The 54,715-nt window shown below is 59.0% G+C and carries 61 protein-coding genes and 2 pseudogenes (1 of these 63 cut by a window edge); 7 read left to right on the forward strand and 56 right to left on the reverse strand.

Annotation, left to right across the window (positions count from 1 at the left end; translation table 11 throughout):
• From FQ746_RS00060 to FQ746_RS00280, 46 genes and pseudogenes are all read right to left on the reverse strand, one after another.
• Positions 1-2,156 (reverse strand): annotated as a pseudogene (locus tag FQ746_RS00060) (hypothetical protein); the annotation flags it as partial.
• A 107-nt stretch (positions 2,157-2,263) separates the two neighbouring features.
• The gene (locus FQ746_RS00065) at positions 2,264-2,707 is read right to left on the reverse strand and encodes a hypothetical protein (RefSeq protein ID WP_144106563.1); all 444 of its coding nucleotides are present in this window, start codon (positions 2,705-2,707) and stop codon (positions 2,264-2,266) included.
• Complete coding sequence (locus tag FQ746_RS00070; RefSeq protein ID WP_144106564.1) at positions 2,698-3,414, reverse strand: hypothetical protein; 717 nt, start codon at positions 3,412-3,414, stop codon at positions 2,698-2,700. Before FQ746_RS00070 ends, FQ746_RS00065 begins: the two co-directional genes overlap by 10 nt.
• 8 nt (positions 3,415-3,422) lie before the next feature.
• Positions 3,423-4,271 carry a hypothetical protein gene (locus tag FQ746_RS00075; protein WP_144106565.1) on the reverse strand — a complete coding sequence of 283 codons (849 nt, stop codon included), beginning with the start codon at positions 4,269-4,271 and terminating at the stop codon, positions 3,423-3,425.
• 151 nt (positions 4,272-4,422) lie between these two features.
• Positions 4,423-4,893 (reverse strand): hypothetical protein, encoded by a 471-nt coding sequence (locus tag FQ746_RS00080; protein WP_144106566.1) that lies wholly within the window; start codon positions 4,891-4,893, stop codon positions 4,423-4,425.
• 32 nt (positions 4,894-4,925) lie between these two features.
• Entirely contained in the window at positions 4,926-5,222 is a 297-nt protein-coding gene (locus FQ746_RS00085; protein WP_144106567.1) for a hypothetical protein, read from the reverse strand.
• On the reverse strand, positions 5,219-5,536 hold the full coding sequence (locus tag FQ746_RS00090; RefSeq protein ID WP_144106568.1) for a hypothetical protein: 318 nt from the start codon (positions 5,534-5,536) through the stop codon (positions 5,219-5,221). Before FQ746_RS00090 ends, FQ746_RS00085 begins: the two co-directional genes overlap by 4 nt.
• Positions 5,533-5,820 (reverse strand): hypothetical protein, encoded by a 288-nt coding sequence (locus tag FQ746_RS00095; RefSeq protein WP_144106569.1) that lies wholly within the window; start codon positions 5,818-5,820, stop codon positions 5,533-5,535. Before FQ746_RS00095 ends, FQ746_RS00090 begins: the two co-directional genes overlap by 4 nt.
• 64 nt (positions 5,821-5,884) lie before the next feature.
• Positions 5,885-6,388 carry an NADAR family protein gene (locus FQ746_RS00100; RefSeq protein ID WP_144106570.1) on the reverse strand — a complete coding sequence of 168 codons (504 nt, stop codon included), beginning with the start codon at positions 6,386-6,388 and terminating at the stop codon, positions 5,885-5,887.
• The gene (locus FQ746_RS00105) at positions 6,364-7,482 is read right to left on the reverse strand and encodes a hypothetical protein (RefSeq protein ID WP_144106571.1); all 1,119 of its coding nucleotides are present in this window, start codon (positions 7,480-7,482) and stop codon (positions 6,364-6,366) included. The genes FQ746_RS00100 and FQ746_RS00105 overlap by 25 nt, the downstream gene beginning before the upstream one ends.
• Before the next feature lie 24 nt (positions 7,483-7,506).
• The gene (locus FQ746_RS00110; RefSeq protein ID WP_144106572.1) at positions 7,507-8,040 is read right to left on the reverse strand and encodes a hypothetical protein; all 534 of its coding nucleotides are present in this window, start codon (positions 8,038-8,040) and stop codon (positions 7,507-7,509) included.
• 107 nt (positions 8,041-8,147) lie between these two features.
• On the reverse strand, positions 8,148-8,498 hold the full coding sequence (locus FQ746_RS00115; RefSeq protein WP_186310582.1) for a DUF3307 domain-containing protein: 351 nt from the start codon (positions 8,496-8,498) through the stop codon (positions 8,148-8,150).
• Positions 8,488-9,624 (reverse strand): hypothetical protein, encoded by a 1,137-nt coding sequence (locus FQ746_RS00120; protein ID WP_144106574.1) that lies wholly within the window; start codon positions 9,622-9,624, stop codon positions 8,488-8,490. The genes FQ746_RS00115 and FQ746_RS00120 overlap by 11 nt, the downstream gene beginning before the upstream one ends.
• A 138-nt stretch (positions 9,625-9,762) precedes the next feature.
• Positions 9,763-10,677: an HNH endonuclease gene (locus tag FQ746_RS00125; RefSeq protein ID WP_260853841.1), complete on the reverse strand. Its 915-nt coding sequence runs from the start codon at positions 10,675-10,677 to the stop codon at positions 9,763-9,765.
• 12 nt (positions 10,678-10,689) lie between these two features.
• Positions 10,690-10,758: pseudogene (locus FQ746_RS35550) on the reverse strand (NUMOD4 domain-containing protein); the annotation flags it as partial.
• Between the two features lies 1 nt (position 10,759).
• Positions 10,760-11,842 carry a thymidylate synthase gene (locus FQ746_RS00130; protein WP_144106576.1) on the reverse strand — a complete coding sequence of 361 codons (1,083 nt, stop codon included), beginning with the start codon at positions 11,840-11,842 and terminating at the stop codon, positions 10,760-10,762.
• 10 nt (positions 11,843-11,852) lie between these two features.
• Positions 11,853-12,335, reverse strand: a complete 483-nt coding sequence (locus tag FQ746_RS00135) for a S80 family phage morphogenetic serine protease (RefSeq protein ID WP_144106577.1) — start codon at positions 12,333-12,335, stop codon at positions 11,853-11,855.
• A 3-nt stretch (positions 12,336-12,338) separates the two neighbouring features.
• Complete coding sequence (locus tag FQ746_RS34595) at positions 12,339-13,046, reverse strand: hypothetical protein (RefSeq protein WP_186310583.1); 708 nt, start codon at positions 13,044-13,046, stop codon at positions 12,339-12,341.
• On the reverse strand, positions 13,043-13,489 hold the full coding sequence (locus FQ746_RS00145; protein ID WP_144106578.1) for a hypothetical protein: 447 nt from the start codon (positions 13,487-13,489) through the stop codon (positions 13,043-13,045). Before FQ746_RS00145 ends, FQ746_RS34595 begins: the two co-directional genes overlap by 4 nt.
• Entirely contained in the window at positions 13,489-13,890 is a 402-nt protein-coding gene (locus FQ746_RS00150; RefSeq protein WP_144106579.1) for a hypothetical protein, read from the reverse strand. The genes FQ746_RS00145 and FQ746_RS00150 overlap by 1 nt, the downstream gene beginning before the upstream one ends.
• Before the next feature lie 3 nt (positions 13,891-13,893).
• Complete coding sequence (locus FQ746_RS00155; protein ID WP_144106580.1) at positions 13,894-14,349, reverse strand: hypothetical protein; 456 nt, start codon at positions 14,347-14,349, stop codon at positions 13,894-13,896.
• Between the two features lie 19 nt (positions 14,350-14,368).
• The gene (locus tag FQ746_RS00160; RefSeq protein ID WP_144106581.1) at positions 14,369-14,806 is read right to left on the reverse strand and encodes a hypothetical protein; all 438 of its coding nucleotides are present in this window, start codon (positions 14,804-14,806) and stop codon (positions 14,369-14,371) included.
• Entirely contained in the window at positions 14,799-15,617 is an 819-nt protein-coding gene (gene tmk / locus FQ746_RS00165; RefSeq protein ID WP_186310584.1) for a dTMP kinase, read from the reverse strand. Before tmk ends, FQ746_RS00160 begins: the two co-directional genes overlap by 8 nt.
• Before the next feature lie 127 nt (positions 15,618-15,744).
• Positions 15,745-16,200: a hypothetical protein gene (locus tag FQ746_RS00170; RefSeq protein ID WP_144106583.1), complete on the reverse strand. Its 456-nt coding sequence runs from the start codon at positions 16,198-16,200 to the stop codon at positions 15,745-15,747.
• A gap of 60 nt (positions 16,201-16,260) precedes the next feature.
• Positions 16,261-17,250, reverse strand: a complete 990-nt coding sequence (locus FQ746_RS00175) for a hypothetical protein (protein WP_144106584.1) — start codon at positions 17,248-17,250, stop codon at positions 16,261-16,263.
• Positions 17,251-17,307: 57 nt separating this feature from the next.
• On the reverse strand, positions 17,308-17,514 hold the full coding sequence (locus tag FQ746_RS00180; RefSeq protein ID WP_144106585.1) for a hypothetical protein: 207 nt from the start codon (positions 17,512-17,514) through the stop codon (positions 17,308-17,310).
• Positions 17,511-17,849 carry a hypothetical protein gene (locus tag FQ746_RS00185; RefSeq protein ID WP_144106586.1) on the reverse strand — a complete coding sequence of 113 codons (339 nt, stop codon included), beginning with the start codon at positions 17,847-17,849 and terminating at the stop codon, positions 17,511-17,513. The genes FQ746_RS00180 and FQ746_RS00185 overlap by 4 nt, the downstream gene beginning before the upstream one ends.
• A gap of 231 nt (positions 17,850-18,080) precedes the next feature.
• Complete coding sequence (locus FQ746_RS00190) at positions 18,081-18,374, reverse strand: hypothetical protein (protein WP_144106587.1); 294 nt, start codon at positions 18,372-18,374, stop codon at positions 18,081-18,083.
• Positions 18,375-18,464: 90 nt separating this feature from the next.
• Positions 18,465-19,304 (reverse strand): hypothetical protein, encoded by an 840-nt coding sequence (locus FQ746_RS00195; protein ID WP_144106588.1) that lies wholly within the window; start codon positions 19,302-19,304, stop codon positions 18,465-18,467.
• Between the two features lie 21 nt (positions 19,305-19,325).
• Complete coding sequence (locus tag FQ746_RS00200) at positions 19,326-19,691, reverse strand: hypothetical protein (RefSeq protein ID WP_144106589.1); 366 nt, start codon at positions 19,689-19,691, stop codon at positions 19,326-19,328.
• Between the two features lie 189 nt (positions 19,692-19,880).
• Positions 19,881-20,165, reverse strand: a complete 285-nt coding sequence (locus FQ746_RS00205; protein ID WP_144106590.1) for a hypothetical protein — start codon at positions 20,163-20,165, stop codon at positions 19,881-19,883.
• 143 nt (positions 20,166-20,308) lie between these two features.
• Positions 20,309-20,800 carry a hypothetical protein gene (locus FQ746_RS00210; protein WP_144106591.1) on the reverse strand — a complete coding sequence of 164 codons (492 nt, stop codon included), beginning with the start codon at positions 20,798-20,800 and terminating at the stop codon, positions 20,309-20,311.
• Positions 20,801-20,902: 102 nt separating this feature from the next.
• Positions 20,903-21,544: a hypothetical protein gene (locus tag FQ746_RS00215; RefSeq protein ID WP_144106592.1), complete on the reverse strand. Its 642-nt coding sequence runs from the start codon at positions 21,542-21,544 to the stop codon at positions 20,903-20,905.
• 93 nt (positions 21,545-21,637) lie between these two features.
• Positions 21,638-21,922, reverse strand: coding sequence for a hypothetical protein (locus FQ746_RS00220; RefSeq protein ID WP_144106593.1), 285 nt, complete (start codon positions 21,920-21,922; stop codon positions 21,638-21,640).
• A gap of 8 nt (positions 21,923-21,930) precedes the next feature.
• A complete protein-coding gene (locus tag FQ746_RS00225) occupies positions 21,931-22,392 on the reverse strand; it encodes a hypothetical protein (protein WP_144106594.1) in 462 nt (153 codons plus the stop codon).
• An 8-nt stretch (positions 22,393-22,400) separates the two neighbouring features.
• Positions 22,401-22,979: a hypothetical protein gene (locus FQ746_RS00230; protein WP_144106595.1), complete on the reverse strand. Its 579-nt coding sequence runs from the start codon at positions 22,977-22,979 to the stop codon at positions 22,401-22,403.
• 13 nt (positions 22,980-22,992) lie between these two features.
• Positions 22,993-24,381, reverse strand: coding sequence for a hypothetical protein (locus FQ746_RS00235; RefSeq protein ID WP_144106596.1), 1,389 nt, complete (start codon positions 24,379-24,381; stop codon positions 22,993-22,995).
• A gap of 10 nt (positions 24,382-24,391) precedes the next feature.
• A complete protein-coding gene (locus tag FQ746_RS00240) occupies positions 24,392-25,054 on the reverse strand; it encodes a hypothetical protein (RefSeq protein WP_144106597.1) in 663 nt (220 codons plus the stop codon).
• A 28-nt stretch (positions 25,055-25,082) separates the two neighbouring features.
• Positions 25,083-26,438 carry a hypothetical protein gene (locus tag FQ746_RS00245; protein ID WP_144106598.1) on the reverse strand — a complete coding sequence of 452 codons (1,356 nt, stop codon included), beginning with the start codon at positions 26,436-26,438 and terminating at the stop codon, positions 25,083-25,085.
• Entirely contained in the window at positions 26,438-27,967 is a 1,530-nt protein-coding gene (locus FQ746_RS00250; protein WP_144106599.1) for a hypothetical protein, read from the reverse strand. Before FQ746_RS00250 ends, FQ746_RS00245 begins: the two co-directional genes overlap by 1 nt.
• 104 nt (positions 27,968-28,071) lie before the next feature.
• A complete protein-coding gene (locus FQ746_RS00255; protein WP_144106600.1) occupies positions 28,072-30,018 on the reverse strand; it encodes a hypothetical protein in 1,947 nt (648 codons plus the stop codon).
• Positions 30,019-30,105: 87 nt separating this feature from the next.
• Positions 30,106-31,491 (reverse strand): hypothetical protein, encoded by a 1,386-nt coding sequence (locus FQ746_RS00260; protein ID WP_144106601.1) that lies wholly within the window; start codon positions 31,489-31,491, stop codon positions 30,106-30,108.
• 105 nt (positions 31,492-31,596) lie between these two features.
• The gene (locus FQ746_RS00265; protein WP_144106602.1) at positions 31,597-32,928 is read right to left on the reverse strand and encodes a hypothetical protein; all 1,332 of its coding nucleotides are present in this window, start codon (positions 32,926-32,928) and stop codon (positions 31,597-31,599) included.
• Between the two features lie 159 nt (positions 32,929-33,087).
• Entirely contained in the window at positions 33,088-33,690 is a 603-nt protein-coding gene (locus FQ746_RS00270) for a hypothetical protein (protein WP_144106603.1), read from the reverse strand.
• Positions 33,683-34,573: a hypothetical protein gene (locus tag FQ746_RS00275; RefSeq protein ID WP_144106604.1), complete on the reverse strand. Its 891-nt coding sequence runs from the start codon at positions 34,571-34,573 to the stop codon at positions 33,683-33,685. Before FQ746_RS00275 ends, FQ746_RS00270 begins: the two co-directional genes overlap by 8 nt.
• A gap of 87 nt (positions 34,574-34,660) precedes the next feature.
• Positions 34,661-36,046 carry a hypothetical protein gene (locus FQ746_RS00280; protein ID WP_144106605.1) on the reverse strand — a complete coding sequence of 462 codons (1,386 nt, stop codon included), beginning with the start codon at positions 36,044-36,046 and terminating at the stop codon, positions 34,661-34,663.
• On the opposite strand from FQ746_RS00280, the gene FQ746_RS00285 reads away from it, so the two are divergent.
• Both FQ746_RS00285 and FQ746_RS00290 read left to right on the forward strand, forming a co-directional pair.
• Complete coding sequence (locus FQ746_RS00285) at positions 36,018-37,316, forward strand: hypothetical protein (RefSeq protein WP_144106606.1); 1,299 nt, start codon at positions 36,018-36,020, stop codon at positions 37,314-37,316. The two genes, FQ746_RS00280 and FQ746_RS00285, sit on opposite strands and share 29 nt — an antisense overlap.
• A 9-nt stretch (positions 37,317-37,325) precedes the next feature.
• On the forward strand, positions 37,326-40,355 hold the full coding sequence (locus FQ746_RS00290; RefSeq protein WP_144106607.1) for a hypothetical protein: 3,030 nt from the start codon (positions 37,326-37,328) through the stop codon (positions 40,353-40,355).
• 50 nt (positions 40,356-40,405) lie between these two features.
• Here FQ746_RS00290 and FQ746_RS00295 read toward each other — a convergent pair whose 3' ends face one another.
• From FQ746_RS00295 to FQ746_RS00305, 3 genes are read right to left on the reverse strand one after another with little or no spacing between them, the layout of a single operon-like run.
• Positions 40,406-41,833: a hypothetical protein gene (locus FQ746_RS00295; RefSeq protein WP_144106608.1), complete on the reverse strand. Its 1,428-nt coding sequence runs from the start codon at positions 41,831-41,833 to the stop codon at positions 40,406-40,408.
• Complete coding sequence (locus tag FQ746_RS00300; protein WP_144106609.1) at positions 41,826-42,281, reverse strand: hypothetical protein; 456 nt, start codon at positions 42,279-42,281, stop codon at positions 41,826-41,828. Before FQ746_RS00300 ends, FQ746_RS00295 begins: the two co-directional genes overlap by 8 nt.
• A 22-nt stretch (positions 42,282-42,303) precedes the next feature.
• Positions 42,304-43,593, reverse strand: coding sequence for a hypothetical protein (locus FQ746_RS00305; protein WP_144106610.1), 1,290 nt, complete (start codon positions 43,591-43,593; stop codon positions 42,304-42,306).
• A 124-nt stretch (positions 43,594-43,717) separates the two neighbouring features.
• Between FQ746_RS00305 and FQ746_RS00310 the strand changes: the two genes are divergently transcribed.
• Entirely contained in the window at positions 43,718-45,541 is a 1,824-nt protein-coding gene (locus tag FQ746_RS00310) for a 3'-5' exonuclease (protein WP_144106611.1), read from the forward strand.
• 61 nt (positions 45,542-45,602) lie between these two features.
• Here the strand turns inward: FQ746_RS00310 and FQ746_RS00315 are convergent, their stop codons facing one another.
• The 6 genes from FQ746_RS00315 to FQ746_RS00340 form a co-directional block, all read right to left on the reverse strand.
• Entirely contained in the window at positions 45,603-45,887 is a 285-nt protein-coding gene (locus FQ746_RS00315) for a type II toxin-antitoxin system RelE family toxin (protein WP_144106612.1), read from the reverse strand.
• The gene (locus tag FQ746_RS00320; protein ID WP_144106613.1) at positions 45,877-46,125 is read right to left on the reverse strand and encodes a type II toxin-antitoxin system Phd/YefM family antitoxin; all 249 of its coding nucleotides are present in this window, start codon (positions 46,123-46,125) and stop codon (positions 45,877-45,879) included. Before FQ746_RS00320 ends, FQ746_RS00315 begins: the two co-directional genes overlap by 11 nt.
• A gap of 159 nt (positions 46,126-46,284) precedes the next feature.
• Positions 46,285-47,085, reverse strand: coding sequence for an N-acetylmuramidase domain-containing protein (locus FQ746_RS00325; protein WP_144106614.1), 801 nt, complete (start codon positions 47,083-47,085; stop codon positions 46,285-46,287).
• Between the two features lie 83 nt (positions 47,086-47,168).
• Positions 47,169-48,107, reverse strand: coding sequence for a hypothetical protein (locus tag FQ746_RS00330; protein ID WP_144106615.1), 939 nt, complete (start codon positions 48,105-48,107; stop codon positions 47,169-47,171).
• Positions 48,108-48,175: 68 nt separating this feature from the next.
• Complete coding sequence (locus FQ746_RS00335) at positions 48,176-49,501, reverse strand: hypothetical protein (protein WP_144106616.1); 1,326 nt, start codon at positions 49,499-49,501, stop codon at positions 48,176-48,178.
• Entirely contained in the window at positions 49,494-50,351 is an 858-nt protein-coding gene (locus FQ746_RS00340; protein WP_144106617.1) for a hypothetical protein, read from the reverse strand. Before FQ746_RS00340 ends, FQ746_RS00335 begins: the two co-directional genes overlap by 8 nt.
• A gap of 164 nt (positions 50,352-50,515) precedes the next feature.
• Between FQ746_RS00340 and FQ746_RS00345 the strand changes: the two genes are divergently transcribed.
• The 4 genes from FQ746_RS00345 to FQ746_RS00360 all read left to right on the forward strand — a co-directional run bounded on the left by FQ746_RS00345 (position 50,516) and on the right by FQ746_RS00360 (position 53,780).
• Complete coding sequence (locus FQ746_RS00345) at positions 50,516-51,307, forward strand: hypothetical protein (RefSeq protein WP_144106618.1); 792 nt, start codon at positions 50,516-50,518, stop codon at positions 51,305-51,307.
• Positions 51,308-51,334: 27 nt separating this feature from the next.
• Positions 51,335-52,906 (forward strand): hypothetical protein, encoded by a 1,572-nt coding sequence (locus FQ746_RS00350; RefSeq protein ID WP_144106619.1) that lies wholly within the window; start codon positions 51,335-51,337, stop codon positions 52,904-52,906.
• Between the two features lie 68 nt (positions 52,907-52,974).
• Positions 52,975-53,337: a hypothetical protein gene (locus FQ746_RS00355; RefSeq protein ID WP_144106620.1), complete on the forward strand. Its 363-nt coding sequence runs from the start codon at positions 52,975-52,977 to the stop codon at positions 53,335-53,337.
• Entirely contained in the window at positions 53,334-53,780 is a 447-nt protein-coding gene (locus tag FQ746_RS00360; RefSeq protein ID WP_144106621.1) for a macro domain-containing protein, read from the forward strand. The genes FQ746_RS00355 and FQ746_RS00360 overlap by 4 nt, the downstream gene beginning before the upstream one ends.
• Positions 53,781-53,842: 62 nt before the next feature.
• On the opposite strand, the gene FQ746_RS00365 is transcribed toward FQ746_RS00360, so the two are convergent.
• On the reverse strand, positions 53,843-54,715 hold the 3' portion of the coding sequence (locus FQ746_RS00365; protein ID WP_144106622.1) for an AAA family ATPase. The gene runs 459 nt beyond the window's last position; 873 of the gene's 1,332 nt are visible here — the last part of the coding sequence; its start codon lies beyond the right edge, outside the window — the gene reads right to left on this strand; the stop codon is at positions 53,843-53,845.

Raw genomic sequence — 54,715 nt, forward strand, 5'->3', positions numbered from 1 at the left:
GACGACGCTGCCGCGTTTGCGGAGTCGCTCGCCGCACTTGCTGAGCTACTGGCGTTATCCGCATCGGTGCTTGCACTCGATGCCGATGCCGCGGCCTGCGACGCGGAGAGCTGCGCATTGCTCGACGACGATACCGCGTCCTCATCTTGCGGGACCCAGCCGTCTGCCGTATAGACCATCAGGACGGGCGGGTCCTGCGATATATCCTCATACTCCGCGCCGTTCTGCAATGCATCGCCGTTCAGGTCGGTCGTCGGCGGTGTATCCGAATCACCCAACCACACCGACTTGAACGAAGCCAGCATGGCGTTGACACTGGTCGCCCCCGTCTGTGCACTCGCGGCGCTCGCAGCGGCCGCCGTGGCAGCGTTATCCGCATCCGTTGCTGACGCCGCGGCTGCGGTTGCGGAGCTTGAAGCTTGCTGCGCGTATTGCAGGGCAGACCCATAGCTCGTGCCGCCGACGTTACCGGAAGCCTGCGCCGCCCACTGTTGAGCGAGTGCGGCATTGCTGGCGACGGTGACTGATTGCGCTGCTACCGCCGATGCGCTGCTAGCGGCCGCAGCCGCACTGTTCGCCGCGTTAGTGGCGTAGTACTTGGCAGAGTAGTCAGAGCCATCCACCGTACTGCCGGTTTGCGTGGCCCAGTTCTTCGCAAGCGTCGCCGAGGAGGCGGCATCGCTGGCAGAATCGGTCGCGGCAGTCGCGCTAGCATCCGCATTGCTGGCTTGGGTTGTAGCGTCCGCGTCAGATGCAGCAGCTTGCTGGGCATAGTACTTCGCCCCGTAGCTGGTGCCGTCGACCGTCCCGCTGGTCTCGGTGGCCCATTGCTGCGCGAGAGTCGCATCGCCACTTGCGGCCGTCGCACTCGCTGCAGCGTTGGTGGCGTCAGTCGACGCACTGCTTGCGCTGTCGGCGGCGTTGCTCTCACTCTCACTCGCGGCGCTTGCATCCGATGCCGCAGAACTAGCTGAGCCGGCGGCATCCGATGCCGAGTTGCCGGCTGCGGTTGCGCTGTTTTGTGCACTCCCCGCACTGCTGGCAGCAGCCGCGGCACTGGCCGAGGCATCCGAGGCAGATTGATCCGCAGCGCTCGCAGATGAAGCCGCGTCAGTGACCGAATCCGTCATTGAGGCAGCATAGGTCCCCGCGTCGGTAGCAGATTGTGCCGCGGCACTGGCACTAGAAGCCGCCTGCTTGGCGTTGTACGCCGCTGAATAATTCGTCCCGTCAACTGTACCGGAAGCCTGCGTTGCCCACGCCTCTGCGTCGACCGCCGCGTCACTCGCTGTGGTGGCGGAAGCCTCCGCTGCGCTCGCGGCGCTATCCGCATCCGAGACGGCCGCCTCGGCGTTACTTTCCGATGTGGAAGCCGCCGATGCCGAGTTCGCGGCGGCCGTTGATGACGTACCTGCCTGCGTGGCACTGGCAGCGGCTGCGCTCGCATAGTTCGATGCGCTCGTGGCCGACGCACCCGCTTGCGTGGCAGACAGCGCTGAATTTTGGGAAGCGATCTGACCCGCCAGATCCTGATCTTGCCAAGCACCATTCACATACTCACGAATGATCGGTGGATCATCCGACGTGTTCAGATACTCTGCGCCGGCGATCAGCGGATCGCCATTATTATCAGTGGTCGGGTCTTCGGTGAAGTCCCCCAGCCAGATCTGATTAAAAGACTGCAGCTGGCCGCTCAGTTGTGCAGCAGCCGCTTGTGCTGCGCTCAAAACGGTCTGTGCCTGTGCCAGCACGGTCTGTGCGTTTGTGGCAGCGGTGGTCGCGCTATCCTCGGATGCGGCGGCTGCGGAGGCTGCGTCGTTTGCCGTGCTCGCGCTGCTACTGGCGCTGGTTGCGGCTTGTGCCGACGTTGTCGCAGAAGACTCTGCGCTGCTTGCAGCCGTGCTGGCCGATTGCGCCGATGTGTCACTGGCTGTGGCGCTGCTTGCCGCTTCGGAGGCCGAGGAAGAAGCATCGCCCGCGCTCGTAGCGGCGGCGCTTGCTGCAGCATCCGCGTCGCTTGCGCTTTGACTGGATGCTGCGGTCTTTTCGTTGACCTCCTGTTCGGCTGCGATGACTCCAGCGAACTCGTCACCCAAGTCTTCAATCTGCGAAACCAGCCCCTGCAGTTGGGTGTTTAACTGGTCAGCGATGCCCATATCCTGAACCCCTATGAAAAATTCGTGCTGCGGTCATAAAATGCCGACCGAAGCCTTCAGAGGGGCATAAAACGACTACCCGATCCGAGGACCGAGTAGTCGCTAAATCACAGCAGGCCGAGTGCCTTCATGTCGAAGCAAAGGTTGGCCATCGAGTTCGGATCCATCCGCCAGCCAATGCGCATCCCTGCTGCAAAGAGGCTCGCCTCGCTACACCAGAACTTCGTTCGCGAGAGGATCGTGAAAGGACGGAAGACGAAGCCGAAGAGACCCAGATAGTCGTAGGCGTCCCCGCTTTTCTCGGTGAACCACGTCGTGGCCGTCGCGACATCGCCGGGGCCTTCCACGATGTCCCAGTCCGCGGCCGGCAAGGTCTGGCCCGTGACGATCTGCACACCGGTCCCCGGAAGCGATTGACCGATGGTGTAGGTGCCATCGCCGTTGTCGACCAGGATCGATGCCACGTGGCAGTAAGGGCCTTTGGTTTGCCAGCAGATCAGTCGATCGACGAGGCTCGTCTGGTTCTTCTTGAATGCGTACATCATGGCCATGTGATTTCCTCCACGGCTTGAATGGTGGTCGCGACAGCAATCATCGCTGCCAACACGGCGTTCTGCTTCATTGAACTCAAGATGGACGCCTTGCCATCGAGACCCACCTGGAACATCTGCTTGGCGCTGTGATCGCGCCACGCCCAGGTACCGGTCGCCACATCTGCACACCAGAACGGCGTGCTCCAGAGTTCCCACTGCGCCGTGCCGTCGAGCACAGGCGTATCCACGACGATGGGCCATGCAGGCTCACCGGCACTGGATGCTTCTCCTCCTACGGTTGCTTGGTAAAGCTGGCTATTAGCGACGACGTACTGCCCGATGGTCACCGTCATGCCCGCGACCCAGTCGCTGGCGAAGATGTCCCAGATCAGATGCGAGGATTCGATCGAGGACAGCATGTTGATCTGGTCGGTCGACTTCGCTGGATAGGTGTAGGCGGCACCCAATGCCGATGACGTGAAGCCCTGCAGGATCGATGTCGCACACGCATTCGAGACCGCGGCGACCTGATTGGCTTGCGCAATCTGCAGCGCGGTCGCACTCGAGATCGCTTCGATCGAATAGGGCGTCGTGGTGTAATTGATGATGTACTGGGAGGGGTCCTGATACTGCGCTTCGGTACAGACCACTGCGTTAGGTGGAATCGTCCCATCGGGTGACGCGCCGACGCCTCCCGTTCCCAGGAAGTAATAGGTGAGAGCCATGGTGGTCCTTAGCCCGGCAGATAGAAGAAGCACGCGGAAAGCGTGTTCGTCACCGTGTCGGTGGGAGCGGTTTGTGTGAGGGTGACGGTCACAGCGACGCCGGCGTCCACATTGCACTGGGCGTTGTAGTTGCCAAAGGCATAGCCCGAGACGTTCGAGAGTTCGGTGATAGGCGGATCGCAGCCGTCCGTTGCGATGGCGTAACTGAGCGAACCCGTCTCCGCACCCGAGGAGCCGCCTGTTGCCAACATCGTGAGTTTCCCCGCATAGGCTGGGGTGAAGCTGTACGTGACGGAGACCGTGGTGGACGCCGTCGTGTTCGTGACCAGATCCGACGCAATTGAAGCGAGGGGCGCTGCGCCCAAGTTGGTCAGTGCCGCCTTGGCATCGGCCACATCCTCCAGATTGTTGGAGGCCACCATCAGTCCGTTGATGATCGCGGCTTTCAGCGTCTGATAGGTCGTCGCATACAGCACTCCGTTACGACTCAGGGCAAAGATGTCGATGTCCTCCAGTGCACCCACCGCCGTTTCGAGGCCAGCAATCAGATCGTGCAAGGAGGTCGCGGCGTCGCCTGCGGTTGAGGCGGATTCTGCAGCGGCAGCTGCACTGGCAGCCGCTGCGGTGGCGCTCGTATTCGCGTTACTGGCGAACGTCTTCGCGTTGTTGACGGCGGTCTGGGCGTTGCCTGAATAGGTCGACGCTTGTGCCGCGTAGTATTTGGCGGAGTAGTCCGTGTTATTGACCAGGCCCGTGGCTTGGGCTGCCCATGACTGGGCGAGGGTGGCAGAGGCCGCTGCCGCCGTAGCGGACGCCGCGGCGTCCGTGCTCGCATCCGAGCTGGTGCCGTCGCTCATAATCGTTCCTGAGGAGTAGTTGGGTGGCGCTTCATAAAATGCCAACCACACAGCGACGGCATAAGGAGAGACCGGATGGCTCCGGTCTCTCAGACAGCAATCAGTGCAATGCCTTCGCCGCGGTCAGGATGTATCGCATGGCGGATCCCGCTTAGGTCGGCATGAAGTAATGGTCTTCCTCGTCTTCCGCGACGTAGGAGGGCACACGGGCAGGCGTCTCGCTCTCCGCATCGTCGATCGACGTCTCCATCCGGATACGCGGCGGGCCGTCGTGTTTGTCCGACTCGTCGTCAGCACTCGCTTCGAGCGGGGCGTCGTCTTCTGTCGGCGCCTGCAAGTTCCACGTCCCGTTCAGCGCGTTCAACAGTCGCTCCCGGTATTCACGGACGTCTTCTTCCGTGTAGACCTTGAAACGCCCATTGCGCGAGAACAGGTTCTCTTCAAAGCGCAGCACCGACTGACCGAGCCTATCGATGTCACTGCGCGGGGAGTACAGCACGCGCTCGCCGTTATCGTCCGTGTCGATGAGCAGCAGCTCGCCGGTTTCGTTCATCTTGTTGATTGTGGCAATGAAGCTCCCATCGGGTAGCTTGCAAAGTTGTTTGTAGTCGACGACTCTCATGTTTGATATTGGTCCGGATACAGATTGAGGTCTCACTCGCGATCGGCAAGAATGCCTTTCACGCGTGCGGTAAGGGCTTCCATCAGGGCGTAGGCGTACGTAGCGGGGTAGAGCTTTTCCATGAGTACGATCGGGTCAATCTGATCGCACAACACGCTGAAGACTTCTGCTACCGCACGAAAATGCACACGCTCGAGTTCGGCGGGGGAAAAGACAACGCCGGTCTGTGGTGCGAGGTGCTCGCGCACGGCGATGAACTTGTGGCGCAAGCGTGCTTCGATCTCGATCAGGTCTGTTTGATCGCGGAGGATGCGGGCGAAGGATTTCATTTCCACTTCTCCCCGAGCCGACCCCGATAAAGATCATTGGATGCACGCACGTCGACGCGCGGCATGTAGTGCCCCATCGCAAGCGGCTCGACCGGGTCCTGTGTGATCGTCAGGACCACGTCATGGCGTGTCGCGAACTTCGTGAGCTGTAGTCCCAGATGCTTGACCAGATGCTGGGCGTTCGCATGGCTGATACCACTCTCCGAGTGCAGTGCCTCGCCCATGGTGCTCGAGAGCACGGCAAGGGCGCTGTCGACGCTTAGCAGGGCGTCGATGAGCTGACTGCCGGCGTCTGAGGGTGTGATGGCGCTCATCTGCGGCAATCCCCGCTGGAGAGCTGACGACGGGCCAGAATGTAGATCACGGTGAGTTGATCCGGGTGGTAATCAAACTGACCTTGTTCGAGTACCTTGTGCACCGCTTGAATCTGATCCTGCGGCAACTCGAAGATCTTGCTTTGAGTGACTGGCACAGTCGGAATCAAGATCGCTTCATAGTCCGGCGCAATCTGCCTGGCGGCTTGTGCGAAACAGGATCCGCTCACGGCGCTGGCCAGGAGCGCGATCGCGAACGCTATTCGTAACGTGATGGAACGCATTGTGTATCCCCTAATACAAAAAAAAACCAGCCGACGAAGGCTGGTTTCCCCAGGAGGGTGGTGATCAGAATGAGCGCACGGGGCGCCCGTTTTTGAGTTCTTCTCGGATGGCCATCTGTGCGTGGCCACAATAATTACTGCCTCGGTGGTTACGAGGGTCTGCGATACGCGCGTCGTCTTTGGCAAGGCCAATGCCGTATCGCGTGTCGTAGGGGCTCGCCTCTACGAGGATGTAGGGATCGGTCTGCACGAGAAAGTCAGCCAATCCCGGATTCTGTCGATACTTCTCGCGATTCCCGATCGTGAGGATCTGATAGTTATAGCCATCCCACACGGGCTGATCAAAGTTCGCCACCTGTCGACCCAGTTGCTTGCAGGCCATCGGATGGTCTTCCCGCATGATGCGGTCTGCCATGATCAGGTCGCCAAAGAGCCGTGCCTTCGAGCACATGATGAATTTCTCCATGTGGTTAAAGAGCAGGCCCTTGTAGTAAAACTCGCAGCGATACCAGTGGCTCAGGATGTCGCTATCGTTGAAGAAGGCTAGGTAGTCACCGTGCCGTTGCATGTTTCTCTCTGTTCCGTTGCGTGGATGACGGTGTCATCCACTGCGTTGGGCAGCATCTTCACCAGCTTGTCGAGCTGCTGCTTGACGCCCTTGACGATGGCCTGGCGGGTGAACTCGTTGAAGTCAGCCAGCGAAGCCGACACGACATGCGCACCCATCTGTTTCAGGAGGATTCGGCTGCGTTGTGGATACGCACCCTTGGTGTTCTTGAAGACCCAGACGTAGCCACCGCCCAGCTGCACGATGATCTCGCTGTAGTCCGTGTCCACGACCAGCAGGGGAACCTTGCCCTTAGGCAGGTCCGCCTCGTTATCGAAGACGTGATGTACGACGCTTGTGATGTCTTCGACGGCCGCGTCCAGATCAAGCGGGGTCAGACTGAAGCCCATGCTTTCGAGCAGAGGCGCGGCTTCCGCGCGTAGCACGGTGACCAGGTTGTCGAACGTATAGGTCATGTCGGCGTACGCCCACTGATCTTCGCCCGGGTGGTAGAAGTAAAGGCCAGCACCGTGTCCGCCGATGATGGCGTGTGCCTTGACACCGTCCTCGCTGAGTTCCCGGCTCAGGATCAGCAATAGCTGCGGGACCACCGGACGCCTGTCCATGTAGAAGCCCGACGCAAGCGTCATGAGGTCCGTATCACCCGTGATGTCAGGCGCAATCGTGCTGTCGAGCACGGAGCCCGTAACTAATCCGACGAGCGGTGCGAGCAACTCCTGCAGTGCCTGCAGTTTTTCCGCGTCCTGCGTCGGGGCGAAGTGGAAGCACGACTGGATCGCTTCCAGGCGCTGATTCGCCAGCTCCTCGAATTGATCGCTGAAGGTAAAGCGCATGGCTTGGATTGCCTCCGAGAGCTTGCGCGCTACCGGTCCCTTTGCCTCGAAGAGAGGCATGCCCGCGCCGTTACGTGCGCGCAGCTTGACCATGTTGTCGTGCAGCTGTCGGTGCAGGCTCTGCAAAAGCACCTTTCGCTCCGGGTGCAGCTCGGCCAACTGGTAAGCGATGGAAGCCGTGCTGATCGCCAACGACTCCACCTCGTCGAGCAGCGTGTGCGACTTCAGTGCCGCGAATACTGCTTTGTCTTGATCACTCATTCCCGTTCCTTTTTGTGTTTCGACTCACCACATGTCTTCGCTGAACAGCACGTCTTTCGGATTTGTCTTTTCCCGGATCTGGCCGGCGGCACTCGCGATGAGAAACGCCGTCTTGCGATCGACATACCGACCGTGGCTGGTGATGAACCCCTGTTTGCTGGTCGTGGTCAACCCGGCGCGAGCGTAGGCGCTCATGTAGCGCACACAGTGGTGATGTCGCCCCGGTGCACTCACGGCATGGATCACGCCGTCCGGGTGCATGATCGCGGCCATGGCAATGCGCTCTTTCTGTGGACCCGTACGGCGCATGAAGTCGTGCAGGTTCGCGTATCGGAATGCTGCTCCATATTGAAATGGACGGCCGGAGTAAAAAGACAGCTTGGGCTCCGCCTGCATGCGATCTTCAAGTAACTGCACCCCCACTTTCACGAGCGTCAACGTAAAGCGGTTCGGCTGCTTGCGGGAGTTACGGCGCCAGCGAAATCCCATCCGGGTGACACACCAGACCCAGACACTGGTAAAGACCAGCCCGATGTACCACTCAATTGCCACGTCCATTACTGCGCCCCGTTGTTGTTCGAATTCATGGTCTGCTCTCGTTGTTATCGTGGAAGCACATACAGCCCTGCAGACGCCTTCCCGTGCAGGCGAAGGCGCGTGGTACTTCAGTCCAGAATGAAGACGGCCCAGAAGGCCCAGATGACCTTGCAGACGATGTGGATCGTCTGGTCAGCGTTGATCGAGAGTTTCTCGTTGCACTTCAGGCGATCGGTGAGGGCGTGGAGGATCCCTTCGACGACACCCAGGCCAACATGACCCGTGAAGAAGGCGACGAAACCAGCATGAATCCATGCGTGACCAGGCAGCACCCACTTCCAGAACATTTTGCCGACCGGCGTGTTGTGATTCTTCGCGATTGCGACGAAGTCGCCTTGCCACGGGTAGTCGGCGACGAAGTGCCCCCAGACCAGCCAGAAGAGCATCGCCCAGAAGCCGAGATGGAAGTTAAACAGCATCGCTTGCCTCCGGGTTCTCGAAGGCATCGGCCGCATCCACGAGGTACGGGTTCCTGCACCGGACGTCAATTTCGCTCAAGAGCTTCTGCGCGACGCTCAAGTCTTCCAGATAGGTGACCTTGCCACCCCAGGTCACGCACAGCGGTCCTGCTTCCACCACGCCACCAAATTGACGCTGCGCGATGTCCGTTTCCATTAGGGCCGGATACATGCGTTCGCAATGCCATGCGTCGAGCACCAGTCGGTGTGTCGCATCCGGCTCGATCAACATAAAGTCCACCGTCGTCGAGGAGTTGATCCCCGCTGTCTTGATACGACGACCCCATGTCTCGAAGGCCTTGCCGATAGCGCGGCCGTACATCTCGTTGAAACGCATCTCGATTGAGGAGCGGTTCTCGCGGTATTCGACCTTTGAATCGCCCTCCAGGGAGAAGCCGCGTGCTGCGCCCGTGATTTCCATCGGATGCAGCTCCAATACACTACGCACCAGTTGATCCGTGATCCCCGGAATGCCGTTGGGCGTATGCATCACGACGAGGATCAGGTTGCGCGGCACATATTTCTGGTTCGACACCCAGGCCAATATGGACGGCGTGCGTGCCATCAACTCCTTGACGATATGGCGGAAGACAAAGCCACCCGGGTCGTCTACGGCATCCATCATCACAGCGGCATCTTCCGCAGTGACGGCGGCACCGCTCTTGATGGCCGCCATCCGTTCCGCGAAGGCCATCATCGAGCGCAATGACGCGGCGATCTTGGGGTCCGCGGTTTGTAGGACAGCCTCGATCTCCTCGCTGAGGGACGTTGCCTCAGCTACTGCATCGGTGCTCGGCTCCGGTGTCGGAATCGATTCAGCCGGCAAACGCTCCGACGGGACTGTGGCGATCTCCTGCGCGACGAACCCGATAGGCGCGGCGTCATTGGGCTCAGCAGGGCCAGAATGGTCAGCGAGGACCTCCTCGATGGTGGCTTCCGGGTTAGGGTCGGCCTCGTCGAGCACCACGCGGATTTCCGTGCGGGCAACGGGTTGCGACAGTACGTCTTTCAGTTCGTCCGCGGGCGTGGACTTGCCGTTATTGCGACGCCGTACATCGACGGCTGGCGCTTGCTTTTGCTTGCTCATGTTCTTTCAAGGGTCTGGTAAGTGGGGACTTCCTCCATGCGATTGCGAGACGCTGTAATTCCTTACCGTGGGCTGCATTGGCTAAAAAGCAGACGGCATAAAAGCAAATGCCCACCGAAGGGTGAGCATTTACGGGAGTCATCGAGTAAGGTCGAAGAGCATTCGACCAAAGATCGAGGCACTGACCGGTGGCGGAAGCGCCGGTGTTTTCTTCGGTGGTGGTGGAACGATGAGGGGCGGCGGTACGATGATCAGTTCCGGCTTTTTGACCTTCGGGATCTTCGGCGCGGCCTTTGGCTTCGGTATCCGTACTGGCTTCGGGATCTTCGGGGGTTTCGGTGGCCTGACCTTCTTGACGTACGTCGCACTGATCCGCTCTGAGGGATGGACCTTCACGCTGGGAAGCTCGACCACCATGCCTTCCTGACGGAGCGTCATGACCGTGTGAAGGAACGCATCTGCCTTACGTAACTTCTCGAGCCTACGTGCACGGCGCGCCTCTCCATCCCGCTTTTCAAGATATCGATGTTTCGCATCCAAGGCCGCACAGGCAATCACGGGCTTGGGCGCGTCGCGCTTTGCTCCCACGACATACACCTTCATCAGCGCACCACCCGACCCTCGCTTCGGCAGCCATCGTGAGATGTGAACGAGTCGCTCTTCGGTGGGCGGCACCAGCAGCCCGATCAAGGCATTGCTGATGGTCTTCGGATTGATCCTCGGAAGCGCAGCCACAAGCTCTTTCTCCGTCAGCCCCTGTCGCCTGCCCTTGAGTGCGATGACGATCTGTACATAAGCGGGGACAGGCGGACCATCCCAGTAGAGATTGCTGAGCTGGCAGTTTTGCCGATCGCCATCCCGATAACAGACGAGGTAACCTTCCGGCGCGGGTCCGAGGAAGGCAGTCGCTACCAGATGGCCGACAAACACCGTCGTGCGCTGGCCTCTACGATGGAGCACCACCTGCGACTTGCTCGAAGGGGTCAGCATATTGCCGGCCTTCGGATAGTGGTGTAGCGTCCCCGTCCTCGGGTCGGGAAGCACGACGGTCATCGCTAACCGCCTGACCTGTCCGAGATCCGATACCTGGTAGAGCCCCTCGTAGCCAGAGACGTCGTTCCACGTCTCTGTCACATCAGACCGCCATGCTGGGCGACTTCAGCATCGGACCGTGCTTGTAGTCGATCAGCGAGAAGTCTGTCGGTGCGATGCGATCCAACCACCTGACCGCCTCCTCGGTCGCAAGCTTCTTAATCTCATCGTAGTCTGCATCCGTCTCGTTCTTGTTCACCCCGGAGTGGTGGTAGAACAGATTGTCCCAATCGCACGGCGCTGTAATCATCAACTTGGGAAGCGGGTGCTCCGGCAAGGCCAGATACTCGTCCACGAAGTCCAGTTGATTCTTGTAAATATGGGCATCGTTGGACACGATCGTGAGCCACGTCGCGGTGTAACCCGTAAGTTTCGCCACCAGTTCCAGCAGCAGGCCGGCTTCAACACAGTTACTCGGAAAACCCAATGGCATGTCGTTGCTGCGAATGGTCAATGCGAGTCCGAGTTCCTTCGTCTTCGAATTCGGGAGGAACTGATAGAGAAGATGACATGCGGGTAGCGTAATTTCGTCCATCACCGCAGGGTTCCACGCGTGGAATAGAATTCGGCGGCTATCCGGGTTGTTGATGATCGTACGCACGCAGTCGCCGAGTTGGTCGATCACCTTGAACCAGATGTAGTCGTCGTTACCATGCGCGATTTCGGTAATCTCGGCGATACAAGTCCAACCTGCTCGATGGATGGCGTCTTCTGCTGCCCTGTGTGCTTCCGGGCTGCTGAAGTCGCTCGCTTTCAGGTGTTTGAACGCCGGCCATTTGCGCCACTGAGCACCGTACACCGGCCCAAGATCATCCTCCCCCTTTCGGAAGGGGTTCTTTAGCCACAGATTCGGAAGCACGCCTTCTTCGTTCGCGTTGCCGTTCCAGTAGTTGCAACCGACTGCCCGAAAGTCAGCTGCGCTCGTATAGCCGCGTAGGAAGCCACACAGCTCACCAGCGGCCGACTTGAAGGGCGCTTGGCGGCTTGTCAAGATGGGGAAGCCCGTGCGCATGTCGTGACGGAAGACAGCCGGATAGGGAAGCGCAATACTTGATATCCCAGTCCTATTATCTTTCCACGTTCCCAGTTCGAGACTGTCCCGCAACGTTTGTTTGTATTGCCGCATGTTGTTTTCCTTAATGCGTGATGAAGTCCCACGTGATAAAGCGATAGAGTTGCTTCTCTACCGCTCCGTCACGATGAGTGTCAGTGCTAAAAGCCCGGGCGCCGAAGTACCAATTGAGCTGACTCGTGGGATCTTCCAGCACCTCTCTGAGGGTGTCACCGAACGGTCCCCATGGCCTAATCTTCGCCATGAGGTGGATGGGAGGATTCGTGATGGCCTCGATGCCGACCTCCAGACCCAGATCGACAAACATCGCGCACACGCGCTCTTCTTCAATGGTCGCGTAGCGGCGAACAAGGTCGTCGTGAGACTGGCCAGGTGTCTTCTGTGGGAATCCATACTCGCATCGCAGCATGCCATGTTTGACCCGTTCCTTTAGATCTGGCAGCAGCGCGCGAACCGTCTGCGTGCCGTAGACCACGCCGGTCCGATTCGGCTGATCCAGCTTACCTAGCGAGACGCTAATCAATCCCGTTTTCTCGTCGTATCGCATGAGTCAAGCTCCTTGGTTGGACGGAAAGCTATCCACGGTCGCAAACGACAGTGTTATTTCATAGCCCGCCCACACATCGCCTCTCGTGTCGAGAATCAGTGAATCAGCGGACCATTCCAGTTGCACCGTCATGCTTGCCTTGGAGGCAATTGCTGAAGCAGCAAGGAGGTGCACTTCCACGATCACGGTGCCAGGAGGTTCGTCATTCTTCTGCTGGACAATCCACGCTTCGTTCTGCGCCAGGCGGATGCCGGCTCTGTTAGCCAGACCAACGACTGCGACGGACACTTTCTTGCTTCCGTTCTCGCGAACGAATGCTGCGTCGAGGTAGGTACGAATGTCGCGGATGCCCAAGTGTGTGCAGCCGTCGAGTTTGAACTTCTGAGTCGTCATGGATACGGGGACGATCGGAATGACCGCTTCGACCATCCCGTACTTGTCGCGTGAGTAGCTAAGGAACTGCTCAACCTGCGTCTTCTTCGCTGCGATGGCGACAGGGTTCGGCACGTACTCGAAGTCGGATTCTTCTTCGAGCATTTCCACGACTGCTTGTAGATCGTCGAGTTCAGCGCAGATTCGTTGGGCGTTAGTGAGGGTCTTGCCTGGCTCGATCGTGGAGAGACCAAACTGCGCCGCCTTCATCGCTTCTTTGCCAGCTTCGTTGCCTTCCTCAGCGATCTTCAGGAGGAGGTACTGCAGCTTCGACATCATGTCTCTTCATCCTTGGGCTTTGCTTCACGGCGATCGATCTCAGCGATCGCGCGTTGCGCGTGTTTGATGATGTTTTCCATGCGCGCGCGGAAGGCGAGTGGGTTGTGCCAGAGCGCAATGTGAAGCTCACAATCCTTGTTGGCTTGCCAGATCTCTTCCCGGATCGGATCGGTGAATTCCCCGAGCGCTCGCTTCTTGCCGTCCTCTTCGACATGGAGGAGGTCCTCCTGAATCGGTGCAAGGTGCATTAGCGCCCCGAACTCCTGGGGCTGCAGCCAGCGCACACAGGACATCTCCACGATCGCCCGATGACCATCCCGCTGCTGAACGACGAAGCCGCTGAGCGCCGTTCCCTCTTTCGAGATCAGCTGGGTCGTCTTCAACTTCGTAAGGCGGTCTACTTCCCCGATCGCCTCGGCCAACGGTGTCAGTTTCACTTCCATCAGCGCTTTCTCCGAAGCATCATGCGTTTGTTGATTGAGACCCGACGCGCGGGTTCAGGCGGATCATCATCGCAGCGGCGGTAGCGCCACTTCGGTCCGGGCTTCTGCCATGCGCGCACAAGCGGGCGATCCTTCGTGCATCGATACTGGCCATCGAAGAAATAGAAAGCCCGGAAGTCGACCATGAAGACGTTCATCCTGACGTACTGGCGATCAGTCATCCCGTTCTCACGCACTGGCCCGAAGCTTCCGATCCAGGTCGCGCGATCGTTGATAGCCACAAATTGGCTGAACGGCAGACGCAGTCCCATGCAGATGCGCAGACCGTCCGTCTTGCGCTTGCGCCGCTTATAGGCCGACTTAAAGCGCAGATATCGGTAGACTTGTAAGTCAGTGACCATGCATTACCTCCCAACCAGCGACAGATGACCACGCACCCGCCGCTGCGACTGAGCGGTGAGGTAACGGGCAACTTCATCGCCATCCTCGTAGCGAGTGAAATAGAACGCGTCCGGTTGCGCTCCGGCACCCGCCACGATCTCGAGTGTTGTGGCGCGCACCTCAGGTTCCAACACCAAGACATCCGGATCGCTCGTCGGGAAGGCGAAGGCAATGTGACTGCAATCGCCCTCGGAGCGCCACGAGTAGACAAATCCGCGCAGAGCGTGCACATCACTGCGGCCCGGTGCGGAGATCAAATGAAAGAACATCGCCTGGGGCAGCTCGGGTTGAGCGTATTCGTTGCGCTTGCCACCTTGCTTCTCGATCGCGAGGTAAAACTGCTTGATGAGCTTGCTGTAGTACGAGTCGGGATCTGCTAGCAGTCGCTCGATCAGCTCCGCCTTGATGATGAGTTTCATCCTCTCTCCGTATCTGGTATCAATTGGCCGGTCTTGCACGACCGAATTTCAGGGCGTCCTTGTAAGGGATCACTTCGACATGACCGCTCTGGCGCGGCACAGCCATCGCCCCATCGGTCTGCCGGGAAAACTGCGTCGCGAGATGCTCTTCACAAACCCAGTCGACACCATTGGCACCGACCGACAGGAATTCGCTCACGTTCTTTTTGCGAACCACCCAGTTCCTGCAGGTGCGCTCGATGGGCCAGTTCTTGGTGATCTCGTTGATGAATATCTTCGCCGCCTCATTCAACTTGTCGGGCTGATGAATCTCCGCACGGCCGTCGAAGTTGAACGTGACGAACGGACCACTGCCGTCCTGACCACCGATCGATAGACCGTAGCTCATCGATGCCGGCGCAACGCTGATAGATGCGCCCGCTGCACCTTCGAGAATGCTCCCTGTGATCTCACTCATTTCTCTGCTCCGCCGCTTGCTTTGCTTCCCGTTCAAGGCGATAGAGCATGCCGTCCATGAAGACCCGTGAATTGCGACCGTGCTCGCGAGTGACTTCCTCATACGCGGCAGTCTCAGCAAAAGCGACTGCCTTCCGCGGGTCTGGCAAGGGGCCATCGAAGGCAAACAGATGCAGCAGCATCCAGCTAAAGAACCGGTTACGCGCCCATTCCTCGACTTCAGCCTTCACTGCATCCGGCGTCTGCATGCCATTGATCTTGACCGGGGATCCGAAGCGTTCAAAGCGATCGTCGATCTCCTGGAAGCCGTCAAAAACGCGCTGCTTGAATTCGAGCTGGGCTTCATCGAAATGGTCCGTCTTTCGACGCAGTTTCAGGCGGGCGATGCTTTCTTCCAGCGTCACGTCGAAATACAATACGAAGTCCGGCTCAAAATCACCAAGCACCAAACGGTTCAGTGCCCAGAACTCGTCTTTGAGGTTGCGTCCACAGCCTTGATAGGCATAGGTGCTTAACGCAAACCGGTCACACAGCACAACCTTTCCTGCGGCGAGTGCTGGTCGAATCGTCATCGCCATGTGTTGCGCGCGCGCGGCGGAGAAGGTCAGCAGTTCGGCCATGGGATCCATCGGTGCTGCCAGTGCGATCTCGCGCAGCTTCTCGGCGGTCGCTTCGCCACCCGGCTCACGCGTCACGACGACGTCGTAACCCATCTCCCTGACGATGGCCTCGAGGTGTTTGATATTCGTGGTCTTGCCACATCCGTCTACTCCTTCGAGCACGATCAACGCGCCCGGATATCCTTTCTTCATGGTCTCTCTCATGTGCGTTTAGCGATGCCACTTGCACCGCTCCAAATGAATCCTCCCCGGGGTAAAAATTGATAAGCGGCATATGGCCACGGGCACCTGGCCCGTGGCGGCAGCAGCGGGACGTGACTCAGGCGGCGACCAATTCCGGACTGGCCATCCGAGATGCGCGCAAGGCGATGGCGATAGCGGAGACGTCTTGCGTGACGCGGCGCTTCACGTGATACTTGGTGATGTGGATGCGGACCTTCGACACCCGATCAAACAGCGCAGGGAACTGGGCCTTCACGAGTTCGATGGCAACGATCTCTTCCGTGCACCCCGGCGAGAGCATGAAAGACGTCGAACGCGAGAAGAACTTCCCTTGCTCGACCACCTTGTCGTCGCTAAAGCGCACGATACTGAACAGCCCCCGCGTATCGATCGCGCTGATTTCAAAGTCGATGGATTGCTCGACATCGATGGCAGGCACACCCGTGCCGTTATTCAGCAGCTTCTTGTTGGACAAGGCTGCTACGATGGCCTGCTTGACTCCCGGAACATTCATGGTTCGTTGGTCTTTGAGTAGAGTAATGGAGAGGTACATCGGATTGGTACCGCCGCCGATGCATAAAATTCGCACCGACAGCGCGTCACGTCTGCTGCCTTACGCCTGCACGTCGCCGTTCAGGATCTGCGCGTTGCGCTCCGCTGCATCCTGCAACTGCTGGTGCTGCGAGGCGGCGGTTTCCTGCAATGCCGAGATCTGGCGCGCCTGTTCAACGACCTGCGCACGGTGCTGTTCGAGGTAGGCGGCCTTTTCTTCGTCCGTCATCGCCTGAATACGTGCGATTTCCTCGAGCGACGCCTGCGCCTTCAAGAGATTTTCGTGGGCTTTCGCCAGCGCTTCGCCGTGAAAACGCGCGACGATACGGGACCACGGTTCGAAGAATTTCTCATCGGCTGCGATCGCCGCAAAGGTCATCAGCGGACCATCCAGATGACCCTTCTCGCGCTTGGTAACACGGATGCCCGGCGGAACGTGAACGATCGAGACGACCGCCAAATGGACCCGACCCACTTCATCACCCGTGTCGTAGATGAATCCTAGTTCGTGACGATTGCCGTTGAGCACCACATGCGCGTCGACTTCATTGCCATCGCGGTCGAGGAAGCGGACTTCTTCATTGGTTTCGCGCTCGACGTTGTTTTCGATTGTCTGGCGAAGATCGATATCGTTCTGCTCGCTCCAGGCGATATCTTCCAGCTCAGGATGTCCGCCCCAGCCGAGACTTTGCTTCCCGTCGAGCCGCTCCTCGCCCTCACCCTTCACGCGAAAGTAGGTCGGCACCTCAATCGAACCGTCATCTCGCAGATGTGCGAAAACGGTGTAGGGCAGGATCTGCAGGTGGGCCGGATTCTTCTCCAGCCCCTGGCGTTGACGCACGAGCAGATGGCGGTTGACAATCGCACTGTTCGGACGCTGGTCCCCGGTGTCGTACAGATGCTCCTTGCCGCCATCGAGCAACGTCCAGAGCGGGAAGGGCACCAGCTCGGATTCCTTCTCGACGATCTTGGCCGCGTAGGCTGTGTCGATGGCCAGGATGAATTCCGGATACTTGATGTGCGGGCTGGTCGGTTGTTGTGAGGTACTCATTGTCTTTACCTTGTTGGAAGTTTGTTGGGACATGTCGCCGGAGCGACACGTCATTCGTTACTGCTGGTCAGTGGGTGGACGCGCATCGAATCCCGAGAGCGCACTCTGGTCAACGAAGCTGGCCAAGCGTGAGGACGGTTCCGGCTTATGACGGCGACGATCGAAGAACACCTTGACCGCCACGCCACCCAGACCGAGGACCATCACAATGGCTGCGATCACGAGTCCGATGTAACCCTGGAAGTAATCGAACATCGCTGTCATGCAGGCCCCACGGGCGTGAAGCCGTCGAGCGACGTGTTGTCCACGTAGTTCGCAAGCGTGCGTTCACGGATGACCTCGGCCTCGATGGCGAGCTGGGCTTCCAGTTCGAGGATGTGTGCAACGAGGAGGTCGATCGTGACTTCGTTGTAGAGGTTCTGCTCGTCGCGCCGCTCATTGCGCCAGCTCAGCATGTGTGTGCCAGGGCCCGGGCGCGTGCCTTGGGGCAATTGACGCGTGCCCGTACGACGCAGGAATGCCGTCGGCTCAATACCAAACTGCTGGAGCAACTCTTTACGCTTGAGCTGGTCGAGAATCTTCTTGCTCGTGTCGGTCATGGGGAGTTCCTTCGATGCGAAAGGGGTAGAGGGAATGCAAGGTCACGTGGTCCTGCACAAAATTCGCCGTCTTTCACGCTAAAACAAACGGGAAACAAAAGCCCTTCGTAGGAGTGATATAGGTCCAAACCTGCTTTCAATCTTTGACGACTCACGCAGAACCAAAAAAAAAAGAGAAGGCCCGAATCGGGTGGCTTCTCTTCTTGGTCCCGCTACCCGAAGGCGCAGGAGTCAGTGCACGGCCCCGGCGGTTTCGTAGACGTTCACTTGTTTGCCGAGGCGCACCTCAATTGCTTCGGGCAGGAAGCCCAGGCACTTGAACTGCTCGTACATATCCGAGATCACATTCAGTGTCGGACGCTTCAGGATGTTCGGACGGTCCACCGTGAAGTGGACAATCTCAACCGCCCCGCCGGGGCGCTTCACCGTAATCGACCCGTGGCTCTTTTTCGGGTCCATGTCCGGGCAGATACCCACGTGCACGTCGCGATTGATAAAGCCGCCAGAAGAAAGCATGTCAAGCATTTTGAATTCCCGATGTATGTTTAGTTATGCTGATATTGCCGGATGCGAGGGGAGGCATCCGGTGGAGGTACTACGGGTACTGCGAGTGATTCAGTGCGTCGCCGATTGCTGACGGTTCGGATCCAGACGCGGGAAGCGCAAGGAAACCGTGCCGACTCCCGCCGGTGCGTCGACGAACTTCACGGCGTCTTCGAGGACTGCGGTGACCTGACCCATAATCACCTTGTGCTCACGACCGACTGCACGGCCGTTGGTCACAACCTGTTCGATCTGGCTGGCCACTTCGTCCTGCTTCTCGACCGGCAGTTCGCCCAGGCGATCTTCGTAGTTCGCACGCAACGAGGTGATCTGCGCGTTCGCTGCCGAGTAACGCACGTCGTCGGGCGTTGCACCAGCGGCGGCTGCCGACGCACTATCTATCAGGTCACGACGCAGGTAGGCTGGGACGTCGTAGTTTGATGCCACCATCGACGTAGCCAGTGCGGCGTCCGTCATGTCGCGGCCTGCCACGGCCTGCTCGTTCAACACTGCATGGCGCTCGGGATGCATACCGAGGTCAGCGATCGCACGATCTTGTCCCTGCATTGCCGCGAACGCACTGGTGCGTGCCGGCGACGCATTGGCGACATCAGCCGACGCCATGGGCTTGATCGCGCCGTAGGAATCGAGTCGATGCGGGATGTAGCCCTGTGCCTTGGCCGCTTCCCAGAGATCGACGATCAGACGCTGGTCGAGGACCGGTGCCTTCGAATAGTTCGGGAAGGCAAACGCCACCGGCGCTTCCTTGATACCCAGCTGGCGATTGGTGACAACCAGGTAGCCATGCACCGTGTGTAGGAAGGCTTCCTTGTGGAAACGCACATCGATTTCGTTCAGGGAGGTACGCTTGACTTCTTCGGCTTGGCCAAAGATACGTTCGATGATGCCCATGTTTGTATTCCTTCTTTGTGTTCAGTTGTAAGAGAGAGGCGCCTGTTCAGGCGCTTCGTCGCAGTGCCATCCGGCGGGTTGATGCAGTACGAGGGCACGCAAGCGATAGCCACAGTCCGCCACTTCTTTGGCTATCACTCGCATCACTTCCTCGTTGGGGCTATCGAGGTACTCGGGACGATTCGCCCGGAACTCGATTTCCAGCTCTCGCTCCTCCGAGGGCGAGTAGACCGTAAGCGTGCCGTGCGACACGTAACGTGAGTCACGCTCCAGTAACTCGATGTTCAAAGGCGCTGTTTTCAGATCAGCGATGCGTTTTCTACTAGCGCGCAATACGCGCAACAGCCGGGCGGACATGGTGGGGTTTTGGAAGACGGGGTGGATCAAGCAGCAGCATTCGCTGCAGCACGAGCGGCATCTTGGGCGGCTTCACGCACGTGTTGCGAGACAGCCAGACCGACGACGATGCCAAGCGAGAAGATCAGGAGCGATTTCATCTCATAGGTTCCTGTAGATGGGTAAAAAAAGGATCGGCATATGGGCGCACTCGGGAGTCACCCTGAGTGCGCGCGAGCCTTAGGCCGTCGGTGCCACTGCTTCAGCAGCGTTCTTCAGATCCTTCTCCATCTTTTCCAGCCCCGCTTCCACTTTGCTCTTCAGCTTGCGGTCTTGCAGGTACTCGTAGCCCTTCACCCCGCCGTAGATCACGCCGGCAGTCAGTGCGGCAGCGCCGAGACCGATCGCACCGGCCTTCAGGTTGTCTTCGCTGATCAGCGGCTTCTTCGTCGCGTCCTGGATGACGTCGTTGATTTCAGCGTCTTGAGCGGCGTCGAGGGCAAACTTCATCAGATTCTTGAACATGGTTACAGCTCCTATTAACGTTTAGAGGTATTGGAACCAATCCATTACTGGTCTTGATTCACTGGCGTCATATAGGTCCATAATTTTCTAGAATCGCGATTTCACGGCATAGGAGCCAGTGCGGAGCTCCGCACTGGCTTTTATTACGTGGTCCAGGTGAGGTTCACTGAAACGGTGCTTGGAAGATAGACAAGCGAGGGGGTCGAGCTGGTCGAGACGGCGACTGTGGCTTGTGCGTTGGTAATCGGCGTCTGCACGATCAGCTCGCTTGCAATGAGTCCCAGTTGGCTCGCGATGGCTGTCAGCACCTCGACATCGGTCGCGTTGTTCGGAACGCTCACAGCGGCTGGATTCGCGCCGAGGAGGGCGGCAAGGGTCTGACGCTCGTAGATGATGGTCTGGTTCACGCCATCTTCCGTCAGGTCTTCCACGTCCGGGCGCAGGAACACCACGACACTCGTGTTGCTGTTCTCGCCGTCGACGTTGCGTCCATGAACGGTGCCAGCGGCACCCGGCTCATACACCCAGGGCGTCGTCACGCCGAGATCATCCTTCGAGACAGGACAACCTAATGCGGGATCGGTGACCAGAGCGAGAATGTTGTCGGTGGCGCTTAATGCGGGATTGATATCCACGTCAGAGTTTCTCCAGATTGACGGCATAAAAAAGAGACCCGAGCTGCCCCGGGCCTCTTTTCGTATCAGACTGACCACGGACCCGAAGGTCCGTGTAACAGCTTAGGAACCGCTCACTTGCGTGCCGTCCGTTGCTGCGCCGTCCGAAGCTTGGCCATCAGCAGCCGGAGCCGTCGACGAACCATCGGAAGCAGCGCCGTCCGAACCGTCAGCCGCAGGCGCGACTGCCGGCGTCACGACGTCGAAGCCATCCAGCACCGTGCTATCGACCAGCGAAGCCAGCGTCACCGGCGCGGGCGCCGGCGTTTGCCACGTCAGCGAGACCGAGATCGGGCCAGCCAGGTACAGCGGCGTACCAGCAGCGGCGTCCACCACAGCCACCGAACCACCGGCGACAGCGTCGGCTTCGTTCGTGAGCGACAGCTCGCTTGCGATCAGACCGTACGCAGCAGCAACAGCGGCCAAGATGTCCGACGCAGCGGCGCCCGTTTCCAGCGTGACGGCAAATGCGGACTGACCCGTTGCGTCGCCGAACGACAGCTGGCTGTAGGTGAAGTCGACCGCGTCGTCGTAACCAGCGACCGAAACGTTGGCAACGGCATTTTTGCCATTTGCGTCGACGGCTTGTGCCGTGACCGAATTCAGCGTCAGTTGCGACTCGTCCGTTGCCGGGAAGCGCGGGTTCGAAGCCAAGATCAGTGCCAACACGTTACCGAGTGCGGTCAACTGGGAATTGATTTGCATGGTATTTCCTTGTGAATGCCAAGAGGGGAAAAAGGCGATGAACCATCGACCAGCGATGTCTTCTGGCTCATACGATTGACCCGCAGTTAGAAATTACCCAACGAGGCTGCCGACCGAGACCCAGCGATCGATGTCGGGATCGGTACAGGTCCAGATGACGCCGTCGATCATGCGGCGCTCGCCTTTCTTCGGCGGGGGTTGGGTTGGCTGGGGTGCAGTACAGACCTTGCAACTGAAGCGATACTTGTGGCCGGTGAACTGCGCCGTGCACCGAAAGCAGTGGTGCAGGTACATGCCGTTTTCCTGCTGGTGGTCCTCCGGGTAGTCGTGGCCCGGATTACCAAAGGCAGCAGCAAGGACGTTCTCGAACTTGCCCATGGTCCTCCTCAGTTCGTCACGGTGATGTCAACGGAGCCCGTCCAGAGCAGGGCCCGACCCGCCATCTGCAGCGTCACCGTGGCCGAGCCGCCTGCCGCAATCGCGGGAAGCGTGACGTTCTCGATGTCATGTCGAGAGAGACACTGCCCCCAGGCTTCGTTGATCTGTGCGAGGAGGCCGGAGAGTTTGGTCGCTGCCCCTTTGGCGAAGCTCGTCTGACGGCTGCCCGGGACGGAACTGATCGGATTACGGTTGTAGCGCAGGTACATCGATCCACTACATGCAGTCGCGCCAGGGCGCGCCGAAGCGAGACAGATGGTGTTCATTCCGCTCGCGTCCGTATCAGGTAAGGTCGCCGGTTGCGTGAACGCGACCTGATCCGGCGTGACCCCCTGCCCGTTATCGAAATTGCACTGTGCGAGCAACACACTCGCCGGCGGCTGGGTGTAGTCCAGTGTGGCGGTGCCCATCACTCACCTCAGCTCGCCACAACCGGCCGGGTGAAGACCAGTCCGGTGGACGGCGTGGTCAGGACCGAGGCGATCGTCTTGTAGGTAGTCGTGAGCGTCAGGATGACGTCGCCCTTGTAGATGAACGACATCGGCGCCGCGGTCAGGATGAAGTTCACCGGGACGCCCGGACCGGTGGGCTGGGGCAGCTTCAAGTCGTTGAAGTCACCCGGGGCGGCCTTGATGTTGTTCGCAGGATCTGCAAGCACAGGGGCTGCGAGATTGATGGTGGCCGATTCGTTTATGGTGGCAATCAGGTCGGACAGCTGCACGGCCGAGCCTTTGTCGAAGCTCGTCGTCGCCCCCTCGAAGACCGACGCCAGGTCGATCTTGTTGTACTTGTAGATGAACGACTCGAAGAAACCTTCGCCCTGGATCGGATCGATTCGGATCAGCGTGTCGTAGCCGTCCGCGACGGCGTCCGGGTTGGGTATCGGGTACGTGAAGACGCAGTTCGCGGCGCTCAATCCGCAGTCGGGATTGTCGTTCAGAATCTGCGCGAGCAGGATCGTCTGGCCCGTCTGTGTGAAGTCCAGTGCGGTGGTCATGGTGTTGCTCCAGTTACGGTGTAGAGTTCGCTGCGGTCGGGGTGACCTGCGGCTGGATAAAGATGTTCAACACCGTCGAGGTGTTGTAGCGGGCGGCACTGATCCCCTGACCGCGCAATTGCGTGACATGGTGGGCACCACAGACCACGCCCGTCAGGGTGGTGATGGCGTCATCCGCGAGATACAGGATCTCGGCCGGCATGCCCGGCAGGATGAGACTGGGCTGGGAGTTCTGCCACTCCATGGTGATGATCGACCCCACCGCCCGCGAGAGCTGGGAATACTCCTCCAGTGCATTGGCCGTAATGCGGGTCGGCGAGAGGTGGGCGTTGTTGTTGCCACTGGGTCGAGCAACCGCCATGAACTCGCTGTTGTTCGTGCCCCGGGAGGCCAGTGCGGAGTTATTCGACACTGCAGCAAATCCTCCCTGCATGAACTTGGTCGCATCAGCGAAGCGAATCCCGTTCCCCTCGTTGAGCTGCTGGGCGTTACTCGGGTCGCGGAACTTCACCTGCCCAGTTGCCATCACGGTCAGGCTGTTGCCCGACTGGAGATAGGTCCGCTCCACGTGCGGAAACTTGTTCTGCGGCACGTTGATGACCGTGAGGGTGCCCGACGTAGTCGTATTGAACCGGGTCGTGTCGAGCGCCGGATACACATGCCACTGCGTGCCCTGCAGGAAGTACCCCATGGAGGCAGAGTAGACGCCGCCACAGTTCTTCTGGATGTACTGCGGCAAGTCCACCAGCTTCATGCCGTGTGGCACCACGATGTGGTCACGCGCCGTCTGATTGTTCGACGGCGTCATCGTGACACCCTGTACCGTCTGGGTGCCATTGACCGTCGTGGCCTGTGATGCCGTGGTCAGCACCAGCTTGATCGCATCGTCCACCGTTGCTGAGCGGATGACGCCATAACTCGCGCTGATCATGCGCATCTGGTCGAGCGCCTTGTTCACCAGCTGGAAATGCACGCTCTTGATGTTCGTCAGATCCTGATCAGACGTAGCTGACGAGTTGGCACCGTTCTGCTCTACGAGATCGTTGCCCTTGTCGATCAGCGTAGCCGTGAACGTCTCTGAGGTGGGAGTGCCGTTCGGATCTACCGCGTCACTCCCCTCCATCAGCGGCGTCCAGGTGAGGGTGATGTCGATCGCGTTTTTATACGGATAGACGTACTTCAAATACGTCCCGCCCGAGAACTGCAGCTCGACGATCAGTTCGTCAGAGTACGAGTCCAGGTAGTTACGCATCAGGTCGACGCCCGTCACCTTCAGAGGCGTCACGACCATATTCGTACTGGTTACGCTCACCGACGCGCTCACCGTGTGGTTCACGGGGTTGGGACCACTTTGGAGGATTTGATTCACCTGCAACATCAGTGCAGACTGTTCGAATTCCATCGCCTGCTCCTTACTTCCAGCGCGGACCGAATGCGCTTTGCTCGCGCCCGCGCGCAAACGCATCGCTCATGGAGACACGATCGGGACGCTTCGGCTCTTCGGGCTCGGCGTTGTCCGACCCCTTGTTGATGGTGATGACCGTAGGAGCAATGAGATTGCTGCGCGTCGCACGCATGCCACCCATCATCTTGCGGTGCAGGATCGACTCGACAATCTCCTCGGTGAACTGATACTTCGCGTGGGAATAGACCGTGTTCGCGAACCGGTCAAGATCCGTCAGCTCATCGAGCGGCGCATTGCGAATCACTAACTCCTCGGCTAGCCGGTTCTTCCACGCCACCAGGTGATCGGTGATCAATTGATAGATCTGTTTCGTATCTTTTTCATTGGTCACCCCAATGGTCACGCCTTCCTTCCAGTACTTGACCATCTGGGCGATTGTCAGCATCCGGTCGATCCGCTCGTTTTGCATCTGCTTGTCGTACTCCGTCTCGCCCGAGGTGGGTGTACCGAAGTCCCGCATCTCATTGACCGAGATGGTGGCGATGCGCTGCACACGACAGTTGAAGAGCTGATGAAAGATGTACCAGGCGCTATCGCGCTGCTCCGGCGGGAGCCAGGTGCTGGCCTTGGGCCGCGCGACGGGCGCTGAGCGTTTGACGTGCTGCTTCATTGTCGTGTGCCTCGTGTTTCGTCCTGCGCTAGATGCGCCGGATCGCGGCGCGAATAAGCAGCAAAACGATCGGTGTGTAATAGAACATCTCAAGCATTCCAAACCCGTGATAGGTATCGCAAAGGCTCAAGAGCAGTTTGTTGTCCAGTGCCCGGTCCTCGAGGTAATCCCACACGCAGGACTCCAGACGCGACTGGGCGCCCAGCTCACGCTCATAGAACGCCTTGGACAGCACGTAGTAGTCGTCGTGAAGCACCGGGTGGATCAGGGGTGCCGTGGCATAGGGCAGGGTGTCCAGCTCACTCTTAGTGATGAGGTCTTCGAGACGCCCTTTGCGAGACGGTGTCGGTTGCAGCTGTGCATCGGTGACGGGCTCCAGACCGACAAAGGCCTGGTCCACCGTCAGTTCGGGATCAATCGGATAGACCACCAGCTGCACGCCACTCCAGCGGATGCCGTTCAACATCGGGTTACGCGAGAAGCGGTTGACCCAGACGAGTCCCGCGCGCTGATTGACGAACTTCATCATCGCGGGGTCTTTCTCGAGGAGCACCTTCCAGAGTTGGATACACGCCATTGACTGATCGTCATCGACATCCAGCTGGCGCAGATACATCAGCTCGGGCGTATCGTGACTCTGAAACATCTCGGTAACGGCCCGCACCAGCCACGCGTCGTAGGTCGGATAGGGCTGGCCCGGTGCGATCAGCGTTTTGAACTCCTTGCTCATGAACTGCTTCGTGTACTGCTTGAGCATGGAGTCATAGCGGTTATGCAACTGCCGGATGATCGTCCACGTATCTTTCTCGACGAGCGGGTTTTGGCCCGCTTTGAGGTAGTCACGGATGTACTCGAACGTCTCGAGGGTCTTCGTCTCCATGTCGCGCAGGCGCTCAGGCCCCGCGTAGTCGAGCATGGTGTATTCGACCGTGAAGACCGAGTCCTTGTAGAAGCTCTTGCGCTCACTGGTGGTCAGCTCGAAGATACCGATACGCCCGTCATCCACGTGAGCCAGGAACAGGTCGCCGACGTTCGGGATAAGCACACCGTAGATGGTGCCGCCCCCCGTGTAGCTCATCTGCTTGCTGGTCTCGTCCTGTGACTGGGTCAGCGGTGTCGTGACCTTCAGTTCCAGATTCTGGATGCGGCGATACTGCTCCATCTGGGCCGGCTTGTTCACCGACTGACCATTCACCCCGCTATCGGTGTCAAGCACCTGTGAGAAGTAATCCACCGTCCAGCTGCTCCCCTCGATGTGGGTCAGCAGGTCGGTCTCAGGGATGTAGCGCGTGTCCACCACGATGCCTTCATACCGCGGATCGGTGATCAGGATCTTGTCAGGTTCAGGCGTGGGTGGCGTAGTCGTTCCGTCAACGTACGGCATTATGACTTCCGGTGGGCTTGGATAATGAGCGTCTCAACCGTGCTGCAATCGCGCCGGTATTGACCCGAGGACTGACCGTAGAGGAAGTTGCTCCACGAGGACTGCGAGCACTGATTGGTGCCAGGAATGGCCACGGGATACTGGCTCTTGGGCATCTGTGGCCAGATCGCCTTGATCAGCCGGATCAGGATGGTGTAGTTCGCACGCAGGCGCGCCTGTGCATCAGCACTCAGCCGGTACCAGTTGAAACACAGTCCAAACCAGAGGTGAAAGCGGGCCCGAGGATTCGGGTTGAAGGTCGTCGAGACATTCAGCGAACTGTCGACCGTGAGCGATCCATTCGGCTCCATCATGTTCGCGTTGTACAGATTCAGCGAGAACACCGAGTAGTACTGGTTCGTCAGGTAAGGCGCCTCCGTGATCAGGAAGGCCTTCATATCGTCATCCAGCCCGTAGCCTTCCGGGAGATCGTCCAGACTGCCCAGCAACTGGGGATTGCCCCCTGTCGTGAGATCCAGCGCCATCATCGAGGAGAAGATACGGATGTAGGCAGCCGGAATGACGTTCGGGATGAACTCGTCCCAGATCGGGAAACGCAACCCCATGTTGCCGTTCACGATGCCGTCTAGCGCCCGGGTCTTATCGAAGAACTTCAGATACTCTCCCGACAGCGGCCGGTTGCTCTCCACCTGATCGGGGTTATACGGAACCGTCTTATCCTGATACTTGATGACCTGCTGGTGGATCATCTGCGGATACTGCATCACCATCGAGACGGGCTTGTCGTATTTGAACTTGAACGAGAAGCTGATCGTCCACGTGTTTCCCTGGTCTTCCTTCGAGCCACCTTCCGGTGCGCCTTCAAAATCCCAGATCCCCACGATGTTCGCCTGATGTTCCGCGACCGCCAGTTGCATCTGCGAGCCACTGAAGTTCGAGGTGGCGCTGATGTGGTCACTCGCGCTGTTCTTGAACCACTGAGCAAAGCTGTCGCCGTACCCCGATACGTTCTCCATCAGTCGATGGATCTCCTGGAGGATGATCACCGAGGAATAGGGAAGTTGATACGAGTAGCGCGCCCCAATCAGATGCACATCGCGCATCGATGACATGCGCACGCGGATCTGCTCGCGCCAGCGCTTGGCCTTCACTTCATCGTTCGCCCGGAACTTGAAGTTGATCGTGATATCGGTGGTCGAATAGACCGGCTTCAGGATGGTCTCGACACGCGGGTCATGAAAGACAAAGCGGTTTTCCGGATAGAGGACCGCGGTGCTCAGGATACGATCCTTGTCGATCTCTTCCTCGACTTCGATGCGGATCTGGTCATCGAAGGCCAGCTCGCTGTCCTTCGTGTTGTGTTTCATCGTCGAGCCGGGCTGCATGGTGACGCCATGGGCCGACGGATAGAGAATCGGGGTGTTCTCATGCAGGCCGGTGATCTTGAACAGCTGACGCGTGACGTCGTAGATCACTGGCCGCGTGACCGAATCATAGGTCTCGGGGACCGCCAAGGTCAGCTTGGGCATGATGGAGGGCTCGCAATTAGGTTACATAAAATCGACCTAAAAAATAGCGGGCATAAAAAAGGGAGGGCCGAAGCCCTCCCTTTTGTCCCTTGACCTACGGGCGACTACGCACCAACGGGCTTGCCTTCAGCCGCACCATCGCGCTCGGGCTTCGTGCTGCCCTTGCCTTCGTAAGCCCGCAGGCCCGCTTCAGCAATGTTCAGGATGAAGCGCGCCAGTCGCATGGTGTGCGAGAACATCGGCACGAACGGCTGGAAGCTCCATTGCGCGAATGCCTTGTTGAAGTTCAGGAGCGAGCGGTAGTGGCTCACGCCCTTACCTTCAGCCATCGCACCTTCACCAGCCTTTCCGATCGCGCTCGCCGCGGAAGCCGAAGCGGTCTTCGCCTGTTTGGCGATCTGCTCCATCTCCTTGAACGGCGTCTCGTAGAAGTGCTCGAGCGGCTTGAAGAGGAGTTCGACCACGTCCAGCAACTGCAGGTACGATTCCTTCTTGTCCACAGGCTGTGCGCCCCGGGCGCCTACTGCACCCGCTACATGCACGGCGGCATGGATCGGTTGCTGCACGAAGGTCAGGCCCGAGTTACGCAGCCGTTCCAGCGCTTCGTCGACCGGCTCATCCGCATGCGGATCGTAGACCTTCAGCTCCAGATGGGCATTGCCCAGCAAACGCATGGTGCTATTGGGCTGCATGCCTTCCATATGCATCCCGACCAGCTTGCCCTTTAGCTCCGTCACGGCCTTCTCGGGCCGATTCGGATCGAAGTCCTGGATCGCCTTCACGATGTCGCGACCGCGCTCGACCACGCCGTTAGCGTAGTTCGCGAAGACCACGTGTACCGTCTTGGCATAGTCATTGAGCAGACGGTCCAGATCGTGCGTGTTCGCGAAGTCCTTCGCGTCGATGCCACCCCCCATCGACAACGCACGGATGTCGACCGCGACATTGATCGTATCGGTGTTGGGCGTATCGCCCGAAGCGTGGGCACCCTTACGCAGCGCATCGATGCGTTTGCGGAAGGCCGGGATCGCGACCTTGGTACGCCAGAACGTACGGATCTTTTCCCAGATCTTGTCCACGAACAGCACGATCGATTCCCAGATGCGCTTGGCCGTGTCCTTGAAGCCTTCGGTTGCAATCGACTTGCCGATGTAGCTTTCCATCGACGGGACGATCGCATCGGGTTCCACATCGGTGCCCGCCACAGCCAGATTGCCGGCCGTCTCGAACAACGCTGCTTCTTCCGGCGAGGCTTCCTTGATCTGACTGGCCACGAAGGCCAAGTCTTCCAGTGCATCGGAAGTCTGGATGACACGCTCCGACTCGGCCAGATCGTGCCCGATCTCACCGCTCAGGGCTGCGTCGTCCGCCATCTCGACGGCGGCTTCTTCCAAAGCCACCGACACTTCCAGACGCTCACGCAGGGCTTCCATCGCTTCGCTATCCGCTTGCGGCTGCGAGGGGGTGGGCGAGGGCTGGCTGTTGGCGTCGCCGCCTTCACCCGCACCCGCGTTGGCTTGCGGCGCGCCATCGGTACCCGGCGTGACCGGTGCTGCTGCGGCAGGCGCAGCCGCGCCTTCGCTCGGCACGGAAGCAGGCAAGCCAGCCGTATGATCCGGCGATTCGGTCGGCAACTCTGCATCGCCCGATGCGTTGGTCGGTTCTGTCGGCACGGCCGGGGCCGGTTCAGCCGCCGGTGCACCTGCTACGGGCGCTTCCGGCAGGACCGCTGCGGGCGGCTCGGCCGACGTCGGCGCACCCGGGGTCGTTGCAGCTGGCGCCGTCACGCCGGGTTCTTCCGGCAGGGGCGGCTTCAGTGCGGGATCGACGGGTACAGCTTCGTCGGGTTCATTGCCATCGTTGCCCGGCACAGCGGCATCGGGCGTTGCCGGGGGCGTTGCACCCGGTTCGGACGGCTCCGCAGGGGGCACCGAGGCAGCAGCTGCCGGATCGGTATTGGTGCCGTCTGCATTGGCGTCCGGTTCACCGTCAGTCGGCGCGCCCGTGGGCGCACCGTCGAAGGCCTCGAGGGCCAGAAAGTGTCGTCGCATTGTTTCTCTACCTTTGACGTTTGAAAAGAGACCCGCGAAGGGCAAGAGTCCTCGCGGGCTGATGCCCCCGAGTCCCTTTGTCAGCGTTTAAGCCGGATGCGGCAGGCTCGGCGTATCCATCGCGTGACGGAAGGCCGGATGCATGTCAGCGACTTCATCGCCGACGTAGCACTTCAGCGACTCGCCGATACGGGCGATACCGGAGCGCACATTCGAGAGCGCGAGGCTCGAGAACGTGAGGAGCGGTTGCTGAACCCACTGCAGGAACGCAGCGTTGAAGTTGAGCGTGGCGCGATAGAACGTCTCGACGGTCGTGAAATGACCGCTTTCGTCCTTCTTGTCCAGACCCGAGAAGGTCTTCGCAGCCGCGGCCGACGCTTCGGCCAGTTCCTTCTTCACGCGGGCGATGTCGCCCTCGCTCTTGGAGGACTGGAACTTGTCGACCTGGTCGAGCTGATCCTCGAACTCTTTGACCAGCGCCAGCATCTGCTCAAGCGTAAGGGGCTTGACACCCTTGTGCTCATGCGAGGCCAGTTCGTGACCACCGCGGGCATCTGCGAGCTGCACGTGCGAGGTGCGCAGCTTTTCCAGCACGCCGAGCGTCGTGGCACCATCTGCAGCCTGGTAATCAGCGACGATCAGCACCTTGTTGTGCAACAGATCCTCAGACGACTCGGTCTTGAACTTCCCGTTGTCGCGCGCCGAACGCAGGCCCGGCAGCTTCGGGATCTTCAGCGCTGCCAATGCGTAGCGCAGCTCGCTTGCTGCGCGCGACGGATCTTCGGCGCTGAAGTTCTTGATCGCCACGACGGTCTTTTCACCGGCGGACAGCACGTACTTGGCGTAGTCGCTAAACACCCAGCTCGCGATCTTCGAGAAGTAGTCGTTCGCATGGACGTACTCAGCCCCTTCGATCACGGGCTTGTGGCCCACGGAACCGAACGCCGTGACTTCCGACTTTTCCTTCAGCGTAGCGTGACCGCGCTTCAAGCCTTCGAGCGTCTTCTTCAGCGCGGCGAGGCGCTTCTTGTACATCGGCACCTGTTTGAACAGGCCCTTGAAGAACGCGACGATGTGATTCCAGATGTGCGCGAGATACTTCTGGATGCTGTCCCAGATCTCCTTCGCACGCTCCTTGTAGCCCTCGACCGAGATGGTCTGGCCTTCTGCCAGCGATTCCACTGCCGGGAGGAACTCTTCCGGTGTCACGTCCGAGCCAGCGGTGGCCATCTGGCTGCACATGTCCGCCAGTTGCTTTTCGCCACTGGTCGGCTCGGTCAGCTTACCCGCCACGATGGCGAGGTCCTCGAGCGCTTCGCTCAAGTCCAGTGCCTTGTTTACTTCCGTGACATCGGCAGCGACCTGCGCCTCGTGGCGTGCGCAGTCATCCACCAACATCAGTTCGTCTTCCAGCGAGATCGAGACGGGCAGGGGTTCCTGCAACGCTTCGAGCGCCGGGATGAATTTGCGCATGATGCTTACCCTTAAAAAGAAGAATAAAGCCTGAGACTCCAGGAGACGTCCCCGGAGTCTCAGGCCTCACCCAAGACGTGTGAGCGTATTAGGTCGACAGGTGCATCACGCGGCGGCCGGTGCCGGAGCCGCTGCCGGCTTCTCAGCAGCAGCCGGAGCAGCTGCCGGCTCTTCCTTCTTCGCGCCGTGTGCCAGGATCGATTGCTCGACCAGCTGGTTCAGTGCCTTACCGGCCTTGACAGCCGTCGAGGTCAGTGCCACGAACGGTGCGTCGACCAGCTTCAGGATCGCGCGTGCATTCTTGATCGCGGCGTCGGCGCCTTCGGCCTTGCCTTGCTCTTGCTTGACGGCGTTCATCAGCTCGCCCTTGCCCTTTTCGCTGGCGGCAACGGCGGTCTTGCCGTCGTCGATGATCTTGCCCAGCGCGATGATCTGGTCAGCGACCTGGATCATCTGTTCCTTGTTCAGGATCGGGGCTTCTTCGCCCTTGAACTCGGCGGCAGCCTTGTTGAACGGCAGCATCTTCGCGTCGGAACCCGCAGCGTCCTTCGACACCACGACCACCAGCGCCTTACCACCAGGCAGTTCGGCCGAGCGGCCAACCTTCGCGCCGTCCGGTGCCGAGATGCCTTGCGATGCGGCGTCGTGCACGTCGCCCAGACCGATCGTCGACATGTTCACGGCGTTGAACAGCGCTGCCGGATCGCCCAGATTGCTCATCGGACCCGACAAGGCTTGCGCCCAGCCGCTGTACTTGCCGATCACGTCGGCCGCGACCTTGTGCAGCTCGCCAGCGGCAGCGACGCCGTCGACCTTGCCTGCCACTTGCACTTGACCTGCGATGCCGGCGTTCTTGATGGTCTTCTCGGCCGCTTGCGCGCCGGCTTCCATCTTGTTCGCACGTTCCTTCAGCTCTTGCGCACGGGCAACCATCTGCTTGTTGCTGTCGAAAAGCTTGACCACGAATTGCTTGATCCAGTCGATGGCTTTCTGGATGGCGGCCACGATGCTGTCCCAGATCTTCTTGGCTTGCTCGCCGACTTCTTCCAGGGCGATCTTGGTGGCGTCTTCACGACGACCGATCGAGCCGAACGACTCCAGCGCCGGCGCCACGCGCGGCACGTTCATGCCCATGCGCTTGTAGTGGAATGCCAGCGAGTCGCGCAGGATTGCCGCGCCCATCTTGTCCAAACCACCGCTTTCGAGCGAGGCCTTCAGGTTTTCGCGCAGCGATTCCAGCGCTTCAGCGGTGTCGACGGCTTCGTCGATCAGCGCATCGTGTTGCTCCAAGCCCGCTTCGTCTTCAGCGATCTCGGTCAGGCCTTCTTCTTGGGAGTTCGCCAGGTCGGCGACTTCACCGGTTTCAACTGCTTCCGGCAGCAGATCTTCAGCTTCCATCGCTGCGACGAGACCACGGTGTGAAAAAGAACGACGCATTTGTACAGCTCCTATTGCAATAGGGAATTAAAAGGATTCCTAACCAGTACCCGCGCGGTACTTCAAGAGATGCCCGGTGACGGATCACCCGACGTCTAGTGATCGTGGCTCCGCCTGCGAGAGGCGGACGCTATAGTATTGTCGCGAGCCGGGCGCGGCTCAGGCCTGCCCGAAGAGCAGGTGCAGCGTGCCCAGGAGATCTTCGAAGCCCCCGGGTTGCGAGGTCCAGGCGATGATTGTCTCGATCAGCGAGACGGGCGAGCGATCATTCGAGCGGCCGAGCCGTGCCTCGAAGTACGACGCTGCGTAGGGCGCGACGACAGCGGGACGCACTCCGCCTTCACTCATCTGCAGAAAGCTGGCCCATGTCTCAAGCGACATGTTGCGACGCCCGGTCGAAATGAAGCGCAGGGTGTCGTCGAGAAAGCGCAGGTGCGTATCGCCCACCGAAGGGCTTTGCAGTTGCGCTTCGTACCAGCTCAGGAAGTTCGGGTGACCGAAGGCATCGAGCGCGGCCAGCAGGATCTTTTCGCGAAAGTCGAACGTGTTCGTCTCGATCGGTCGCTTGATGTACTGGGCGTAGATCGTTTCAACCACGGGGCTCGCATCCGCCGTATTCAGCTGGGGCTGCACGATGGTGACTGTCGGCGCTGTGCGTAGCCGGACATCGTAGGGCTTGGGTTTCGCGGCGAGCCGCGGCCCCATGGCCTTGCCGAGAAAGCCTCGTGGGTACAGGCGAAAGCCCGTATCGATGTTAGGCATACTCTGCCTCCATCTTCGCGATCTTCGCGTTCAGCCCCTGCACACGGCTCTCCGTGTACTCGATCTCTTGCTGAAGTGCCGCATCGGGCTTCTTCTCGGCAATCTTCTCGAGGTTAAGCTTGCGCAGTTGCACGAGACGCAACTCTTCCTTTGCCGCGTTGTAGCGCTCGACCTGACCCTCGGCCAGCCACTTACCCACGTGGTAGAAAAGGTTCATCTTCGCGTCGATGAAACCGAAGCGGAACGGGTCCAGTCGCTTCTCGCCACCCGCCATCGCTTTCAGCACATCGGCGTTGCTGCTCTTCACGACGATCTCGGGGATCCCGTCGAACGCATCTTCGACCTTCTTGACCGGTTGGGCCACCGCAGCAAACGCCGTGCAGAAAGTGACCAGGTTGTCGTCGATCCACTTGATCTCGTACGGCGTCAGTGCGTCCTTCTGCACCGAGTCAGGCGCAGTGGCCCGCGTCTCGTTCACGAAGATGAAGTTCAGCAGCTTGCGCGAGTACCTCGACACAAACGCGACCGCTTCGATGAACTGCAGGATGTTCGCCTTTTGATACGTCAGCGCCTGCGAAACGACTTCCTCGTTATAGGACTTCATGACGAAGCTCTCAGCGAGTGCGAGCGTCTCGACGGTATCGCGCAGACCCTCGGTGATGACCGTGACGAGGTTACCGCCCTTGACCAGCCGTTGGAAGTTACTGGCGACGTCTTTCACCTCGCCCGACTTCCACTTCCAGTGACCCAGCAGGCCGTGGGCGACTTCGAATGCCGGCAGGGTGGCTTCGCGCAGTTCGACGCGCGTGTTGCGCACGTCATCCAGGATCTGATCCTTTTTGAAGGACGGCAGGATAGTCGCCAGATATTGCTCAATTTTCATGTTCACACCAAACCAGTGAATACCCACGCACCCGGCCCGCACAGGAGCCAGGTGTGTGGGCTAGAGAAGGGGGAAGTAGCGGCTCGGTTACAGCGACGGCGCGTGGCCCAACTGGTAGGCCTTCAGGATGTCAGACACATCTGGGCCAGAACCTTTGTTGCTCGACTTGATGTCGCGGAAGCTGACTTCGGTCGCCTCGGGGATGCCCCGGGTGTAGAAGGTCACCCGTGCCCATTCCTTGTCGATCACCGCCACGATCATCAGCGACGTTTTCTCGAACACCTTCTGACGGGTGTGGAAGTCATTGAACTTGCCGTTCAGGGACAGCTCGAGTTCGGCGATCGAATTCGAGGACGTGACGACCATGTTCGAGGCAGCAGCGACCGACGGCGTGCCTGACAGAATCGCGGCGAGCGAATTGCGACGCTCCTTCGCGAGGATGTTCGTGTAGAGCGCATCGCCGTTGGCCATCAGGTTCTTGCGGTGCGCATCGATCAGATCGCGGCAGAAAATCAGGTCCTTCACGAACGACAAACGACCCGAGCGCCAGCCGTGATATCGCTCCGAGGCCGACGTCTCTTCGTTGGCGAGGGATAAAATATGAACGAGCTTGGCAGAGGGGATGGTGTTGGCGATCAGACGGATTGAGATCGGCAACGTGAACGTCTGGTCGTTGTGACGCAAGGTCACTTCGATCATCTTGCCCAATGACAGGTTCACATTCTCTTTCAGCGTCGAGAGCGAGTCCTTGCCATAACTGGCCACGACGCGACTGCGTTCCGCGTCTTCACGGGCACGCTCGCTCGCTTCGCGCTCCTGACGCTCATTCTTGAACGTCCGGTCCTTCAGACGATCCTCTTCATCCGCTTCGCGAACCTTGTCGTCACGGCCGGCTTGCGTACGTTCACGGTCCTGTTTCCAGCGCTTGTGATCGCGATCGCGCTCAGCATCATCCGGATCGACCTGACGACTCGTATTGCCGCCTTCGGCTTCAAGCGACACGCTGGCCAGACGGTAGCCAGGCAGTCGGTGCGTGAACGATTCCTTCGCAAGCGCAAGGCCTGCGAGGTGACCCATGAACTGGCTCTTCGCGGTGTCCAGATCACGGTTGGGCTGGAACTTCTCGAGCGTGGAGAGCACCTTCGCGTTGCCCACGGTCGAGTTCAATGCGACGGCCTGCAGGTAGTAACCCGCAAACATCGACAGCAACGATTGCTGGACGTCATGCAGCTCGTCCAGGAACAGCACATCCGTGTCGACCAAGACAGTGGGTTCCACGCGCGCGGCTTGCGTGAATTGAACCAGAGACTCCTTCGACCCTCCGCTGGTCATCAGCGAGTAGCGATCAGCGATCGCGTTGATTGCGCTCAGTCCTACCTGAGTGGCGGCAGTGGCGGCGGTGACACTCATCGCGTTTTCCTTAAATTCAAAACAAGAGGTTGTTATGGCTGACGACAGCACGACGTCGAGCACTAGCTCATCTACTACGTCAAGCACGACGAATACTGCTGCCAGCGCCACAGCGCCGGATCTGGATAGTGTCTTCAGTGCAAACGGCGTCACCGCCGCACAGGCTGTTGATCGGGTGCTGTTACACACCCCGCAAAACGCCCGTGGAGTCGGTGCACTGCAGAACGCGTACTTCGGGATTAACCACCGTCAGACGCCTGGTGCCATCTCCATCAACAAGGATGTTTATGGCCTCACGTTCTTCACGCGTCCGAACCTGAATCTCTCCTTGGGTAATCTGCGCGCGATACGACTCTTCAACCCGCTTACCAACTCGAACCAGAACAGTCTTCAAAGAATTATTCGTTGCTATCTCGATCCCAGGTCTGCGGCCAACGGGATTACGTCGCCATGGGTGGATCCGCAACAAGCGTTTATCCCGATTCTGACCAACACGTTGATGTCGATTTCGGGGTGGCCGGATATAACGGTGCCTTACACAACGTCCCATGAGGGCGTGTATAAGGAGCAGTTCAGCATGGTGGACGGTGTGACCGAGATCTATCATGCATACGATATACAAGCCAATTTCCGCAATATGACGGGCGATCCGGTAACGGCATTGTTCTTCTATTGGGCGCATTACATGTCCCACGTGTTCCGGGGAAACCTGGTGCCGTACCCGGAAAACATCGTAGAAAACGAGATTGACTACCAGACCCGCATCTACCGGCTGGTGTTAGATCCCACGAAAACGCGGGTACAGAAGATCGCAGCGTGTGGGGCGGGCTTCCCCTACGCGGATCCGATGGGAGGCGTGTCGTTCAACTACGACAGCGAACGCCCGCTGAATCAGTCCAACGAGCAGATCAGTATTCCGTTCCAGTGTCAGGGCGCGATCTATCAGGATCCGATCCTCCTCTACACCTTCAACCAGACCGTCGTGGCGTTCAACGACACGATGGCCGACAGCCAGCGCACCAGCCTTTACACCAAGGTGCCGATGGGCGCACTAGGCATCTTCAACAACAAGGGCTATCCCCGGATCAATCCGGATACGTGGGAGTTGGAGTGGTGGGTAGATAACACGACATACAACGCCTTGCTGCCTGTCTACACGGCCGTGCAGACGTCGATCGTGACCCCGACCCTGACGACGGGAGCGGCGCCGAATTCCTCGACGTCGACCACCACCACGAACGCGCTTTACGACACCTACCAGGCACCGACGGTCAGCCCGAACACAACAGATGGGGCTATCGCTTCGATCCCCAACTATACGAGCAACGCTTAGGATTGTTAAATGACTACGACCACCACCGCAGCGGCAGCAACCAGTGCCTCGACGCTGCCCTCGGGTAGCCCGACGATCGCAGACCTGATCGACGCGATCCTTGACTACCAGTACAACCCGGCCGCCATCCAGCAAGTCGCGTTCAACTACCTGAATGAAGTCACGAACGGGACGGTCACAATTGTGGATCCGACCAACCCGTACGTGCACGCCATCGAAACCAGCGCCGTCAACACGGCGGCTTTCATGCAGAAGGACGAAAGCCTCAACCGCAAGCAGTATCCGATCGCCGCCCAGACCATGAGCGATCTGTATCTGCACATGGCCGATGTCGACTATGTTGATCGCTTTGCCGTGCCGGCGACGACGACCTGGGGCCTCGCGATTGGCTATACCGAGTTGCTCGACAAGCTTGTCACGAATCCGGCCACCGGGCTCGGACAGCTCGTCATTCCGCGCAATACGTACTTCACGGTCAATGACACGATCTTCAGTCTCCAGTACCCGATCGTCATCCAGCAGATGGCGCACGGCGGCCTGAGCATCACGTACGACACCACCGACACCTCGCCACTGCAGACGCTCTCGACCAACCTCGTCACCTGGAAGCTACGCCAGCAAAGTGCGACGATGAGCTGGGTGTACATGGAGTTGCCGCTGCAGCAGTTCGACATCATCTCGCGCACCGGCACGCTCACGTCGGCCAAGGTGTTTTCGCTGACGATTCCAGTGGCCGACCAGTTCTACTACTGCCGGGTCTATGCGCTGGATGCCACGACGGGCTTGTACAACGAGATCGCCGTCACGTATTCGACCGAGATCTACGACGTCAACACGCCGACCGCGGTGTGCACGGTCGGCACGAACACTCAGACCAATGCGACGCAAGTGGTCGTCACCATCCCGCAGATTTATGCGACGAGTGGATTGCTCACGGGCACGATCCGGGTGGATGTCTATGAGACGCAGGGTCCGGTCAATATGGTCATGGCCAACTATGCGACGAGTGCGTTCTCCTGCACGTTCCTCGCGATTGACCCGAACGACAGCACCATTTATACCGCACCAATGTCGACCTTCAGCGCACTGATTGCTTACTGCGACCAGAACGTGATTGCCGGTTCGGACGCCGTTCCGTTTGCGACGCTGCAGGCGCAGGTCATCAACAACTCGACGGGTGCACAGAACACGCCGATTACCCCGGCGCAGCTGACCGAGGTGCTGGAGCAGGATGGGTTTGGCGTGGTGAAGGTGGTCGATAACATCACCAACCGGGAATATCTGGCCACGTCCGCCATGCCGACGCCTGTGGACTCGTCGCTCATCACGGCCGCAAACAGTACGATCGAAACCGTGTCCACGTCGTTCACACAGGCGGTGACATTCGCCTCGGTGGTGGACAACGACACCAGCATCACGATCAAGCCGTCCATGCTCTATCAGAACGTGAACGGCATCATCTCGATGGTCTCCGATGCGGTCATTGCGCAGCTCAATGCGATGACGGCTTCGAACCGGGCAACGGCGATCAGCGACGGGGGATATCTCTGGAGCCCGTGGTACTACGTGGTCGACAATACGGGTAGCGAGCTGGCTTTGCGCGCCTACTACCTGGACGACCCGACCGTGGTCACGAAGCTCTGGGTCAGCGAGAACGACACGACGGGCTTTGAGGTGAGCACGGATACGTACACGCTCACGCTCGGGACGAACGGCTACACCCTGGTGCTGTCCACAACGTCCAATGCTGCCTATCAGGCGCTCGACGACAGCGATGTCTACTGCCAGCTCTCGTTCATTCCGCCGGGCGAGACAACGCGAGCCTATCTGCAAGGAACGCTCACCGGGACGACGAGCGCAGGGGAGCGGCAGTTCACCTTCGACCTGTCGACGAACTTTAATGTCGACGCGAACAGCTACCTGTACCTGACGAAGTTCTTCATGTACAACACGACGGCCCGGCTCACCGCGACACCGCTCGATAACACGATCGATGTGATCTACTCGACCACGGCGACCAAGAGCGCGGACTGGGTGACCGCGGCTGTGGATCAGGTGGTCGGAACCTTCTTGGTACCGACGGGGGCGTACGGCATCACCAACGAGCAACTGGAGATCGAGTTCGGCGATTATCTGGAGACGCTCTGGACGAGCTGCCGCACAGTCGTCTCGACCCTCACCTACGAGACGTATCAGACCAACGTCCCGTACACGTATCAGGAAGACGTGTTTCAGGTGGATCCCACGACCGGCGCCGGCATCACCATTGTCGATGGTGCACCGGTCTACACCATCCTCCACTACAAGGGCGATACGGTGTTGAACACGGACGGGACAGTCAGTTATCAGCACGTCATCGGGGACACCATTCTCGATGCCATTACCGGTGATCCGATTCCGACCACGAGTCGGGGTCTGACGCAGGAGCTGGATCTGATGCTGATCGATGCGACTTACCGGTTCGCGAATGACACAGTGGCCCCGACCTACGTGACGCAGTTGACCGACACGGTCGTGAGCTGGCTGACCGAATCGTTCCCGGCGCTCGATGAGCAGTTGCTCGAGAACACGTCGATTTACTTCTATCCGGTCGCCAACATGGGAACGGTGCAGGTGTATGGACCGGATGGCACCACGGTCTACAGCATCGAAGCGGGTCAGTCATTCGCGCTGTCGGTGCGGCTCACTGCCACCAACTATGCGAACGAAAACCTGAAGACGAAGTTGAAGAGCAGTGCGATCTCGACGATCTACACGGCGCTGCAGGCAACGACAATCTCCTCCTCGGATATCATCAGCGCGCTGAACGCGGTCTTCGGCTCGGACGTCGTCAGCTTTACATTCTCGGGGCTCGGCGGTACGTACGATCTCGATACGATCGCACTGATCGATGACTCGACCCAACTGGGTATCGCGAAGTCGCTTGTCGCCAATGCAGACGGCACGTTGTCCGTGCAAGAAGCAGTGACCGTTGACTTCGTGCAATACAGTCCTGGCAGCACCACGGCGTCGACCACGTCGGTAGTGACCATCACCTAAGGGCATATGCGCCAGAGAGAACCGCAAGGCTCTCTCTGGCGTCTATGACGTCAGGCTGCTCGTCGATGTAATTCCTGCAGGCGTGCACGGTAGGCGCGCAACTCCGAGAGCACTTCTTCCCAGGCTGCCGGCGGCTTGCCATTCTCGGCTCGCAGATGCGCCACTACCTTCTTGGCGATCTCTTCCCCGAAGCCCACACACTGCACGGCCAGATACGACATGTGCTGCGTGTAGTACTGGACCTGGCTCATCAGCAGGCCCAGATCGGCGAGGTCCTTGCCGAGCACGAAGATTGCATGACGCAGATCGTGACCGATCAGCTGTGAGTGCGCACCCTCAGCCCCATCGACCGATAGTCGTTCAGCCTGCTTCTGCATGTGCGTCAGGTAGCCCTGAAGTTCGGCCATCTGCGGCACGACCGCCCGCATCTCCAAGAGGACCTGCGCCATACCGGAGTGGGCGAACGCCTCGTAAAGCGTCGAGAACACCTTGTCGAAGTTCAGGTTCTCTTCGGGCTTCTTCGCTTCCGCGACCGCTCGCAGATTCGCGAGATGGCTACTGATCTGCGACATCGTCGTCTTGTGACCATCGTGCTCAACCTGCATCGGCTGGGCCATCTGCTCGAGGACCCGCACGTTGATCATCTTCTCGCCCGAGAAGTGCGCATCCGTCATGTCCTTCTCGGCGATCTCCTTGACCAGTGCCACCCGTTGCTTGAGCACGAAACTCATGTCCCGGAAGAGCGTCGTTGCTTTGGACATCGCCTTGGAGTATTCCCCCTTCTGGACGATGTCGTGGAACACCGGGTCACGCTGCTCGAGGAAGAGCACCACACGCTGGTGAAGCGTGTCCTGCATGAAGAACGTGTCGATCACTTTCTGCATCGTGAAGACACCCGTGGTGTCGTCGGTTGCATACTGGCTTTCCGGGTCGAGACGACTTGGCGACTGCTTCAGATCTTCCTGAGCTTTCTCGAACGCCTTCATCGCTTTTTCAAGCGTTTCAGTCGCTTCTTCGAAGGCTTTGGCACGCTGCTCCATCTTCCGCTCGGCATCCAGGTCCTTGCTACCCCCAGACATCCATTTAAAGAGCTTGTAGAGCACCGTCACGACCGCGGCGATGCCCACAGCGATCAGTGCCCAGACTCCCTTCCCGATGGACTCCAGCGACAGTTTGAGGCGTGTGGACGAGGTCTGCACCGAGTAGTAACCAATCGGCGCACCACCTCCGAAGGTTTCGGGCAAGAGCCGCATGCCTTCGAGCGCCAGCGTCTGGTTCATCCCGCACAGCGAGAGGATCTCGCAGCGCAGGGTATCGAGGTCTTCCACCGCGGCTTCCATGCCGATCAATGCGGTGAGTTCCTCGTCCAGTTCCGGTGCCACCCCCGTGCCAATCGTCTCGACGATCTGCGGCACGAGTTCCAGGTCGCTATCGAAGTCCAAGCCGTCCACGCCGGCATTCAGACTTTGATTAAACATGGGCGGATTCCATCAGGAGCAGATCGTAGGCCAGCTGCGCGAGCGGCAGGATTTCCAGCTTGTGCTCGTTGTTGAAGCAGTGGTTGTCTTCACTGACCCACTTCGGCACGCCCGCGATGTTGTCGTAGAAGCCCTTGTCCAGATCCGTCAAGGGACGCCGACACGGGTGGGCTGCTTCGTAGCGCAGCATCCAGAACTCACGGGCAGCGGTCAGGGCACAGCGCACATCGAACACCACCTGTTCATTGAACTGACCGAGCAGCTCATTGACTTGCGACAAGACCGTCAAGTTGTAGTGGTTGCCGGGTGCGTCGACTTCCGAGGAAGGCAACGATGCCAGACGCGCAGCGGCCAAGGCGACCGCGGTGCCGATGATGCGGCCGCGGCAATCCAGCGCTTGGATAGCGCGATCGCAGGCGGAGTAGAAACCGAGGAATTGGGTACGCATAGTGGGACTCAGGCAAAAAGGGTTAAGCGCTCAGCTGACGCAGCGCAGCAGCCTTCACGAACAGGTCGTTATTGGCGATGGATTCGAGTTCGCGCTGCAGCTTCTCCTGGGAGATGCGCTTGCGCTGGATCGGGGAGATGAAGTCGTGCACGTAGCCCAGCAACTGCTGCCGGTTGCTTGCGAACTGCTTGATGTCGTCGATGACGAGCAGATCTTCGGCGTAGCTCGACTGCTGTTCGGTCGAGAGCTTCGGGCTCTTCATGGCCTCCACGATATGTTCACGGATACGACCGTAGCGGTTCGCATCGTTGTCGTACTCACCGGTCTTGTCGACGCCGTCGGCAGCACAGTGGATCAGGAGCAGCAGCCACGACAGACCAAAGGAGAACGGACCACCGGCCAGCAACAGCAGCTTGTACGCTTCGATGACCAGATAGCCCATCGTGCTGCGGTACCGGATGTCGGTCGACGAGGGCGAGCGCTTGTACTTGTCGAGTGCCGTCACGAGGAAGCGACCTGCACCCAGACGCGCGGCGTACTGGTCGGCCATCATTTCGCATGCACTGATGTCGTACAGGTTCGAGCCGATTTCCGACTGGATCGACTTGGCGATGTTCGACACCACCACGACTTCGATGACCTTCTTGTCGTTCGAGCGCGAGAGGGCTTCGGTATCGAGTTCGGCCAGCTGCGCGACGGACTTGACCTTCACCAGCACCGCTTCGCGATCCTTCGGTCCGAGCGTCTGGTCCAGTTTCTTCGACAGACCCGCGAGGATCATGTTCGTCGAGAGCGTCTTCGCGATCACCAGGTAATAGGTGAAGAGGTGACCCATCTCGTGCAGGACGATGGCAGCTAGTTCCTCGGGTTCGAAGCGCTTGCCCACGATGTCTGCGCCGACCATGTAGAGCGTGGAGACGATCGTGCTGAACACGCCACTCACCATGCCGTTTTTCACGTTCACGTTGCCGATCGCTTTGGTCTTCGACGTCGCGATGATCTTGTCACCGTCTTCGTTCGACACGATGCTTTGGCGAAACCAGTCTGCCCAGCGGGAGAGCAGCGGATTGTTTTTGTTCACCATCGGCGGAGTGACCATGAATCCTTCGTCCCACCACGCGATCTTGACGTTCAGACCGGAGTAGTGGGCGATGACAGCGGGGAGCTGCAGGGCGGATTCGTGGTCGGGGATCTGGTCGACCGGCACACTTTTCAGATCGCGAAAGATGGCCGTTACTTCGCGAAAGAAGGCGTCGCTTTGAAAGTCGACGTTCTCAACGGCGACACTAAGGCGTAAGTCTCGAAGCCGCATGGCGCTTGTCCTAAGAGAGAAAGGGGAAATTAACTGAGCGCCTTCATGCTGTGTCTCAGCCTAGGTATCGCTAGTCGTCATAGTGATTACCGGCTCTCCCAGCACGTTTTCCTGGCATCTCCCCATGACAAAAGCCACAGATCCGGACGTCTTAGGTCTCGAAGCCAAATTTGCTGTGTACTGTCCGCCGCCTTATGGCTCTCGCACCGATATTCATCTGGTTAAGGAAACCATCCACATGAAGGATGGGACGACCAAGCCGAACGTGCGCATCTGGCGGGACTACAAATTTCCGTTCTATACCACGAAGAAGGGCTATCGCAATCACAAGGACAACAAGGAGTGGGAGTTACTCGATCGCGTGGATAAGTACATGACCACGCAGTCCGAGAAGAATTTCGCGATGGCGAAGGCATTAGGCATGATGCATTTCAAGGACCCGCGTGCCTTGAAGCGCTCGCCTTATCTGTACGGTGCGGATCTGCTCTCGACCTCGCACGTCAAGAAAGCCTACATGGACAAGTTCCCGACTTGTCAGAGCAAGTACACGGTCGCAGCCTTCGACGTGGAAACCGACGAAGTGCACGGGACGAAGGCCATCATCATGGCCTCGCTCACGTTTGGTGATCGCGTCTTCACGGCCGTCCACAAGAGCTACTTCGGCACAATGGTCGATGTCGAGGACCGTGCGCGTCGTGTCTTCGATCTGCACATCGGGGACGTCTACAAGGACCGCAAGATCAAGTGGGAACTGGAGATCGTCGATCGGGAGGTCGACATCATCCTGAAGTGCTTCGAGAAGGCGCACGAATGGAAGCCGGACTTCGTCGCGATCTGGAACATCAACTTCGATATGCCGATGATGCTCGCGTGCTTGCAGCGCGCAGGGTATCGCCCGGAAGATGTCTTCTGTGATCCGGCTGTGCCTGTCCAGTATCGGCACTTCAAGTACAAGGTGGGTCAGAACCGCAAGGTGACCGCCTCCGGCAAGATCAGTCCGATTCCACCGTCAGACCAGTGGCATACGGTCTTCTGTCCGTCGAGCTTCTACTTCATCGACGCGATGTGTGTCTACCGGAACCTGCGCTCCCAGAAGGGACGGGACCCGTCGTACGGTCTCGATGCAATCCTGCTCAAGACGTTCAAGAGCAAGATCCGCAAGCTGAAGTTCAAGGAAGCCGATCACCTGCGGGGGATCGACTGGCACATCTTCATGCAGAAGAACTACAAGCTCGAATACCTGATCTACAACGTGTTCGACTGCGTAGCGATGGAACTGCTGGATGAAGAGACGAAGGACTTGCAACTGACCATGCCGAGCTTTGCGGCGTGGACGGACTTCTGCAACTTCAACTCGCAACCGCGTCGACTGGTCGACACGCTTCATTTCTACTGTCTGGAAACCGAAGTCCCACCACGGGTCATTGGTTCCACGTCAGACGAGATGAAGAACGAGCTGGATGAACTGACCGTTGGGCTGGCTGGTTGGATCGTGACCTTGCCTGCGCACTTGGTCGCAGACAACGGACTCTACGCACTGGCTGAGGATGCCATGCTGCGCACGAACATCCGGGGGCACGTCGGGGATCTGGACGTATCGGCTTCATATCCGAATGGCGAGTGCGTGTTTAACATCTCCAAGGAGACGACCACCAAGGAGATGGTGAAGATCGCAGGCATTCCAGAACGGATCCAGCGCGCACAGGGAATCAACCTCTCTGGGGGAGCAACCAACGCAGTCGAGTTCGGGTGCGAGATGTTTGGTTTGCCCCGGCTTGATGACTGGCTCGAAGCCTTCGGTGAAGATCACGACATGGAGTTCAACATTCCGAAGTATGCAGCACCGATCCGAACACCGCTCGATGACGTGCGCTTCGGTGATGCGTTCGAAGAAGAGGACGACGAGGACGAGGAAGAAGACGAAGAAGCCGAGATGGATGCTGATTAAAGCCAAAAAAAGAAGGACCGACATAAGGGGAGGGCTTGCGCCCTCCCTCTATGCCGTGTCGTTACTCTGGTAATCGATCCTGCACGTCGACATACACGCTGTCACGTCGCCCAATCGCCAATACCAATACCGTCACAACCTCGTCCTTCACCTGATAGACCAAGCGATAGCCGAGGGCGCGCAATTTGATTTTGTAGCAATCGGGGAGACCATGAAGTGCTGATGCGGGAACGCGGGGTTGCTCGAGTCGTTCTTTCAACTTGTTGCCCAGTTGTCTTCGCACTGTGCCGTCGAGCTTGTCCCATTCTTTCTTCGCAGATGGCTGAAAGATCAGCTTATAGGTCATCCAGACTTACCTCGACCCCGCCGGTCTCATTCATACGTTCCCGGGCGATCGCACCGAGTTCGTAATCCTCAAGCCGATCCATCAGCGCTTCGTAGCGTTCTGCGGTGAGCAGGTACGCCACAGGTTTGTTACGATTGAGCACTGCAATGGCGCCTTCAGCTGCGTGTTCAATGACCACGTTGGGATTGGCTTTCAACTCCGAAATCCCGACCGAGCGATCAGTAAGTATCGTTTCCATACTGCCTCCGTGAGACTGGTTGATGGGCTCAACAATAGACCTTTTAACAGGTCTCGTCAAGTGCTGGCAATGGTTACTGCTCCATTACTCAGGGGCGTCATATATGGCTGAGATAAATTAAAAACGTCATATAGCCCGAGCCGAAGCCCGGGCCAATGTTCAGACCAGTGCCGAGTAGGCGCGCGCCAGCTTGTCGTCATAGTCGTTCTGGGCATGCTCGTTCGAGCCGTTGTACTGCTCGGCGAAGCTCACCCAGTTGTGGGAAGTCAATGCGGTCAGCATCGAGCCCCCATTTTCATCCTTCACGAATTCGACAAAGGCATCGAGCTGCAGCGTCTCGCTCGTCTGCATGGCGGTCGTGAACGCTTCCGCGCTCTGATAGCCACACTGGACGTAGTAGTAGCCCATGATCTGGAAGAGGCCCCACGATGCGGAGCGCAGCGCCAGATCACTGTTGAGGGTCTGTGCCTGTTGCAGTCGACCCCATTCTGCCTCACCGCCCAGATAACCTCCGCCGACCGGGTTAATGATGTTCGGGTAGCTTGCGACGAGCTGGGACAGTTCCGCGGCGGGCGTAACGGCTTTCATCGCCTTGTAGAATTGCGAGCGCTCGAAGAGGATCGTGCACTGGCCGTTGTTGAAGAAACCGGCGCCGGACGTCTCGACCTGACAGACCGTTTGCACGGTTGCTGCGTCGGTGCCAAGGAGGCCCGCCGCTTCGCTATAGCTCGAAGCGCTCAGGTACTTCTGTGCAATGAAGGGGTCGAGGATCGCAGCGGTCGCGGTGTCGTAGCATCCGGAAACCGGCAGGCCCGAGGCAGACTGGAAAGAGTCGAGGCAAGCCACGGACGCGGGGCCGAGGTTGCCGTCGATCACCAGATTGCTGCTGGTCTTCTCGTTGAGGGCGCGCTGAATCAGCTTCGCTTGGGCGGTGGTGGTGCCCGCAGGCAAAACGCTCATGATTATTCAGTCCTGTGAGTTGACGGCTTTTACCCCCCGCCCCGGATGTCTCCAGAGCGAGGGGTCACAGGATGAACGTCGGCTTACTTGCCGAAGTAGGCGGTGAGTTTCACGCGACCGCGCTCGGTCAGACCGAACTTGAGGAGCGGCTCGAAGTTCACTTGCTTCAGGAACTGCTGACGCGACTTCGGATCGGCGAGGGACTTCAGCAACGTGACGATCTTCTCGAAACCACGGCGGTGGTCACGCGACAACGGCACCCATTCGACAAACCGGAAGACGTGCTTCTCGCCGAGGGCGGCATCGGCGTGTTGATGGAAAATCAGCAGCGTCGCCTGCATCGCACTCTGGAAGTCTTTGCCTTCGAGGTTGTTGATGATGTTCGTCAACGCCTGGTAGAAGCGAACCTGATTGCGGCAGCCGACTTCCCTCGCGACGATCTTGCCCGGCTTCATCGTGAGCAGATAATCGTTCAGCGTGTTGATCTGCATCTTCGCGACGATCGAGCTGTCCTTCATCAGGTTGACGAGGGTGCGATTCAGTTCGGCCGTGTGCAGGGGCGAGGTCAGCATCGGATCGGCGACTTCCGGCTCCGGCGTCGAGACGAGTGCCGGGGCGGTGCCGGGCTCGTGCTTCGCAGGAATGGTCAAGCCTGACTTGGCATCGACCGCAGTGCCCGTGGCAGTACCCTGCGCGACAGGTGCAACAGGCGGTTCGGTCGAGGACGGTTCAGCGGACGAGACGGAGTCCGCCACTTCCTTGACGAGCTGACCGATCGGCGTCTGGGCTTGTGGGGGGACGGGGGGCTGGGCGATCGACGACGGTGACGAATGTTTCAAAGATTCGGAGATGTCCGAACCGGAAGAATTCGGGTTGCCCGCCACTGCCGACGACTCCGTAGATTTGTCGGCGGACGAGCCTTGTGCGTTTCCCTCTGCGGCCGCCGCCTGATGATGAATCGGGTTGACCACGATGCGTTCTTTCTGTTCGGCACCGCTTTCTTGTTGAGGCGTATCGCTCATGTAAAACTCCAGGGTTATCTGTCGGACAGGCTAATAGATTGACCGGCTCGGGAAAATCTTCCCAAGCCTCAGAAGAGGGCGGTCTGATAATCCATTTTTGCCACCTCCAGTGACTTTCCATGCATGGCCTTCATAAACAGCAGCATGAACGTCGAGCCGTATTCGGCGATGGCAGCGCCCAGCGCTGTGGGACTCATGGCGAGACGACTCCCCACACACACTGAGCAGTAATCTCCCTTGGGCAACTGGCAGAACATGGGACTGCGGCGCAGCACTGTCTTGCCGAGGTAAGCGCCGGCTTCTTCGATATTTGCGATCGGCTGATGACCCTCCGGGGTCACAATCGAAAAGCCAGGCAACTTGTGGATGTTCGTCTTGTCAACGAACTGGAGGTCCCCAAGTCGCGTGCCGCAGTCCTCCGTGGCGACCACTGCGTTACTTGCTGCGCGCAACAGCCACTTCACTAACTCACCCCCAAGCATCGTTTCCGCACCGCGGTTAAACGACCCCGCCCGCAACGAGTTGTTCATCGCGGGGAACTTGGAGAGGTCCCAACCTTCCGAGAGTGAGTTCTTGATGAGATCCACGTTGGTGGTCGAGTCCCCCATCCCCGCTTCCGCACCATGCATGAGAAAGAGCTTCGAGCGCACCACGTCGTACGCCTTCTTCGTGATGAGGAAGCCTTCGCCCTCATCGCCCTTCATGTATTCCTTGTCGAACGCGATGAGTTGCTTGGAGATGTTCGCGATCACCGCCGGATCGCTCAGGCGCTCCTTGTTCTCTTCGAGCAGCTTGTTGCGCAGCTCAATGAGACCAGGCGGGGCGACCATGGTCTTGCGTGTGACGGCGGGCACCCATAGCTGCGTGAAGCCCCCCAACGCAAACATCGCATCGGCAAACTTCACGTACTCGTGCATGTAGATCGGCTGGGTGTCCGGCGATCCGCCGAGTGGTTCCTGTCCCGGCTTCAAATCACTGATCGCACGTTTGAGGATTTCCTCTTCAAGCTTGCCCGCTGCGATGCGGCCCGTCTTGAATGCCACGCGGTTCCCGAACGGATAGATCAGGGCGACGTAATTGAAGAGCACGTTGCCGTAGTTCGTCTCCACATCCTCAAAGAGGTTGGGTACCTCACCCGCTTTAAGCGTGATGCGGTCCGCACGGCTCAAGGGCGGAAGCGCCGGATCGGCATCCTCGATGAGGGTGAGCGCATTGCCGTCTTCCGGATTCAAGAAGAAATGTCCAGACGGTGTCTGCACAATTCGCCAGGGATACGGATGGGTCTTGTAGGCCTCCGGTGCTTCACGGATCAGACTGAACGCAGAGATAATCCACGCCCGCCGACGGTACTCATCGGCGCCCAGCGCCTTCAGGAAGTAGGTCCTTTTATCCATGTCGAATTCCCGTGGTCCGTTGATTCTCGAGCTTCAGCAGTAAGTCGCCCACAGCGACATCTACCTTCGTGACGAGATCCAGATCGTTGATCAGGTGGTCCAGCTCGGGCTGGATAACAGAACGCGGGCTGTCAAGCCCGTCGCTGGAAAGGATGGCCATCGAGACCAGGTTGGCAGCAATGTTGGCCACCGGCATGGCTTCGAACTGGTAGCCGACCAGGTTCGCGTAGAGCGCGAACGGATAGCCGACGTCTACCCCCTCGTGCAGGAAGTGATCCATCATCAGATCGAGGCCACCCACGATGGTCTTGAAGTTGCGATACGCCTCGATGTGCTTGGCATGCACCTGCGTGAGATCGACTGGCTCATCATCCGCGAGGCGCTGGTGTGACACCTCCCGGATTTTCTCGATCGTCATCGGGTCGACGTGGTGCATATCGACCAGGAGTTCTTCCGCGGTGAGGTGCGTCGTGAGTGTGAGCACTTCGGCCAAAGTCTCGGCTGCGTGCATCTCCAGACTGCACTGCTGGATCACGGCCTGTGGATCCTGATAGTGCTCGATAGCGAAGAGCCCATTCAGTAACACCGTCAGGTGATCGACGCGTGCATCGTCAGACGGCATGACGCCCAGGCCATTGAGCAGCTCGACCTGCAAGGCCCGCGTCGTGTCGTAGATCTGCTGCACGGTCTGGCCCTGATCAACGTCCTCGTTGGTCATCAGAATCTCTTCGAAGCGGAACGCGTAGTCCTCGACTCCGAAGCTATCGATTGCCTCGTGTGCGTCGCCGATCATCTGCACGCATTCGGGTGAGGCAGCGCCCCCCAGATAGTCCCGCAAGATATCAATCATAAAGAGCGCTCGAAAATGTGAAAAAAAAACTGGTCGGTGTGAATGCTGTAGCGAACACCACCGATACCGGCTTGCTTCAGAGGAAGCGAGTCGATCGGTTAGCAACGGTCAAAAGATGAATCGTTTCCGACCGCTTTTTATTTTGATATTCAGGATTACCAATCATGACCAAGAAGAGCCGCGCCCGGATCCAGCGTGATGTTGCCGAGGGCAAGCGCAAAGCAGCGCCTGCCGCGCATAGCTTTGTACCCCAACGCCAACCGGTGCAGAACCTGGGTGGCGGCCAATTCCAGATGTCTGCAGCGGACCGGATTCTGGCTGAATGCCGGGCAGGCAAGTACGTGCCCGAGCCGGAGCGCAAGAACACGTGCTGGGACGACCTGCTGCAAACGCATGCCTTTATGACCGGCTTGCTGCTGCGCCACACCAGCATCTCCGAAGTGCTACGCGATGAAGACCTGAAGCGCTACATCGCCGAGCCCGAAACCTTCCGCACGAACGTCAACCAGTTTGCAAGCGACCTGCGCCAGATGAGCGAAGAGCTTGTCCAGCTGCGCCAGTGCCATGTGGGCAAGACGGGTGGCAGCACGGATCCGGACGAACTGATCCACGCGATTTCGCTGCACGAGCAATACCTGCTGTGGCAACAGAAGCATGACGCCGTGGTGATGCCGACGGTGCTGCATGTGTTGGAAGCCACCAATCAGGCTGAATTGGCGCGTGCGAATGCGACGGGTCAACTCAACGGCGAAGTCCCGCAGGAAGAAATCGATCCGGCTGTGCTCGACGTGAACGCAGTGACTGATGTCGACTTCAGCGACGAGAATGTCGGCAAGGTCGTGGGCGTACCGGAGACGAAGCCGCTGCGCGGTCATACGTCGGTGATTTATCAGGTCGACGAAGCCCCGTTCTTTACGAAGCCGGAGCACGACGTAGCGACCGAGCGTTCGCTGTAATTTCCACCACCAACGAAGAACTCGACCATGTCCGAGCATCAACACAATCCGCACGAACGGCCGCTGTTGCCGGATGCGTTTGACCAACTGCCGGCTGAGCCACCGGCTGCACTCGAAGCCCCGGTACAAGGTTTCGATCAACTGGAAGAATCCCCGACCGACGCCGAGCAAGCAGCGCCAGCTGAAACGCCCGTGCGTGCCCCGTTGCCGCCGTCACAGACGACACAGCAGGATACCGAGGTGTTCTTCCCGCTCGACGGCGTGTGGGACGAAACCGGTACCTTCCTGATCGGTAACACCGACACCCATCAGCGCACCGTCGATACGCTGGAAAGCATGCCCAACATCCGGCTCGAAGAACACGAGAGCGGGCGTGAGTTTGTCGACTTGATTACCGCGGCTTTGGACGGCACCCCGAAGAACGACCGGTGGCGCGCCACGGTGGATCGTCCCGGTACGGAATGGCGCCAATCGGTGAAGTCCGAGAAGGGCGGCATCAGCATGGGGCAGGTGAAGTTCAACAACATCGCTGAAGGCGAGAAGTTGACCGGTGAGCGCGCGATCCTGCAAGTGCGCTCGCTCCTGAACCTGGGCAGCACCATCCAGACACCGCTCTGGCACTCGGGTTTCCACGTCACGATCAAGGCACCGAGCGACTTGGCGCAGATCGAACTGAATCGCCGGCTGTCGGATGAAAAGATCGTGCTGGGTCGCACCACGAATGGCCTCGCGTTTGCGAACGCCTCGGCTTATCTGACCGGCGGCATTCTCGACTTTGTCATGGAGCACGTGTACGACACGTCGCTGCAGGACAAGGATCCGCAGAAGATCAAGGAACTGATCGACACACGCGATTTGCCGCTCCTCTTCTGGGGATTGGCTTGTGCGATCTGGCCACGGGGTTTCCAGTACGCCCGTCCGTATCTGGATCCAGTGACGAACGAAGAAAAGGTGCTGCGCGAGAAGATCGCGGTCGGCAAGTTGCTGTGGGTGGATACGAAGTCCCTCACGCCGTGGCAGATTGCCCACATGGCCAACCGCGGGAGCGGTCGCCAGACGCTCGAGAACGTGCAGCGGTATCGCAGCGAATTCACGATCGGGCAACCGCGTCGCGTCGAGCTGCGCAAGGACATGGCCGTCACCTTGGCGCCACCGCGGGCCATCGACTACGTCTACTCGGGCTACAAGTGGATCGGCGAGATCACGCGGCTGGTCGACGAAGCGCTCGGCCTGTCAGCGGACGATCGCCGTCGCGCCAATCTCATCATCGAGAACGGCAAGGCCACGAACATGCGTCAGTACATCCACTGGGTGCAGACGATGCATCCGGCTGGCGGCATCGTGACGGAAGACGATCGCGAAACCATTGAACGCCTGATCGACGATCTGTCGGGCGACGATGAAGCCCGCGTGAAGTATTTCGCCGAAGTCCAGAAGTACATCGATGAGACGACCATCGCCGTCATTGCGACGCCTACGGTCACCGCTGCGGAGGAGAACAAGTTCCCGCGCTTCCCGCATCTCTTGCCCATGAATGTCGAGCAGACTTTTTTTACCCTACTCGAACAGAAAATGAGCCAGATCTCCCGCCGCACCTGAGAAAGCCGCATGTCATTCAGCCTGAGTTCGGGCTGAAGCTACCAGAGGAGAATCCGCTGAAGACGACGATGGAGCGCGCAGGCGCCATCAAGAATTCATCAGATATTCAACTGGTCATGCGGGACTGCTACGAGACAACCTACGGCATCTGGGATCACCAGCGCGACGGTGACCTGGATGCGCTCTCGCTGGTGGCTATGCGAGAGACGGAGGACAGTGCATCGGGGGGTCTTCTGTACGAGAGATTCCGGCAATACATCGACCTCAGTATCGGGAAGTACACGCATCTGAATCTGCTGGACTTCCTTCAGATGCCCACGGACTGGGTGACGTCCGTTATGGATCTGTGCGCCGGTCGCATCAAGGCGGACAGTCGCACGCAGCAGGGTGTCATTGACCAGTTGCAGGACATGGCGGGAGGGGGACAATGATCACGCATATTGGTCCCGGCGATCTCTTCCAGTCCAAAGCGCAGTCGCTCGTCGTACCTGTGAACACCGTGGGTGCGATGGGCAAGGGCATTGCGAAGACGTTCGCGTTAAACTTCCCGGGCTTGCTCGAAGACTATCGCCGCGCGTGCTCGCGCGGTGTATTTTCCACTCGGGGTCTATATGTTTGGGAAGGAGCGGAAGATCGAAAGATCATCTGCTTTCCCACCAAACGTCACTGGCGTTTTCGCTCGCAGCTCCCCTGGCTGGATCAGGGACTCGCGAGGCTGGCCAGGGACTTTGAGAAGTACGGCATCACATCGATTGCCATGCCGCAGATCGGGTGTGGCGAAGGTGGCCTGGACTGGATCAACGTTTATCCGTTGATTGTGGAGTGGCTTGAGCCGCTTCCGATACCGGTGGAGATTTACCTTTCACCCACGTAGAAAGCCAAAAAAGAAGGAACTTCATAAGGGGAGGGCGCAAGCCCTCCCTCTATGCCGTCTATTTACTTCGTGGTAAAGCCGAGGCTTGCCCGGCCGTTGGCGATGCTGATCTTCTTGCGCGGTTTGCGCAAGGTTTCAGCCAACGAGACGTTCCCAGTCGGAACAACCTCGAAGTCGGGCAGGCCGCTTGCACGACGCGCGACGACCGCTTCTTCTGGGGTAAGCAGACGGCACTCTACAACGTCGTAGCAGCGACCCGGCCGCATCAGCGCTTCATCGATGTCGTTCGTGCTCGACAAGTTGGTCGTGAAGATGATCTTACGCGTGTGATTCGACCCGATCCCGTCCGTCTCGTTGAGCAGCTGCGGCATGATCACGTTGCCCGCTGACCTTGGAGTGAGCAGTTGATCAGCGTCCTCCACCACGATGATTGGAATCCGCGGCGTGTCTTTCTCTTCCACATCTGCCTTGATGCGACGAATCGACTTGAACTCACGATCCTCGCCTAGACACTTGCTGAAGAGATCCTTGCGTTCCTTGGCCTCGGTGCCTGCAACGTTGGCCATATAACCATCGCTCGAATTGAAGATGAACGTCACGAAGTCCTTGTGCAGGATCGCATCGGCGCGCTTGGCATAGATCGGCAACAGGCCGAGTTCTGAGACAGCTGCCGAAACCATCGAGGTCTTGCCCGTTCCCGGCGGGCCCTTCAGGATCAGCACCGACTCTTCGCTGTTGAGGAAGTCTTCGATCAGGGCTTTGAGGCCGCCGTCGAGATACGGATAGAACTCCGGATGCGAAGTGCGCGCATTCTCGATCTTGCCCTCATTGATCGTCAGTCCACCGCCGAACGGACTTTCCCGGAACACGACTTCGACGAACGTTTCCTTTTCTTCCTGCTTCGCGTCGGTCTTCACGTTCTCGAGTGTGAGCTC

Origin of the sequence: Paraburkholderia sp. BCC1886 (assembly GCF_900996245.1) — a bacterium.
In the GTDB taxonomy this organism is placed as follows: domain Bacteria; phylum Pseudomonadota; class Gammaproteobacteria; order Burkholderiales; family Burkholderiaceae; genus Paraburkholderia.

What these genes read in the sequence shown, in the direction of transcription:
- FQ746_RS00205 (WP_144106590.1), bottom strand. Translation starts at nt 20,165, where the DNA reads ATGTTCAAGAATCTGATGAAGTTTGCCCTCGACGCCGCTCAAGACGCT.
- FQ746_RS00130 (WP_144106576.1), bottom strand. Translation starts at nt 11,842, where the DNA reads ATGCGGCAATACAAACAAACGTTGCGGGACAGTCTCGAACTGGGAACG.
- FQ746_RS00305 (WP_144106610.1), bottom strand. Translation starts at nt 43,593, where the DNA reads ATGCGGCTTCGAGACTTACGCCTTAGTGTCGCCGTTGAGAACGTCGAC.
- FQ746_RS00315 (WP_144106612.1), bottom strand. Translation starts at nt 45,887, where the DNA reads ATGACCTATAAGCTGATCTTTCAGCCATCTGCGAAGAAAGAATGGGAC.
- FQ746_RS00170 (WP_144106583.1), bottom strand. Translation starts at nt 16,200, where the DNA reads ATGTACCTCTCCATTACTCTACTCAAAGACCAACGAACCATGAATGTT.
- FQ746_RS00265 (WP_144106602.1), bottom strand. Translation starts at nt 32,928, where the DNA reads ATGCGTCGTTCTTTTTCACACCGTGGTCTCGTCGCAGCGATGGAAGCT.
- FQ746_RS00110 (WP_144106572.1), bottom strand. Translation starts at nt 8,040, where the DNA reads ATGGACGTGGCAATTGAGTGGTACATCGGGCTGGTCTTTACCAGTGTC.
- FQ746_RS00190 (WP_144106587.1), bottom strand. Translation starts at nt 18,374, where the DNA reads ATGCTTGACATGCTTTCTTCTGGCGGCTTTATCAATCGCGACGTGCAC.
- FQ746_RS00340 (WP_144106617.1), bottom strand. Translation starts at nt 50,351, where the DNA reads ATGATTGATATCTTGCGGGACTATCTGGGGGGCGCTGCCTCACCCGAA.
- FQ746_RS00325 (WP_144106614.1), bottom strand. Translation starts at nt 47,085, where the DNA reads ATGAGCGTTTTGCCTGCGGGCACCACCACCGCCCAAGCGAAGCTGATT.
- FQ746_RS00255 (WP_144106600.1), bottom strand. Translation starts at nt 30,018, where the DNA reads ATGCGACGACACTTTCTGGCCCTCGAGGCCTTCGACGGTGCGCCCACG.
- FQ746_RS00360 (WP_144106621.1), top strand. Translation starts at nt 53,334, where the DNA reads ATGATCACGCATATTGGTCCCGGCGATCTCTTCCAGTCCAAAGCGCAG.
- FQ746_RS00080 (WP_144106566.1), bottom strand. Translation starts at nt 4,893, where the DNA reads ATGAGAGTCGTCGACTACAAACAACTTTGCAAGCTACCCGATGGGAGC.
- FQ746_RS00235 (WP_144106596.1), bottom strand. Translation starts at nt 24,381, where the DNA reads ATGGAATTCGAACAGTCTGCACTGATGTTGCAGGTGAATCAAATCCTC.
- FQ746_RS00095 (WP_144106569.1), bottom strand. Translation starts at nt 5,820, where the DNA reads ATGCGTTCCATCACGTTACGAATAGCGTTCGCGATCGCGCTCCTGGCC.
- FQ746_RS00115 (WP_186310582.1), bottom strand. Translation starts at nt 8,498, where the DNA reads ATGCTGTTTAACTTCCATCTCGGCTTCTGGGCGATGCTCTTCTGGCTG.
- FQ746_RS00120 (WP_144106574.1), bottom strand. Translation starts at nt 9,624, where the DNA reads ATGAGCAAGCAAAAGCAAGCGCCAGCCGTCGATGTACGGCGTCGCAAT.
- FQ746_RS00175 (WP_144106584.1), bottom strand. Translation starts at nt 17,250, where the DNA reads ATGAGTACCTCACAACAACCGACCAGCCCGCACATCAAGTATCCGGAA.
- FQ746_RS00350 (WP_144106619.1), top strand. Translation starts at nt 51,335, where the DNA reads ATGTCCGAGCATCAACACAATCCGCACGAACGGCCGCTGTTGCCGGAT.
- FQ746_RS00285 (WP_144106606.1), top strand. Translation starts at nt 36,018, where the DNA reads ATGGCTGACGACAGCACGACGTCGAGCACTAGCTCATCTACTACGTCA.
- FQ746_RS00275 (WP_144106604.1), bottom strand. Translation starts at nt 34,573, where the DNA reads ATGAAAATTGAGCAATATCTGGCGACTATCCTGCCGTCCTTCAAAAAG.
- FQ746_RS00355 (WP_144106620.1), top strand. Translation starts at nt 52,975, where the DNA reads ATGGAGCGCGCAGGCGCCATCAAGAATTCATCAGATATTCAACTGGTC.
- FQ746_RS00105 (WP_144106571.1), bottom strand. Translation starts at nt 7,482, where the DNA reads ATGAGTGATCAAGACAAAGCAGTATTCGCGGCACTGAAGTCGCACACG.
- FQ746_RS00310 (WP_144106611.1), top strand. Translation starts at nt 43,718, where the DNA reads ATGACAAAAGCCACAGATCCGGACGTCTTAGGTCTCGAAGCCAAATTT.
- FQ746_RS00160 (WP_144106581.1), bottom strand. Translation starts at nt 14,806, where the DNA reads ATGAGTGAGATCACAGGGAGCATTCTCGAAGGTGCAGCGGGCGCATCT.
- tmk (WP_186310584.1), bottom strand. Translation starts at nt 15,617, where the DNA reads ATGAAGAAAGGATATCCGGGCGCGTTGATCGTGCTCGAAGGAGTAGAC.
- FQ746_RS00220 (WP_144106593.1), bottom strand. Translation starts at nt 21,922, where the DNA reads ATGGGCAAGTTCGAGAACGTCCTTGCTGCTGCCTTTGGTAATCCGGGC.
- FQ746_RS00085 (WP_144106567.1), bottom strand. Translation starts at nt 5,222, where the DNA reads ATGAAATCCTTCGCCCGCATCCTCCGCGATCAAACAGACCTGATCGAG.
- FQ746_RS00225 (WP_144106594.1), bottom strand. Translation starts at nt 22,392, where the DNA reads ATGGGCACCGCCACACTGGACTACACCCAGCCGCCGGCGAGTGTGTTG.
- FQ746_RS00215 (WP_144106592.1), bottom strand. Translation starts at nt 21,544, where the DNA reads ATGCAAATCAATTCCCAGTTGACCGCACTCGGTAACGTGTTGGCACTG.
- FQ746_RS00250 (WP_144106599.1), bottom strand. Translation starts at nt 27,967, where the DNA reads ATGCCCAAGCTGACCTTGGCGGTCCCCGAGACCTATGATTCGGTCACG.
- FQ746_RS00320 (WP_144106613.1), bottom strand. Translation starts at nt 46,125, where the DNA reads ATGGAAACGATACTTACTGATCGCTCGGTCGGGATTTCGGAGTTGAAA.
- FQ746_RS00295 (WP_144106608.1), bottom strand. Translation starts at nt 41,833, where the DNA reads ATGTTTAATCAAAGTCTGAATGCCGGCGTGGACGGCTTGGACTTCGAT.
- FQ746_RS00230 (WP_144106595.1), bottom strand. Translation starts at nt 22,979, where the DNA reads ATGACCACCGCACTGGACTTCACACAGACGGGCCAGACGATCCTGCTC.
- FQ746_RS00155 (WP_144106580.1), bottom strand. Translation starts at nt 14,349, where the DNA reads ATGAAACTCATCATCAAGGCGGAGCTGATCGAGCGACTGCTAGCAGAT.
- FQ746_RS00245 (WP_144106598.1), bottom strand. Translation starts at nt 26,438, where the DNA reads ATGCCGTACGTTGACGGAACGACTACGCCACCCACGCCTGAACCTGAC.
- FQ746_RS34595 (WP_186310583.1), bottom strand. Translation starts at nt 13,046, where the DNA reads ATGATGTCGAAGCTGCAGTACCTCCTCCTGAAGATCGCTGAGGAAGGC.
- FQ746_RS00070 (WP_144106564.1), bottom strand. Translation starts at nt 3,414, where the DNA reads ATGGCTCTCACCTATTACTTCCTGGGAACGGGAGGCGTCGGCGCGTCA.
- FQ746_RS00135 (WP_144106577.1), bottom strand. Translation starts at nt 12,335, where the DNA reads ATGCGATACGACGAGAAAACGGGATTGATTAGCGTCTCGCTAGGTAAG.
- FQ746_RS00335 (WP_144106616.1), bottom strand. Translation starts at nt 49,501, where the DNA reads ATGGATAAAAGGACCTACTTCCTGAAGGCGCTGGGCGCCGATGAGTAC.
- FQ746_RS00090 (WP_144106568.1), bottom strand. Translation starts at nt 5,536, where the DNA reads ATGAGCGCCATCACACCCTCAGACGCCGGCAGTCAGCTCATCGACGCC.
- FQ746_RS00100 (WP_144106570.1), bottom strand. Translation starts at nt 6,388, where the DNA reads ATGCAACGGCACGGTGACTACCTAGCCTTCTTCAACGATAGCGACATC.
- FQ746_RS00150 (WP_144106579.1), bottom strand. Translation starts at nt 13,890, where the DNA reads ATGGTCACTGACTTACAAGTCTACCGATATCTGCGCTTTAAGTCGGCC.
- FQ746_RS00125 (WP_260853841.1), bottom strand. Translation starts at nt 10,677, where the DNA reads ATGACCGTCGTGCTTCCCGACCCGAGGACGGGGACGCTACACCACTAT.
- FQ746_RS00180 (WP_144106585.1), bottom strand. Translation starts at nt 17,514, where the DNA reads ATGACAGCGATGTTCGATTACTTCCAGGGTTACATCGGACTCGTGATC.
- FQ746_RS00290 (WP_144106607.1), top strand. Translation starts at nt 37,326, where the DNA reads ATGACTACGACCACCACCGCAGCGGCAGCAACCAGTGCCTCGACGCTG.
- FQ746_RS00075 (WP_144106565.1), bottom strand. Translation starts at nt 4,271, where the DNA reads ATGAGCGACGGCACCAGCTCGGATGCGAGCACGGACGCCGCGGCGTCC.
- FQ746_RS00345 (WP_144106618.1), top strand. Translation starts at nt 50,516, where the DNA reads ATGACCAAGAAGAGCCGCGCCCGGATCCAGCGTGATGTTGCCGAGGGC.
- FQ746_RS00270 (WP_144106603.1), bottom strand. Translation starts at nt 33,690, where the DNA reads ATGCCTAACATCGATACGGGCTTTCGCCTGTACCCACGAGGCTTTCTC.
- FQ746_RS00195 (WP_144106588.1), bottom strand. Translation starts at nt 19,304, where the DNA reads ATGGGCATCATCGAACGTATCTTTGGCCAAGCCGAAGAAGTCAAGCGT.
- FQ746_RS00185 (WP_144106586.1), bottom strand. Translation starts at nt 17,849, where the DNA reads ATGACCGACACGAGCAAGAAGATTCTCGACCAGCTCAAGCGTAAAGAG.
- FQ746_RS00330 (WP_144106615.1), bottom strand. Translation starts at nt 48,107, where the DNA reads ATGAGCGATACGCCTCAACAAGAAAGCGGTGCCGAACAGAAAGAACGC.
- FQ746_RS00145 (WP_144106578.1), bottom strand. Translation starts at nt 13,489, where the DNA reads ATGGAAGTGAAACTGACACCGTTGGCCGAGGCGATCGGGGAAGTAGAC.
- FQ746_RS00260 (WP_144106601.1), bottom strand. Translation starts at nt 31,491, where the DNA reads ATGCGCAAATTCATCCCGGCGCTCGAAGCGTTGCAGGAACCCCTGCCC.
- FQ746_RS00065 (WP_144106563.1), bottom strand. Translation starts at nt 2,707, where the DNA reads ATGGCCATGATGTACGCATTCAAGAAGAACCAGACGAGCCTCGTCGAT.
- FQ746_RS00300 (WP_144106609.1), bottom strand. Translation starts at nt 42,281, where the DNA reads ATGCGTACCCAATTCCTCGGTTTCTACTCCGCCTGCGATCGCGCTATC.
- FQ746_RS00240 (WP_144106597.1), bottom strand. Translation starts at nt 25,054, where the DNA reads ATGAAGCAGCACGTCAAACGCTCAGCGCCCGTCGCGCGGCCCAAGGCC.